General features: G+C 70.1%; 55 protein-coding genes and 1 riboswitch (1 of these 56 running past the window's edge). Of the genes, 25 read left to right on the top strand and 30 right to left on the bottom strand.

The features are described 5' to 3' along the window. Window positions 1-634 precede the first annotated feature (634 nt). The 6 genes from ACW14X_RS27005 to ACW14X_RS26980 all read right to left on the bottom strand — a co-directional run bounded on the left by ACW14X_RS27005 (window position 635) and on the right by ACW14X_RS26980 (window position 8,733). Window positions 635-1,687 carry a M36 family metallopeptidase gene (locus tag ACW14X_RS27005; RefSeq protein ID WP_350843916.1) on the bottom strand — a complete coding sequence of 351 codons (1,053 nt, stop codon included), beginning with the start codon at window positions 1,685-1,687 and terminating at the stop codon, window positions 635-637. A gap of 57 nt (window positions 1,688-1,744) precedes the next feature. Further along, window positions 1,745-2,455, bottom strand: a complete 711-nt coding sequence (locus ACW14X_RS27000) for a TetR/AcrR family transcriptional regulator (RefSeq protein ID WP_160022808.1) — start codon at window positions 2,453-2,455, stop codon at window positions 1,745-1,747. Between the two features lie 42 nt (window positions 2,456-2,497). Beyond that, window positions 2,498-4,135 carry an FAD-dependent oxidoreductase gene (locus ACW14X_RS26995; RefSeq protein ID WP_457163926.1) on the bottom strand — a complete coding sequence of 546 codons (1,638 nt, stop codon included), beginning with the start codon at window positions 4,133-4,135 and terminating at the stop codon, window positions 2,498-2,500. Window positions 4,136-4,217: 82 nt separating this feature from the next. Then, window positions 4,218-5,213 carry an AurF N-oxygenase family protein gene (locus ACW14X_RS26990; protein ID WP_160022804.1) on the bottom strand — a complete coding sequence of 332 codons (996 nt, stop codon included), beginning with the start codon at window positions 5,211-5,213 and terminating at the stop codon, window positions 4,218-4,220. A gap of 195 nt (window positions 5,214-5,408) precedes the next feature. Then, window positions 5,409-7,397, bottom strand: coding sequence for a threonine--tRNA ligase (gene thrS, locus ACW14X_RS26985; protein ID WP_457163925.1), 1,989 nt, complete (start codon window positions 7,395-7,397; stop codon window positions 5,409-5,411). Window positions 7,398-7,500: 103 nt separating this feature from the next. Further along, window positions 7,501-8,733, bottom strand: coding sequence for an outer membrane protein assembly factor BamB family protein (locus ACW14X_RS26980; protein WP_457163924.1), 1,233 nt, complete (start codon window positions 8,731-8,733; stop codon window positions 7,501-7,503). A 582-nt stretch (window positions 8,734-9,315) separates the two neighbouring features. Between ACW14X_RS26980 and ACW14X_RS26975 the strand changes: the two genes are divergently transcribed. The 9 genes from ACW14X_RS26975 to ACW14X_RS26935 all read left to right on the top strand — a co-directional run bounded on the left by ACW14X_RS26975 (window position 9,316) and on the right by ACW14X_RS26935 (window position 18,796). After that, window positions 9,316-9,717: a hypothetical protein gene (locus ACW14X_RS26975; protein ID WP_457163923.1), complete on the top strand. Its 402-nt coding sequence runs from the start codon at window positions 9,316-9,318 to the stop codon at window positions 9,715-9,717. A gap of 72 nt (window positions 9,718-9,789) precedes the next feature. After that, a complete protein-coding gene (locus ACW14X_RS26970) occupies window positions 9,790-10,788 on the top strand; it encodes a hypothetical protein (RefSeq protein ID WP_457163922.1) in 999 nt (332 codons plus the stop codon). 37 nt (window positions 10,789-10,825) lie between these two features. Beyond that, window positions 10,826-11,980: a zinc-binding dehydrogenase gene (locus ACW14X_RS26965; protein WP_457163921.1), complete on the top strand. Its 1,155-nt coding sequence runs from the start codon at window positions 10,826-10,828 to the stop codon at window positions 11,978-11,980. Between the two features lie 144 nt (window positions 11,981-12,124). After that, on the top strand, window positions 12,125-13,423 hold the full coding sequence (locus ACW14X_RS26960; RefSeq protein WP_350843904.1) for a DEAD/DEAH box helicase: 1,299 nt from the start codon (window positions 12,125-12,127) through the stop codon (window positions 13,421-13,423). Window positions 13,424-13,562: 139 nt separating this feature from the next. Next, on the top strand, window positions 13,563-14,930 hold the full coding sequence (locus ACW14X_RS26955) for a sensor histidine kinase (protein WP_457163920.1): 1,368 nt from the start codon (window positions 13,563-13,565) through the stop codon (window positions 14,928-14,930). Next, window positions 14,927-15,598 carry a response regulator transcription factor gene (locus tag ACW14X_RS26950; RefSeq protein WP_350843901.1) on the top strand — a complete coding sequence of 224 codons (672 nt, stop codon included), beginning with the start codon at window positions 14,927-14,929 and terminating at the stop codon, window positions 15,596-15,598. Before ACW14X_RS26955 ends, ACW14X_RS26950 begins: the two co-directional genes overlap by 4 nt. An 86-nt stretch (window positions 15,599-15,684) precedes the next feature. Continuing rightward, complete coding sequence (locus ACW14X_RS26945) at window positions 15,685-16,566, top strand: ABC transporter ATP-binding protein (protein WP_457163919.1); 882 nt, start codon at window positions 15,685-15,687, stop codon at window positions 16,564-16,566. Beyond that, a complete protein-coding gene (locus tag ACW14X_RS26940; protein WP_457163918.1) occupies window positions 16,563-17,750 on the top strand; it encodes an ABC transporter permease in 1,188 nt (395 codons plus the stop codon). The genes ACW14X_RS26945 and ACW14X_RS26940 overlap by 4 nt, the downstream gene beginning before the upstream one ends. Window positions 17,751-17,902: 152 nt before the next feature. Then, the gene (locus ACW14X_RS26935; protein WP_457163917.1) at window positions 17,903-18,796 is read left to right on the top strand and encodes an SMP-30/gluconolactonase/LRE family protein; all 894 of its coding nucleotides are present in this window, start codon (window positions 17,903-17,905) and stop codon (window positions 18,794-18,796) included. A gap of 12 nt (window positions 18,797-18,808) precedes the next feature. Here ACW14X_RS26935 and ACW14X_RS26930 read toward each other — a convergent pair whose 3' ends face one another. From ACW14X_RS26930 to ACW14X_RS26920, 3 genes are all read right to left on the bottom strand, one after another. Continuing rightward, window positions 18,809-19,768, bottom strand: a complete 960-nt coding sequence (locus ACW14X_RS26930; RefSeq protein ID WP_457166090.1) for a lipid kinase — start codon at window positions 19,766-19,768, stop codon at window positions 18,809-18,811. Between the two features lie 73 nt (window positions 19,769-19,841). Continuing rightward, window positions 19,842-20,603, bottom strand: coding sequence for an MOSC domain-containing protein (locus ACW14X_RS26925; RefSeq protein ID WP_457163916.1), 762 nt, complete (start codon window positions 20,601-20,603; stop codon window positions 19,842-19,844). Between the two features lie 8 nt (window positions 20,604-20,611). Further along, a complete protein-coding gene (locus tag ACW14X_RS26920; protein ID WP_457163915.1) occupies window positions 20,612-21,403 on the bottom strand; it encodes an isocitrate lyase/PEP mutase family protein in 792 nt (263 codons plus the stop codon). Between the two features lie 63 nt (window positions 21,404-21,466). Here ACW14X_RS26920 and ACW14X_RS26915 point away from each other — a divergent pair, with 63 nt between their 5' ends. After that, a complete protein-coding gene (locus ACW14X_RS26915; protein WP_160022782.1) occupies window positions 21,467-22,372 on the top strand; it encodes a cation diffusion facilitator family transporter in 906 nt (301 codons plus the stop codon). Between the two features lie 12 nt (window positions 22,373-22,384). Here ACW14X_RS26915 and ACW14X_RS26910 read toward each other — a convergent pair whose 3' ends face one another. Both ACW14X_RS26910 and ACW14X_RS26905 read right to left on the bottom strand, forming a co-directional pair. Next, window positions 22,385-23,068 carry a TetR/AcrR family transcriptional regulator gene (locus ACW14X_RS26910; RefSeq protein ID WP_160022780.1) on the bottom strand — a complete coding sequence of 228 codons (684 nt, stop codon included), beginning with the start codon at window positions 23,066-23,068 and terminating at the stop codon, window positions 22,385-22,387. 108 nt (window positions 23,069-23,176) lie between these two features. Then, the gene (locus tag ACW14X_RS26905) at window positions 23,177-23,491 is read right to left on the bottom strand and encodes a DMT family transporter (RefSeq protein WP_160022778.1); all 315 of its coding nucleotides are present in this window, start codon (window positions 23,489-23,491) and stop codon (window positions 23,177-23,179) included. 10 nt (window positions 23,492-23,501) lie between these two features. After that, a riboswitch (guanidine-III (ykkC-III) riboswitch) is annotated at window positions 23,502-23,565 on the bottom strand. 104 nt (window positions 23,566-23,669) lie between these two features. On the opposite strand from ACW14X_RS26905, the gene ACW14X_RS26900 reads away from it, so the two are divergent. The 4 genes from ACW14X_RS26900 (at window position 23,670) to galK (ending at window position 28,078) form a co-directional block, all read left to right on the top strand. Then, window positions 23,670-24,245: a LysR family substrate-binding domain-containing protein gene (locus tag ACW14X_RS26900; RefSeq protein WP_457163914.1), complete on the top strand. Its 576-nt coding sequence runs from the start codon at window positions 23,670-23,672 to the stop codon at window positions 24,243-24,245. Window positions 24,246-24,370: 125 nt separating this feature from the next. Beyond that, a complete protein-coding gene (locus ACW14X_RS26895; protein WP_457163913.1) occupies window positions 24,371-26,053 on the top strand; it encodes a VWA domain-containing protein in 1,683 nt (560 codons plus the stop codon). Next, a complete protein-coding gene (locus tag ACW14X_RS26890) occupies window positions 26,040-26,870 on the top strand; it encodes a hypothetical protein (RefSeq protein ID WP_457163912.1) in 831 nt (276 codons plus the stop codon). The genes ACW14X_RS26895 and ACW14X_RS26890 overlap by 14 nt, the downstream gene beginning before the upstream one ends. Before the next feature lie 47 nt (window positions 26,871-26,917). Then, window positions 26,918-28,078 (top strand): galactokinase, encoded by a 1,161-nt coding sequence (gene galK / locus ACW14X_RS26885; protein ID WP_457163911.1) that lies wholly within the window; start codon window positions 26,918-26,920, stop codon window positions 28,076-28,078. A 22-nt stretch (window positions 28,079-28,100) separates the two neighbouring features. Here galK and ACW14X_RS26880 read toward each other — a convergent pair whose 3' ends face one another. The 4 genes from ACW14X_RS26880 to ACW14X_RS26865 form a co-directional block, all read right to left on the bottom strand. Further along, the gene (locus ACW14X_RS26880; protein ID WP_160022768.1) at window positions 28,101-29,030 is read right to left on the bottom strand and encodes a patatin-like phospholipase family protein; all 930 of its coding nucleotides are present in this window, start codon (window positions 29,028-29,030) and stop codon (window positions 28,101-28,103) included. 74 nt (window positions 29,031-29,104) lie between these two features. Continuing rightward, window positions 29,105-29,641: a nucleosidase gene (locus ACW14X_RS26875; protein ID WP_457163910.1), complete on the bottom strand. Its 537-nt coding sequence runs from the start codon at window positions 29,639-29,641 to the stop codon at window positions 29,105-29,107. 107 nt (window positions 29,642-29,748) lie between these two features. Then, a complete protein-coding gene (locus tag ACW14X_RS26870; protein WP_160022764.1) occupies window positions 29,749-30,963 on the bottom strand; it encodes an acyl-CoA dehydrogenase family protein in 1,215 nt (404 codons plus the stop codon). Continuing rightward, window positions 30,963-32,327: an acyl-CoA dehydrogenase family protein gene (locus tag ACW14X_RS26865; protein WP_160022762.1), complete on the bottom strand. Its 1,365-nt coding sequence runs from the start codon at window positions 32,325-32,327 to the stop codon at window positions 30,963-30,965. Before ACW14X_RS26865 ends, ACW14X_RS26870 begins: the two co-directional genes overlap by 1 nt. A 95-nt stretch (window positions 32,328-32,422) precedes the next feature. Here ACW14X_RS26865 and def point away from each other — a divergent pair, with 95 nt between their 5' ends. Further along, window positions 32,423-33,037, top strand: a complete 615-nt coding sequence (gene def, locus ACW14X_RS26860) for a peptide deformylase (RefSeq protein ID WP_457163909.1) — start codon at window positions 32,423-32,425, stop codon at window positions 33,035-33,037. Here def and lhgO read toward each other — a convergent pair. The 3 genes from lhgO to ACW14X_RS26845 all read right to left on the bottom strand — a co-directional run bounded on the left by lhgO (window position 33,034) and on the right by ACW14X_RS26845 (window position 35,578). Then, complete coding sequence (lhgO, locus tag ACW14X_RS26855) at window positions 33,034-34,218, bottom strand: L-2-hydroxyglutarate oxidase (RefSeq protein ID WP_457163908.1); 1,185 nt, start codon at window positions 34,216-34,218, stop codon at window positions 33,034-33,036. The genes def and lhgO overlap by 4 nt on opposite strands. After that, the gene (locus ACW14X_RS26850) at window positions 34,215-34,562 is read right to left on the bottom strand and encodes a YciI family protein (RefSeq protein ID WP_457163907.1); all 348 of its coding nucleotides are present in this window, start codon (window positions 34,560-34,562) and stop codon (window positions 34,215-34,217) included. Before ACW14X_RS26850 ends, lhgO begins: the two co-directional genes overlap by 4 nt. Window positions 34,563-34,672: 110 nt before the next feature. Further along, on the bottom strand, window positions 34,673-35,578 hold the full coding sequence (locus tag ACW14X_RS26845) for a patatin-like phospholipase family protein (RefSeq protein WP_457163906.1): 906 nt from the start codon (window positions 35,576-35,578) through the stop codon (window positions 34,673-34,675). Window positions 35,579-35,802: 224 nt separating this feature from the next. On the opposite strand from ACW14X_RS26845, the gene ACW14X_RS26840 reads away from it, so the two are divergent. Then, window positions 35,803-36,477, top strand: coding sequence for a Pr6Pr family membrane protein (locus tag ACW14X_RS26840; RefSeq protein ID WP_457163905.1), 675 nt, complete (start codon window positions 35,803-35,805; stop codon window positions 36,475-36,477). Between the two features lie 96 nt (window positions 36,478-36,573). Then, window positions 36,574-37,527, top strand: coding sequence for a hypothetical protein (locus ACW14X_RS26835; RefSeq protein ID WP_457163904.1), 954 nt, complete (start codon window positions 36,574-36,576; stop codon window positions 37,525-37,527). 119 nt (window positions 37,528-37,646) lie between these two features. On the opposite strand, the gene ACW14X_RS26830 is transcribed toward ACW14X_RS26835, so the two are convergent. Further along, window positions 37,647-38,618: a GNAT family N-acetyltransferase gene (locus tag ACW14X_RS26830; protein WP_457163903.1), complete on the bottom strand. Its 972-nt coding sequence runs from the start codon at window positions 38,616-38,618 to the stop codon at window positions 37,647-37,649. Between the two features lie 41 nt (window positions 38,619-38,659). Then, window positions 38,660-39,649, bottom strand: a complete 990-nt coding sequence (locus tag ACW14X_RS26825; RefSeq protein ID WP_457163902.1) for a LacI family DNA-binding transcriptional regulator — start codon at window positions 39,647-39,649, stop codon at window positions 38,660-38,662. Window positions 39,650-39,857: 208 nt separating this feature from the next. On the opposite strand from ACW14X_RS26825, the gene ACW14X_RS26820 reads away from it, so the two are divergent. From ACW14X_RS26820 to ACW14X_RS26805, 4 genes are all read left to right on the top strand, one after another. After that, a complete protein-coding gene (locus ACW14X_RS26820) occupies window positions 39,858-41,126 on the top strand; it encodes an extracellular solute-binding protein (RefSeq protein WP_457163901.1) in 1,269 nt (422 codons plus the stop codon). Window positions 41,127-41,238: 112 nt separating this feature from the next. After that, window positions 41,239-42,162: a carbohydrate ABC transporter permease gene (locus tag ACW14X_RS26815; RefSeq protein ID WP_402995406.1), complete on the top strand. Its 924-nt coding sequence runs from the start codon at window positions 41,239-41,241 to the stop codon at window positions 42,160-42,162. Beyond that, the gene (locus ACW14X_RS26810; RefSeq protein WP_457163900.1) at window positions 42,146-43,024 is read left to right on the top strand and encodes a sugar ABC transporter permease; all 879 of its coding nucleotides are present in this window, start codon (window positions 42,146-42,148) and stop codon (window positions 43,022-43,024) included. Before ACW14X_RS26815 ends, ACW14X_RS26810 begins: the two co-directional genes overlap by 17 nt. A 16-nt stretch (window positions 43,025-43,040) precedes the next feature. Further along, window positions 43,041-44,657, top strand: coding sequence for a glycoside hydrolase family 13 protein (locus tag ACW14X_RS26805; RefSeq protein WP_457163899.1), 1,617 nt, complete (start codon window positions 43,041-43,043; stop codon window positions 44,655-44,657). 93 nt (window positions 44,658-44,750) lie between these two features. Here the strand turns inward: ACW14X_RS26805 and ACW14X_RS26800 are convergent, their stop codons facing one another. From ACW14X_RS26800 to cobA, 4 genes are all read right to left on the bottom strand, one after another. Beyond that, a complete protein-coding gene (locus ACW14X_RS26800) occupies window positions 44,751-45,554 on the bottom strand; it encodes a TrmH family RNA methyltransferase (protein WP_457163898.1) in 804 nt (267 codons plus the stop codon). Between the two features lie 2 nt (window positions 45,555-45,556). Then, window positions 45,557-45,877 (bottom strand): helix-turn-helix domain-containing protein, encoded by a 321-nt coding sequence (locus ACW14X_RS26795; RefSeq protein WP_160022731.1) that lies wholly within the window; start codon window positions 45,875-45,877, stop codon window positions 45,557-45,559. Window positions 45,878-45,886: 9 nt separating this feature from the next. Beyond that, window positions 45,887-46,225 (bottom strand): type II toxin-antitoxin system RelE/ParE family toxin, encoded by a 339-nt coding sequence (locus ACW14X_RS26790; RefSeq protein ID WP_457163897.1) that lies wholly within the window; start codon window positions 46,223-46,225, stop codon window positions 45,887-45,889. A 126-nt stretch (window positions 46,226-46,351) separates the two neighbouring features. Continuing rightward, window positions 46,352-47,578 (bottom strand): uroporphyrinogen-III C-methyltransferase, encoded by a 1,227-nt coding sequence (gene cobA, locus ACW14X_RS26785; RefSeq protein ID WP_457163896.1) that lies wholly within the window; start codon window positions 47,576-47,578, stop codon window positions 46,352-46,354. Between the two features lie 69 nt (window positions 47,579-47,647). Here cobA and ACW14X_RS26780 point away from each other — a divergent pair, with 69 nt between their 5' ends. After that, entirely contained in the window at window positions 47,648-48,175 is a 528-nt protein-coding gene (locus ACW14X_RS26780; RefSeq protein ID WP_350840388.1) for a YbhB/YbcL family Raf kinase inhibitor-like protein, read from the top strand. Window positions 48,176-48,225: 50 nt separating this feature from the next. Here the strand turns inward: ACW14X_RS26780 and ACW14X_RS26775 are convergent, their stop codons facing one another. The 3 genes from ACW14X_RS26775 to ACW14X_RS26765 all read right to left on the bottom strand — a co-directional run bounded on the left by ACW14X_RS26775 (window position 48,226) and on the right by ACW14X_RS26765 (window position 50,819). Beyond that, entirely contained in the window at window positions 48,226-48,888 is a 663-nt protein-coding gene (locus ACW14X_RS26775) for a response regulator (protein WP_457163895.1), read from the bottom strand. Between the two features lie 117 nt (window positions 48,889-49,005). Further along, window positions 49,006-49,647 carry an FMN reductase gene (locus ACW14X_RS26770; protein ID WP_160022721.1) on the bottom strand — a complete coding sequence of 214 codons (642 nt, stop codon included), beginning with the start codon at window positions 49,645-49,647 and terminating at the stop codon, window positions 49,006-49,008. Then, complete coding sequence (locus ACW14X_RS26765) at window positions 49,644-50,819, bottom strand: LLM class flavin-dependent oxidoreductase (RefSeq protein ID WP_160028804.1); 1,176 nt, start codon at window positions 50,817-50,819, stop codon at window positions 49,644-49,646. Before ACW14X_RS26765 ends, ACW14X_RS26770 begins: the two co-directional genes overlap by 4 nt. Before the next feature lie 162 nt (window positions 50,820-50,981). Between ACW14X_RS26765 and ACW14X_RS26760 the strand changes: the two genes are divergently transcribed. The 3 genes from ACW14X_RS26760 to ACW14X_RS26750 are packed head-to-tail and all read left to right on the top strand — an operon-like array spanning window position 50,982 to window position 53,548. Continuing rightward, window positions 50,982-51,779, top strand: a complete 798-nt coding sequence (locus ACW14X_RS26760) for an ABC-2 family transporter protein (protein ID WP_160022719.1) — start codon at window positions 50,982-50,984, stop codon at window positions 51,777-51,779. Continuing rightward, complete coding sequence (locus ACW14X_RS26755; protein ID WP_457163894.1) at window positions 51,772-52,599, top strand: ABC transporter permease; 828 nt, start codon at window positions 51,772-51,774, stop codon at window positions 52,597-52,599. Before ACW14X_RS26760 ends, ACW14X_RS26755 begins: the two co-directional genes overlap by 8 nt. A 1-nt stretch (window position 52,600) precedes the next feature. Continuing rightward, window positions 52,601-53,548, top strand: coding sequence for an ABC transporter ATP-binding protein (locus tag ACW14X_RS26750; RefSeq protein WP_457163893.1), 948 nt, complete (start codon window positions 52,601-52,603; stop codon window positions 53,546-53,548). 12 nt (window positions 53,549-53,560) lie between these two features. Here ACW14X_RS26750 and ACW14X_RS26745 read toward each other — a convergent pair whose 3' ends face one another. The 3 genes in view from ACW14X_RS26745 to ACW14X_RS26735 are tightly spaced (each overlapping or abutting the next) and all read right to left on the bottom strand, a layout consistent with a single transcriptional unit that may run on beyond the window. Then, complete coding sequence (locus ACW14X_RS26745) at window positions 53,561-54,934, bottom strand: condensation domain-containing protein (RefSeq protein ID WP_457163892.1); 1,374 nt, start codon at window positions 54,932-54,934, stop codon at window positions 53,561-53,563. Then, window positions 54,915-56,357: a condensation domain-containing protein gene (locus ACW14X_RS26740; protein WP_457163891.1), complete on the bottom strand. Its 1,443-nt coding sequence runs from the start codon at window positions 56,355-56,357 to the stop codon at window positions 54,915-54,917. Before ACW14X_RS26740 ends, ACW14X_RS26745 begins: the two co-directional genes overlap by 20 nt. Beyond that, window positions 56,354-56,489, bottom strand: the final stretch of a protein-coding gene (locus ACW14X_RS26735; RefSeq protein WP_457163890.1) for a condensation domain-containing protein. 1,250 nt of this gene lie beyond the right edge of the window; 136 of the gene's 1,386 nt are visible here — the last part of the coding sequence; its start codon lies off the right edge, out of view; the stop codon is at window positions 56,354-56,356. Before ACW14X_RS26735 ends, ACW14X_RS26740 begins: the two co-directional genes overlap by 4 nt.

Here is a 56,489-nt window from a genome sequence, read left to right as displayed (position 1 = left end):
CGTCGCTGGGCAGCGGTGCCGCCGTGGTGCTCGTCATCGCGGTCGCCGCGGTCCTCACCCGCGGGGCGCCGCTGGCCAGGCCCGTGCTCGCCATGACCGCGTGGGAGCTGTTCGCGATCGCCGCGGGCGGGAGCTACTGGCTGCACTACCTGACCGGCATCGTTCCCGGCCTCGTGCTGTTGGTCGCCATCGCCCGGCCCGGTCCGCGGTCCGGTCCGGCACTGAGCTGCGCAGTGGCCTACTCGGCCGCGGCCGCCGTCGCGGTCTGGACGTCATGGGTTATCGCGCCACCGCAGGTCACACCGGAGAGCCGAGTCTCCTCCTACCTGCGCGAGCACGCGCGCCCCACCGACGGTGTCGTCGTCGGCTTCGGGCACCCCGAGATCATCGCTGCGAGCGGACTGGACAGCCCGTACGAGAATCTGTGGAGCCTCCCGGCGCGTGTCCGCGACCCACACCTGGCCCAGCTGCACGGCGTGATGGCCGGGCCCTCGGCGCCGCAGTGGGTCGTCACCACGGCGACAGTCTCGACACCTGGGGGCTCGACGGCGACCACGCGCAGCAGTATCTCCAGCGGCACTACGCCAAACGTGCCAGCTACGGCGACTGGCACGTCTGGCGGCGCCGCTGATGATCAGAAGGTGATCCCCCGGGCGGCGAACCGGTCGCGGACCAGGTCGGCGGCGGCCTGGCCGTCGCGAGCAGCCGCTGCGGCGTACGTCTCGGCTGCGGCGGCCTGGAAGCTGGTGTCCGGGGCGTAGGAGAACTGGGAGTAGATCAGCGTGGTGTCCCAGTCGCGGGTCGAGAGGCCGAGTGCCTCGTAGCCCTCGCGGATCTCCCACAGCGCCTGGCTCCAGATCTGGCCGTCGTAGTGGACCTGGTTGCGGCGGTCCTCGAGGGTCAGGTCGAGGTGGAAGCTGCGGATGCAGTGCGGGGCGTCGGTGTAGGAGGTCGCGTCCCAGTCCATCGGGCAGGAGGGGTCGGCGGCGACCGGCCAGCCGAACTCCGAGGCGGCGTCGAGCCCGACGGTCACGGCGAGGTAGTCGCCGAACGACTCCCCGATCGCGCCGGCGTCCAGGCTGCTGCCGTAGCCGGGCACCTGGCTGGCGTGGACGGCGTGGCCGTACTCGTGGACGATCACCTCGGCGTCCTCGGCGTCGTCGACGCCGCCCTTGCCCAGCCGGATCCGGTAGGGCTTGTCGGTCTGGTAGGAGTTGTCGCCGCCGTACTGGTTGATCTTGACCGAGAACGGCTGGTTCAGGACGCCCGGGAGCGTCTCGCCGAAGCCGAGGGTGTGCAGATAGGTCTGCGCCCGGGTGACCCAGAAGTAGCCCATGACCTGCTCGAACTGGTCCTGGTGGCGGTCGTAGGAGTAGCTGTTGGTCGTGGAGTACGCAGGCGTGCCGGTGCTCGACTCGACGACGGCGTAGTCGCCGCGGAGGTAGCCCGAGCCGTCCAGGTGGGTGAGCGGCACCTCGGCGTAGGCGCTGTCCGGGACGGCGCTCGCGGCGTCCTTCTGGTCGGTCAGGTTCTGGTCGTTGCTCGACTGGACCGGGTTCACCATGAACACGCGGGCGGTGCCCTCGGAGGAGCCGCTGCCCGGGGCCGCGGTCACCGGGCTCAGCGGGACGGCGAACCCGGCGGTGGCCGCCAGTCCGGCGGTGACGGCGATCGAGAGTCTGCGCATGTGGGGCATGGTCTTCTCCTGGAATGAACGGCCGTGCGGCCGGGTGATACCGGGAGGCTATACCGCGAGGATGTCCTTGGACAGGAGTTCTTCCAGAGGAAGGTCGGGATCGAGCTCGATCCCGAAGCCGCGGGCATGGCCGTCGATGACGAACCAGATGGACCGAGCAGTGAGCCGCTCCAGCGTCTCGGCAGGCAGCCGGTCGCCGGTGCGGGTCAGCCAACGGCGTACGGCCCCGAAGACCGCGCCGACCAGACCGTAGATCAGCGGGTCGAGGGCCTCGGCCTCCTCCTCGGTGGGCGTACCCCCGAGGGCGAGGACGGCGGTGCCGACGATCGCCGAGATCCGGCCGGCGAGCTGCTCCATGCCCTGCTGGAACGGGCCCTCGTCGTCGCCGCCTTCGATGTCGTGGTCGGCAGCGAGGTGGAGGGCGGGATGCGCCCGCGCCCAGTGGATGTAGGTGCCGATGATCCGCTCGATGATCTGCGGGACCGTGCCGTCGAGGGTGATCCCTGGCAGCAGATCGGACCAGAGCCCGTCGAGGATCGCCTGCTGGACGGCTCGGTCGAGGTCGGCGCGGTCCTCGAAGTGGCGGTAGATGACCGTGCGGGACAGCCCGGCGCGCACCGCGATCTGCTGCACCTGCACGTCGGCGCCGGGCTCACCGGCCTCGATCACCGCGATCGCGGCGTCGATGATCTGCTGGCGGCGCTGCTCGTTGTGCTTGCTCCACCGATCCTGCCGACCATCGCGCTTCTCCCCGGCCACCCGCTTCTCCCCCTGATCCCGTGACGTTTGTCGAGAGCGTTTTCAGCGCTCCTTGCGACGCCCAAGAGAGTATCGGGGTTTCCGCGACTTCGCGGCGATGCCCCGCATCTCCTCGACATCGGTGATCTTCACCCGCGGCCGGCCGGACTCGGCGCCACGTCGCTTCTCCTCGCGGTCGATCGCCTGCCAGCCGGCCAGGTCGACCATGCCGGGCTGGCGGCTGCGTACGACCGCGGTGATCTCGCCGGCGTCACCGACCGGAGCCGGGATGCGGTCCGTGTCGAGGTCGTCGAGCAGCTGCTCGACCGTCTCCTCGGCGTCGGACTTGTTGGTGCCGATGAAGCCGTTGGGACCACGCTTGACCCAGCCCGCGACATAGACGCCCGGGAGAACCCGGCCGCGCTCGTTGGGGACGGTGCCGGTCGCGGCGTCGTAGGGGAGGTCGGCCACGGGCAGCCCCTTGTAGCCGACCGCGCGCAGCAGCATCCCGGTCTCGAGGACCTCGGTCTCGCCGGTCGCAACCGCCCGGACGACGCCGTTCTCGTCGCGCTCGAGGCGGTTGCGGCCGACCTCGACCCCGGTGACCCGGCCCTCACCCAGCACGCGCACCGGCGAGCTGAGGAAGCGAAGCACGATCGTACGCAGCTCCGGACGCACCTCGCGGCCGGCGAGCTCACGCAGCAGCCGGGTGGTGGTGTCGCCGCCGGCGAGCGCCTCCTCGATCGGCAGGTCCCCCGTATCGACGATGACGTTGATCCCGGTGTGCCCCATCAACCCGACCAGCTCGGGCACGGTGAAGGCCGCCTCCCCGGGCCCCCTGCGCCCGAGGACGACGACCTCCCTCACCGCGCTGTCGCGCAGCACCGCCAGCGGTCCCTCGGCGACGTCGGTCCGGGCCAGCCGCTCGGGGTCCTCGGCAAGGATCCGGGCGCAGTCGAGCGCCACGTTGCCGTTGCCGACCAGGACGACCCGTCGCGACGGGAGGGACTCCACATCGAGGTGGACGGGCAGGTCCTGCTTGTCCGGGTGGCCGTTGTACCAGCCGACGAAGTCGGTCGCACTCAACGAGCCGGGAAGGTCGTCGCCGTCGATCCCGAGGGCGCGGTCGCTCGCCGCGCCCACGGTGTAGACGACCGCGTGGTAGCGAGCGGTCAGCTCGGCGTGGGAGACGTCCTTGCCGACCTCGACGCCCAGGAAGTAGCGGAACCCGGGCTGCGACTCGATCTGCGCGAAGAGCTTCTCGACCTGCTTGGTGTTCTGGTGGTCGGGCGCGACACCGGCCCGGACCAGGCCGTACGGCGTCGGCAGCCGGTCGAAGACGTCGACGGAGATCTCGGGGTGCTTGAGCAGCTCGTCGGCGGCGTACATCCCCGCCGGTCCGGCGCCGACCACCGCGACCCGGAACGGTCCGGTGCGGGTCAGCCGGCGCTGGGGGTGGACCAGGGCGAGCGGGGTGCGGTCCTTGTGCGGGAAGACCTCGAAGTACTCCGCGTTGATCGCCAGGAATGGCGTCTGCGCGGCCGTCAGGGTCGTGTGCGGGACGATCGCGTCGGCCGGGCAGGCCGTGACGCAGGCTCCGCAGTCGACGCAGCTCTTGGCATCGACGTAGAGCATCTCGGCCTCGCCGAAGCCGGGCTCGCCCGGGGCGGGGTGGATGCAGTTGACCGGGCAGGCGACCACGCACGAGGCGTCCGCACAGCACGACTGAGTGACGACATGAGGCACTTTGGGACTACCGTTCTAGGGCGTCGGGCTCAGGGGATCAGTAGGACGCCGCGCGCGGCTCGGCGCGGAAGCGCGAGGCGCGGCCGTCGATGCCGGTCATCCTCCACAGCAGCTTGGCCGGGCCCTTGCGGATGCCGAGGTTGTCGGCCAGGAGGCGTACGTCACCGAAGAGGTCACGCAGCAGCTTCTCGGACTCCTCGGAGTTCCACCAGATCTCGCGGGCGACCTCGTCCGGGATGCCCATGTCGTGGCGGGCCTGCTTGCTCGGGACCATGATCACGTCGCAGAGCAGGCGCATGATGATCGGGAACAGGTAGGCCAGCAGGGTCTTCTTCACCCGGCCGAGCTCGGGCACGTGCTGCTCGAGGTACTGGTGGGCGAAGCCGATGTGGCGCGCCTCCTCGGCGATGTGGATCTGCATCACGCGGTTGGCCACGGGGTGGCTGCCGCCGGCGCGCATCGCGCCCTTCTGCAGGTGGTCGATCGGCTCCTCACCGGCGAGGATGCCGGTGAAGAACGCCTCCGGGAACCAGGCACCCGCCGAGGCCAGGAGCGGCACCAGCACCTTGTAGTAGGTCGGCGCACCCGCCACGTCCGGGTTCACCCGGTTGACGAGCTCCTGGAACATCTGGGTGTGGTGGGTCTCCTCGGTCACCTCGTGAGTCGCGTAGCGGAACTCCGGGTTGTTGTTCTTCGACCAGACCAGGTGGTTCATGACGCCGCCGATGAGCAGCTGCTCGAACTGCAGGCCGACCTTGGCGACCTGGGCCCAGCGGTACATCCCGATCTCGATCTGGCGCTCCTTGGACAGCGCCTTGTACCACGGGTGGGCACCGATCTCGTCGGCGTCGTTGAGGATCCAGCGCTCGTCGCCCGGCAGCACCGCGAGCTCGTCGGAGTCCCAGTCGATGTCCTTGAACGGGTCGAAGTGCACCTCCACCGAGGCCTCGGACAGCGTACGAAGCGTGTCGAGGTAGGCCTGCTTGCCCTGGCGGACGTATCCAGTGGACTTCTCATCCTGAACGGCGGTCATGACGATCGCTCCTTCACCGTTGAGTTCTACGTTGAGCTGCTAACGACGTGACCCACGTTACCCGGACACGCGTCCCGATAACAAGAGTACGCGCGACTTCGTGTCACGTTTATCTTTCCGCCGCTCAGCGGCCCGCCCGAAATGCCGCGAGGGCGGCGCGTGACATGTCACGCACCGCCCTCGAGAGGTCTCGGGTCAGACTTGCTCGTGCGACTCCACAGCGGCGACGATCCGCTCGATCGCCTCGTCGACCGGGATGCCGTTCTCCTGGTGGCCGTCGCGGTAGCGGAAGCTGACCGCGCCCTTCTCGACGTCCTCGCCACCCGCGATCAGCATGAACGGGATCTTCTGGAGCTGGGCGTTGCGGATCTTCTTCTGGAAGCGGTCGTCGGACTCGTCGACCTCGACCCGGATGCCCTTGGCCTTCAGCTTGGCGGCGACCTCGTAGAGGTAGTCGTCGAACGCGTCGGCGACCGGGATCCCGACGACCTGGACCGGGGCGAGCCACGGCGGCATGGCGCCGGCGTAGTGCTCGACCAGCACACCCAGGAACCGCTCGATCGAACCGAACTTGGCCGAGTGGATCATCACCGGCTGCTGGCGGGTGCCGTCGGCGGCCTGGTACTCCAGGTTGAACCGGTCCGCGGCGGGCTGGTTGAAGTCGTACTGCACCGTGCCCATCTGCCAGGTCCGGCCGATCGCGTCCTTGGCCTGGACGGAGATCTTCGGCCCGTAGAACGCCGCACCGCCCGGGTCGGGCACGAGGTCGAGACCGGTCTCGGACGCCACGTCCTCGAGGATCTTGGTGGCCTCGGCCCAGTCCTCGTCGCTGCCGACGAACTTGTCCTTGTTGGAGTCGTCGCGGGTCGACATCTCCAGGTAGAAGTCGTCGAGACCGAAGTCCTTGAGCACGGTCAGCATGAAGTCGAGCAGGTGCTTGACCTCGGCCGGCGCCTGCTCCTTGGTGCAGTAGGAGTGGGAGTCGTCTTGGGCGAAGCCACGCACGCGGGTGAGCCCGTGGATGACGCCCGACTTCTCGTTGCGGTAGACCGACCCGAACTCGAACAGCCGCAGCGGCAGCTCACGGTAGGAGCGCCCGCGCGAACGGAAGATCAGGTTGTGCATCGGGCAGTTCATCGCCTTGAGGCGGTAGTCCTGGCCGTCCACGTCCAGCGCCGGGAACATGCCGTCGCCGTAGTAGGGCAGATGGCCCGAGGTGTGGAAGAGCTGCTCACGGGCGATGTGCGGGGTGCCGACGTACTCGAAGCCGTGCTCGATGTGCTTGGCGCGTACGTAGTCCTCCATCTCCCGCTTGATGATCCCGCCCTTGGGGTGGAAGACCGGGAGGCCGGAGCCGATCTCGTCGGGGAAGGAGAACAGGTCGAGCTCGCGGCCGAGCTTGCGGTGATCGCGGCGCTCGGCCTCCTCGATCCTGGCCAGGTGGGCGTCGAGCGCCTCCTTGGACTCCCAGGCGGTGCCGTAGATGCGCTGGAGCTGCTTGTTCTTCTCGTCGCCGCGCCAGTACGCCGCGGCGCTGCGCATCAGCTTGAAGGCCGGGATCCGCTTGGTGGTCGGCAGGTGCGGACCGCGGCACAGGTCCTTCCACGCGATCTCGCCGTTGCGGTCGAGGTTGTCGTAGATCGTCAGCTCGCCGCCGCCGACCTCCGCGCTGGCACCTTCGGCGGCGTCGGCAGCCGAGCCCTTGAGGCCGATCAGCTCGAGCTTGTAGGGCTCGTCGGCCAGCTCGACGCGGGCGTCGTCGTCGGTGGTGACCCGGCGGGAGAACTTCTGGTTGGCCTTGATGATCTTCTTCATCCGGGACTCGATCTTGACCAGGTCCTCCGGGTGGAACGGGGTCTCGACGTCGAAGTCGTAGTAGAAGCCGTCGGTGATCGGCGGTCCGATGCCGAGCTTGGCCTCCGGGAAGAGCTCCTGCACCGCCTGCGCCATCACGTGCGCGGTCGAGTGGCGCAGGATGTCGTGGCCGTCCTTGGAGTCGATCAGGACACCCTCGACGGCGTCGCCGTCGACCAGCTCGTAGGCGAGGTCCTTCAGGTCCTGCCCGACCCTGGCCGCGATCACGTCGGGGTTGTCCGCGAAGAGCTCCCACGCCTTCGTGCCCGTAGTGACCGCCCGTTCCTCGCGCCCGTCGGGGGTGAGTACGGCGATCTTGATCTCGGACACGGTTTCTCCTGGCATCGTTCGGGTGGGCTCTGGCCACACCGATCGTATCCAGACCGCGGCGCACACCGTGCATCAAGCACCGCTCGGCACCACCCAGACCGACTCACTCATAACGCCAGACGCTGTGCTTGTCATTGACGAAGATCGCGCCGTCCCCGGCGGCCACCTCGACATCCTGGCCGGGGTCGTCTTCCGTCGCCAGGGACTCGACGTCATCCAGCGTGACCGTCCACTCCGGCTCGTCACCGCCCCACTCCTGGTACCCGATCGTCGCGCCTTCGACGGTGTAGACGCCCTCGTCGAGGGTCTGCGCGACATGCGTATAGCCGTCCTCGGCCAAGGTGCCGTCGGCGGCGTAGAGGCGACCGCTCGACCTTTGCAGCGTCATCTCCTCCCCGCGGACCTGGACAACCTCGAATGCCATCCACCCGAAGCCGCCTTCGACGATCCCGAGGCTCCCCGCCTCGCCCTCCCTGCCAAAGATCGGGAAGGGCGGCTTCGGGCCGACCGACTCGCCCGTGGTCTCGTCGTAGGAGTACGGCTGCGAGACCGCGTACCTGTTGCCGGCGACGCTCCTCACGTCGCCGGGGGTGTCCTCGGTCCACAGGCTCTTGCCCGTCTTCGGGTCGAAGGCGAACAGGCTGCCGGACGCGACCAGAACGAAGTCGTCGTTGGCGTGAACCCCAAGCAGATAGTCCTCCGCCAGACCATCGGCGTGACCGGCGGGCAGCTCGGTGCTCCACTCCTGCTTGTCGCTCTCCTCGGCGTAGCGGGTCAGTTGGTCGCCGTCGAGGGCGTAGGTCGCGTCGTCGGTGTAGGCGAAGTCCTGCCCGGTGATGCTCCAGTCCTCGTCCTTGGTCTCGGGATCGAGCTTCGTCAGCTTGTCCCCGGCGCGGATCACATGGTCGCCGTCTTCGGCGATCTCGTAGAGGCTGACCTCCGGATCGGTGTTCTCCCAGACGACCTCGCCGTCATAGTCGAACACGACGTCGCCGCTGTCGGTGTCGCTGCCCGCGCTCGAGGCTGTGGCGACGTACCAGCTCGCCTGGATCAGCTCTAGGTCGTCGTAGTAGGTGACGTAGTTGTAGGGGTGCCTCTCATCGCGCCAGAGCTCCTTGCCGCCCTCGTCCAGGGCAACCAGCCCGGACTCCTCGCCACCCAGCTTGACCAGAGTGAGCCCCGGTCCGGGGTAGACGTACGAGACCTCCTTGTCGGACTCCCATGACCACTTCTGGCTCGGCTCGGTCGTCACCGGCCCCGCGGTCGGTTCCTCGACGTCGTCGCGCAGGAGCAGGAATGCGGTGGTGCCGATGCCGGCGACGAGAAGCAGCGTCACGCCGACGGCGAGACCGATCCACAGTCCTGTCCGCTTTCTGGGACCCGGCGCGGAGAAACCCGGCGGCGGAGCTCCTGGTGCCGCCCATGGGGCAGGCGGGGCCGGTGGCGGGGTCCAGCCAGCAGCCTGGGGCGGCGGCGGGGGCGGCGGAGTCCACGAACCAGGCACGAGAGTCGGTTCGTCGTGGATGCCCGGCGCCGACGGGCTGAATCGCGGAGTCCCGCAGGTGGGACAGATGGTCGCGCCAGCAGCAAGATGCGAACCACAGCGCGGGCAGGCCGGTTCGGGAGTCTGGGACATGGTTTCATCATGAATCAGACGAGTACGTGTCTTTACTCCTGAAACGCGCGATTCGCTCGCGAATCCATTGGTCTGATTCCGATCCCGACCGAACAGCGCGGTAACAGCACGCCTGTTTCCCCATGCGGGGACGGCATCGTCATCATCTTTCGCTCATGTTCTTCGAGTCGATGGAGCCGGCGGAGCCTTCGGGGCGAGCCCGACGGGCGGGGGTGGGCCTCGTCGTGACCGGGCCGGCGCTGCTCCTTCTCGTGTGCCAGTCAAGCGCCGTGCCCGGACACCGTGCGTGCGCGCGGTGGCGACGAGGCGGCCCAGTTCATCGGTCAGGGCAAGGTGACCGCGACACCGCTCTTCATGGCATCGGTGGCCACGACCGTACGCGCCGGCGAGTTCCGTCAGCCGATCATCCCGGCTGGCACCCAGCAGGTGTCGGCGCCGCGGCCGATCACCCCGCTGACCGCCGGCTGGCTCCGCGACCTGCTGCGCACCACCGCCACCAGGGGCACCGCCGCGGCGCGCCTGGGCGACCTGCCCGGGTCGGCGCGAAGGCAGGCACCGCCGAGGAGTCCGACCACACCAACGGCTGGCTCACGGCGTACGACGACCGGGTCGCCGTGGCCGCCCTGGTCACCGGCGGCGCTTCCGGGGCGGACACTGCCGGAGTCATCGTGCGTAGCCTGCTGACCGCCCGGTGAAGCGGGCTGGCATACCCCGATAGGCTCTGCATTCGATCATCCATCGCTTCTGAAAGAGCTCGTGACCCCCACCACCGGCCCCAAGTCCCGTCTCATCGACCCGTCTCGCCGGGTCCTCCGGCTCCAGCGACGTACGTCGATGGCGACCGTCCTGATCACCTTGGGCCTCGGCGCCCTGGCGATGCTGTTCCCAGCCACCGTCGTGGCGCAGCACGCGGCCGACCGGTGGAACAGCGGGCAGTGGGCGGAGGTGAGCGTGGTGGAGCGGTGCGAGTTCGACGGCGGCACCGGCGAGATCACCTCCTGCCGCGGCCAGTGGCGCGTCGACGGCGAGCGGGTCACCGGAAGCATCCACGGCACCCTGCGCGACATCGGGCGCGACCCCGACCCGTCGAAGGCGACCTTCCGGATGTGGGTGGTCGACTCCGACGCCTACGGAGAGCATGCGATCAACCCGTGGCCGGCCCGCATCGTCGGGATGGGCCGGGAGCCTGTGCTCTGGGGCGGGATCGCGCTCACGGTGCTCGGACTGATGGTGCTGCCGAGGCGGCGGGCGTGGCTGCGTACGCCTGGCGAGGAGACGCTCACCGAGGACCTCGGCATCCGGCTGAGCACCCACCCCGCGCACGGACGGGCGTGGCTGGCGCCGGTCGGGCTGGTCCTCGGCCCGGCGCTCATCGCGTTCGGGGCCTGGGTCGCCACTCGGCCGAATCTGCCGATGGTGCTCGTGCTGGCCGGGGGTCTGGTTGCGCTCGCCGGGCTGATCCTCGGGTTCCGGCTGGCCTGGCTCGGGCTGCAGCGCCCGGTCGCGGTCGACCTCGGGCTCTATGAAGGCGGCCTGGTCCTCGAATATGCCCGCCATACCGACGTCATCCTCTGGGAGGACGTGACCAGCATCGACACTGGTGTCGTCGACGAGCGCAAGGCCAACCCGCGCATCGACGTCACGCTGCACCTGGTCACCGGCGCCGCGCTTCGGCTGCCGCGCGTCGACCACCAGCACTCGTTCACCGCTCACCTGCACCGGATCTCGTCCGCCGGATCGCTGCCGACTGGTTGAGACCGGGTGGGGGCGGGGTGAGGTAGCGTCGGCGTCGATGAGCCAGATGCGCGCAACCGTGGTCCACAAGGGCGAGCTCTCCGTGCGGTCGGTCCCGCGTCCCGAGCCCGGGCCGGGACAGCTGCTGATCAAGGTGCTGCGCGCCGGGATCTGCGGCTCCGATCTGCATGTCCGAGAGCACGCCGACGAGCTCAACGAGGTGGTCACCGAGATCGGCTACACCACCGCGATGACGCCGGATCAGGAGATCGTGCTGGGCCATGAGCTTCTCGGTGAGGTGGTGGCCTACGGCCCGGAGACCCGCGGCCGCTGGGAGCCGGGCACGTCGGTGACGGCGCTGCCGGTGCTGCGTACGGATGGAGCGGTCCACATGGTCGGCTTCGACGTCGACTCCCCCGGCGGGTTCGCGGAGTACTGCGTCGTCCAGGAGGCCTTCACCTTCCCGGTGCCCGACGGCGTCTCGCCCGACCAGGCCGTGTTCACCGAGCCGCTGGCGGTCGCCTTCCATGCCGTACGCCGCGGCGCGGTCTCGGCACGGCGTCCGGCCGTCGTCATCGGCTGCGGTCCGATCGGGCTGGCCGTCATCCTCATGCTCAAGGCACAGGGGGTGAAGACGGTGGTCGCCTCCGACCTCTCCCCCGCGCGGCGCGCCCTCGCGGTGAAGTGCGGTGCCGACGTGGTCGTCGACCCGCGCGAGTCCTCGCCGTGGGACGCCTACAAGCAGCGCGGGCCGGTCAGCTCGCTGACCGACTACCTGGGCTTCGGGATCGACGCGATGCAGGTCGTACGCCGCATCCCGCTGCTCCCCTGGGAGACGGTGCTGCTCAATGCCGACCGCCTCGGCCAGTCGCCGACCGGTCCGGTCGTCTTCGAGTGCGTCGGGGTGCCGGGGATGCTCGAGCAGATCATGACCGCGGCGCCGCTGCACACGCGCGTCGTGGTCGTCGGGGTGTGCATGGAGCCGGACACGATCCGGCCCGCGATCGCGATCCACAAGGAGATCGACCTGCGGTTTGTCTTCGGCTACGACCCCGCGGAGTTCGCGCGCACGCTGGAGCTGATCGCCGGCGGTAAGGTCGACCCCTCGCCGCTGCACACCGGCACCGTCGGCCTCGACGGCGTCGCCCAGGCCTTCTCGGACCTGGCCGACCCGGAGACGCACGCGAAGATCCTCGTCGATCCGTGGACGTGACCCGAGACACGGCACCGGCGATTCTGGTGGACGGATCACCTACCGGTAGTATCTGATCCATCAGCGGCCCGTTCCGGTCTTGCCCCCGGCCGCTCTCGGTATCAACTCATTATGGCGAGACACATCGCTTGAAAAGTTGACTCCTTGTCTCAGCAGTCCTTCAGCGCGCTCGGCGTGCCCGCAGACCTCACCGCCGTCCTCGATCACCACGGCATCACCACCCCCACCCCGATCCAGGCCGCGACCCTGCCGGACTCCCTCGCCGGGCGCGACGTGCTCGGTCGTGGGCGGACCGGGTCGGGCAAGACGTACGCCTTCCTGCTTCCGCTCGTCGCCCGCCTCGCGGGTGGCGCCAGGGCGAAGTCCGGCAAGCCGCGGGCGCTCGTGCTCGCCCCGACCCGTGAGCTGGTCCGCCAGATCGAGGAGTCGCTGCGGCCGCTCGCCGCGGAGGCCGGCCTGAGCGTGCAGACCGTCTTCGGTGGTGTCGGGCAGAACCCGCAGGTCATCGGCCTGCGCAAGGGTGCCGACGTGGTCCTCGCCTGCCCCGGCCGGCTCGAGGACCTAATCGCACAGCGTCACGCCGACCTGTCCTCGATCGAGGTCACCGTCCTGGACGAGGCCGACCACATGGCCGACCTCGGCTTCCTGCCCGCCGTGCGGCGCCTGCTGACCATGACGCCGAAGGGCAGCCAGCGCCTCCTGTTCAGCGCCACGCTCGACAAGGGCGTCAACGTGCTGGTCAAGCAGTTCCTCCAGCAGCCGGTCGTCCACGAGGCCGACTCCGCGCAGTCGCCGGTGGCCGAGATGGAGCACCACGTGCTCCACCTCTCCGCCCGCGAGCACCGCATCCCGGTGCTCGCCGACCTGGCCGCAGCTCCGGGCCGCACCGTAGTCTTCACCCGCACCAAGCACGGCGCCAAGGGCGTCGCCCGCCAGCTCGGCCGCGCCGGCATCCCGGCCGTCGAGCTCCACGGCGACCTCTCCCAGAACGCCCGGGTGCGCAACCTGGAGGCCTTCCACTCCGGCCGGGCGACCACTCTGGTGGCCACCGACATCGCGGCCCGCGGCATCCACGTCGACGACGTCACCCTGGTCGTCCACGCCGACCCGCCCGCCGAGCACAAGGCCTACCTGCACCGCTCCGGCCGTACGGCCCGCGCCGGTGCCTCCGGCACCGTGGTCACACTGATGCTGCCCGACCAGGTCAAGGACGTCCGTACCCTCACCCGTGCCGCCGGGATCAAGCCGACCACCACCCGTCTCGACGGGCCCTCGCACCCGATCCTGGTCGAGCTGGCTCCCGGCGAGCGCACCCGGCCCGGCCCGTTCGTGCCGGTCGTCGCCCAGCCCCCGCGCCGCCCCGCCGGCGAGGGCACCGGCAACCGGAAGAGCCGGCCCGGCTCGCGCGCCCGCAAGCGTCAGCGGGCTGCTGGCTCGCGCTGAAAACGGGTAGTCCGGTAGCGAACTGCCTATTACCGGCCAGTATTTGGGCAGTTCGCTCCCGGACTACCCCGCCAGCCACCTGCCGGACTCAGTCTCGAGACTGAGGACGGCGCCCGACCCTGGAACTAGGGTTGGCCGGGTGACTGTGCACGACGACGGCTCCTCCGGCCGGCTGGCGACCTTCTTCGCGACCGACGACGACTGGGAGCGGGAAGGCTCGATCACGCTCGGCGACTGGCTGGTCGGTGCGGTCGTGCTGGTCGCGAGCCTGGTCACCCTGGAGCTGATCCGAGGAGTCGGGACGCTGGACTCCAGCGACGCACCGACCTGGGTCGAGTGGACGGCGGTGGTGATCGGCGCGGCGCTGCTCGTCTTCAGGCGGCGCTTCCCGCTCACGATCGCGCTCCTGGCCGGGCTGCACATGTTCGTCACCGGGGTGTGGCTGCCGACCGTGATGGGGCTGCTGCCGATGCAGATCATCTACTTCGTCGCCTTCTTCGCCGGAGCCGCCTGGGCACGGCGCCGGCGGGACATGGTGATCGTGATGGGGCTGATCACCCTGTTCATGTTCGCCTGGCTCTCCTGGCAGTTCGCGGTCGGCAGCGGGATCGACGAGATCCGCGAGTCGACCGCCGACGCGGAGGGCTCCTCGCTCATCGGGCCGGTGACCGCCTACGTACTGCTCACCACCTTGATGAACCTGCTCTACTTCGCCGGTGCGATCGTCGGCGGCCAGGTCGCCTGGCGGGGCGCACGGCAGAAGGCCGAGCTCGCCGAGCAGGCCGCGACCATCGCCGCCCAGTCCGGGCAGCTGCAGCGCCGCGCCGTGATCGACGAGCGGCTGCGGATCGCCCGTGAGCTGCACGACGTCGTCGCCCACCACGTCGCGGTCGTGGGCGTCCAGGCCGCCGCCGGACGCAAGCTGCTCGAACGCGGCCGTCCCGATGACATCCAGGGCGCCGCCGAGGCGCTCGGCAACGTCGAGGCATCTGCGCGCGAGGGCGTCACCCAGATGCGTTCGCTGCTCGGCACCCTGCGCGACCCGGCCGGCGACGAGGAGACCGAGGGCCCGGAAGTACGCCGTCCCGAGCCGCGCCTCGAGGACCTGCCCGCGCTCTTGGACGAGGTGCGCGAGAGCGGACTGCAGGTCGACTACGAGGCCGTCGGTCCGGTCGAGGACCTCTCGGTGCCGCTGGCGCACTCGGTCTACCGAATCGTCCAGGAGGCGCTGGCCAACGTACGCCGCCACTCCACCGCCGACCGCGCCCAGGTCGTGCTCCGCGTCGACCGGGCGGCCGCCGCGCCGTACGCCGAGGTCGAGATCACCGACAACGGCCGGCCCCGGCACCGCACCTCCGGCAGCGGCCTGGGTCTGCTGGGCGTACGCGAACGGGCAGCCGTCCGGAAGGCGGAGGTCGACATCGGGCCCAGGGCCGTGCAGGGGTTCCGGGTGCGAGTGCGGTTCCCGCTCGACTCCCTCGTCACGTCGGCGGGAGCGGCGCGATGATCCGGGTGCTGCTCGCCGACGACCAGCAGCTGGTGCGCTCGGGGTTCCGTCTCATCCTCTCGATGGAGGACGACATCTCGGTGGTCGGTGAGGCCTCCGACGGCGCCGACGCGATCGCGAAGGCGCGCGAGCTGCGGCCCGACGTGGTGCTGATGGACGTACAGATGCCCGGCACCGACGGCATCGAGGCGACGCGCACGGTGGTCGCCGAGGGGCACGCCAAGGTGATCATCCTGACCACGTTCGACCGCGACGACTACCTCTTCGACGCGCTGGCCGCCGGCGCGAGCGGCTTCCTGCTCAAGAACGCCGACCCCGACTCCCTGGCCGAGGCGGTGCGGGCCGCCGCCGAAGGGCATGCGCTGCTCGCCCCGGAGGTCACGATGCGGGTGATCGGCCGGGTGACCAGCGACAACGCCCCGTCGGCGCCGAGACCGAAGCCACCCCGGGAGCTCGACCTGCTCACCGCCCGCGAGCGGGAGGTGCTGCTGCTCATCGGCGAGGGACTGAGCAACAACGAGATCGCCCGCCGGCTGTTCCTCACCGAGGCCACCGTGAAGACCCACGTGTCGGCCTGCCTGGCCAAGCTGCAGCTGCGCGACCGGGTGCAGACCGTGGTCTTCATCCACCGTCACGGCCTGCTCCCCGCCGGCCCGCCCAACGGGTGAGCCCGACTTCATCCTCGCGACGGATCCGCCCGGCGCGGCGCTGAAATAGCGTGGGTCCCGTTCGTTTCCAACGCAGAGGAGATTCGATGCTCGAGGTCAGCGGGCTGACCCGCCGCTTCGGCGAGATGGTCGCCGTCGACGACGTGTCCTTCCCGGTCCCGTCCGGTGGGCTCACCGGGTTCGTGGGCGGCAACGGTGCCGGGAAGACCACCACCATGCGGATGATCATGGGGGTGCTGGCCGCGCACGCCGGGACGGTCTCCTGGCAGGGGCACGAGGTCACCCGCGAGGACCGGCGGCGGTTCGGCTACATGCCCGAGGAGCGCGGCCTCTACCCGAAGCAGCCGATCCTGGACCAGCTGGTGTACCTGGCGCGGCTGCGCGGTATGTCCACCGCCGACGCGCGCCGGGAGATCACCGTGCTGCTGGAGCGGTTCGGGCTCGGCGGTCGCGCCAAGGATCCGCTGGAGAAGCTGTCGCTGGGCAACCAGCAGCGGGTCCAGATCATCGCCGCGCTCGTCCCCGCGCCGATGGCGTTGATCCTCGACGAGCCCTTCTCCGGGCTCGATCCCGACGCCATCGACGCGATGGCGGACCTGCTGCGCGAGCATGCTCGCGACGGCGTACCCGTCGTCTTCTCCTCCCACCAGCTCGACCTCGTCGACCGGCTGTGCGACCGGCTGGTGGTGATGGCCCGCGGCCGGGTGGTCATCCAGGGGACGGGTGAGGAGCTGCGCGCCGACGCGGCGCTCCGCTACCGGCTCGTGCTCGACGGTGACGCCGGCTGGGTACGCGACCTGCCGGGGCTCCACGTCCGCGACGTCTCGGGCCCCGAGGCCGAGATCGAGGTCGTCTCCACCGGTGCCGAGCAGAAGCTGCTCACCGAGGCCACCAGCCGCGGGAACGTGCTCGACTTCCACCGCGTCGTACCTCGCCTGTCCGAGATCTACCGGGAGGTCACCGCATGACCACGTCCAACCCCCGGAGCCAGCCCGTGTGGCAGATCGTCGCGCGCCGCGAGATCGCGGTCCGCGCCACCGACAAGTCGACCCTGATCGGCACCGCGGTGATGCTCGCGGTGATCGTGGGCGTGCTCGGCTTCACCGCGTGGAGCGAGAGCCGTGAGAAGACCTACGACCTCGCCTACTCCACCACGGCCTCACAGGCGATGGTCGAGGGCATCGCCGAGCGCGCCTCCGACATCGACGAGAAGGTACGCATCGTGCCGGTCGCCGTCGACGACGCGGACGCCGCCCGGCACGCGCTCGAGGAGGAGCAGGCCGACGCCTATCTGCGTCCGACCACCGACGGCTGGACGCTGGTCACGCTCGAGGACGCCGACTCCGAGCTGCGCGACGTGGTCAGCCAGTCGGTCGAGGCGATCGTCCTGGCCGGCAACGCCGATGCGGCCGGCACGACCGCGGCCGAGCTGACCGAGGGCTCGGCGGTCGGAGTCGAGCAGCTCGAGGGCGACAGCGAGCTGTCCGCGATCCGCTACGTCGTCGGATACGCGCTCGCGATCGTCTTCTACTTCGCCTCGATCATGTTCGGGATGACGCTGGCCAACAGCGTCGTGGAGGAGAAGCAGTCGCGGATCGTGGAGATGATCGCCGCCGCCGTACCGCTGCGGCAGCTCCTCGCCGGCAAGATCATCGGCAACGCCGTCATCGCCGTCGGGCAGATGCTCATCTATGTGGCCGTCGGACTCGTCGGGCTGAGCCTGACCGACTTCAGCTTCGCCCTGCCGGCCCTGTCGGGTGCGATCGGCTGGTTCGTGGTCTTCTTCCTGATCGGCTTCGTGGTGCTCTCGACCCTGTGGGCGGTCGCGGGTGCGCTCGCCTCCCGCACCGAGGACCTGCAGTCCTCCTCCACCCCGATCACGATGCTGCTCATGGTGATGTTCTTCGGCGCCCTCTACCTCGACGGCGTCGGCGAGCAGATCGGTTCGTACGTCCCACCGCTCTCGGCCGTGCTCATGCCGATGCGCCTGGTCGAGGGCACCGCGGCCTGGTGGGAGCCGATCATCGCCGTCGTCCTGCTCCTCGCCTTCGGCGTCGCCCTGGTACGCCTCGCCGAGCGCCTCTACAGCCGCGCCCTGCTCCAGACCGGCGGCCAGCTCTCCCTCAAGGCGGCCTGGCGGCTGGAGGAGTAGCCGAGCCGTCACCCCCGTCGGCCGAGACGTCACTTGCGTCGGCCGAGATGTCACCGCGGTGCCATCTCGATTCGCGTGAGTGACTTCTCGCCCGACGTACCTGACTTCTCGGCATGATGGGGGCAGTCGACGACGACCTGAGGAGCATGGACATGGCCCGAGAGATCACCACCGTTGTGGAGGACATGCACTATCTGGAGTGCCCGCGGTGGCACCAGGACCGGATCTGGTTCGTGGACTTCTACTCCCACAAGGTCTACTCGGCCCAGGAGGACGGGTCCGATCTCCGGGTCGAGGCGGACGTGCCGGGGCAGCCGTCGGGGCTGGGCTGGCTCCCCGACGGTCACCTCCTGGTCGTCTCGATGCGCGACCGCCGGATCCTGCGGCGTGAGTCGGACGGTTCGCTGGTGACCCATGCCGACCTCAGCGGCCATGTCGGCCACCACCTCAACGACATGGTGGTGGACGATCAGGGCAGGGCGTACGTCGGGAACTTCGGCTTCGACATCATGGCCGGCGCCGACGTGGCGCCGACGGTGCTGCTGCGGGTCGACCCGGACGGGACGGTGGCCGAGGTCGCCGACGACATGTGGTTCCCCAACGGCAGCGTGATCACCGACGACGGCACGCTCATCGTCGACGAGACCTGCGGCAACCGGATCAGCGCGTTCGACATCGCCGACGACGGGTCGCTGAGCAACCGGCGGACCTGGGCGAAGTTCGGTGAGCTCAGCACGCACACCGCGTTCGCGGAGGCGATGGGCGATGCCGTGCTCGCGCCCGACGGCTGCTGCCTGGACGCCGAGGGCGCGGTGTGGACCGCCGACGCGGTCTTCGGCCGGGTGGTCAGGGTCGCCGAGGGCGGCGAGATCCTCGAACAGATCGAGCCGGGTGGCGGCGTCTTCGCCTGCATGCTGGGCGGCAGCGACGGCAGGACCCTGTACGTCTGTGCCGCTCCCGACTTCTTCGAGGAGCCGCGCAAGGCCAACACCGAGGCACGGCTGCTGGCCATCCGGGTCGACGTGCCCCGGGCGGGACCCCCCTAGTCCTGGTCGGCCTCAGCTCTGGACGTCCGGCGGCGGACCGTCGAGGCGGCCGGCGCGGCTGCGGATCGGTACGGCGACGTGGAGCGCGTTGCTCTCGAGGGTGAAGTCGGTCGGCGTCTCGGTGACGATCTCGCCGTCGAGGTTGACCGGCATCGCCGTGTCGGTGGTGATCCGCACGGCCGAGGTGGTCACGTGGTGCACCTGCTCGTGCTCGATGAAGTGGCCGCTCTTCAGCAGCCGCGCGATGGAGACGTGGTCGCGCATGCGGCCGCGGACGATGGCGTAGACGTCGAGGAGGTCGTCGTCCACCGAGGCCGTGGGCGAGACGGTGTTGCCGCCGCCGTAGTGGCGGCCGTTGCCGACCGCGACCTGGAGCAGGTCGTCGAGCTCCACCGTGTCGTGGTCGCCCTCGGGGAACTCCAGCCGCGCGGTGAAGGGCCTGTGGTGGCGGTAGGCCTGCAGCGTCGCCACGGGGTAGGCCGCCGGCCCGATCAGCTTCTTCAGGCGCGGGTTCAGAGCCTGGGTCACCGCGACAGAGAGACCGAAGGAGGCGACGTTGAGATAGGCGTGGCCGTTGGCCCGTCCGATGTCGACGTTGATGACCTTCCCCTCGAGCATCTGCTCGACCGCGGTCTGAGGGTCCTGGTCGAGCTCGAGGGTGCGGGCGAAGTCGTTGGCGGTGCCGAGCGGCAGCACCGCCAGCACGACGTCGCTGCCGGCGATCCGGGCCGCGGCGGCACCCACCGAGCCGTCGCCGCCGCCGATGACGAGCAGGTCGGGCTTGTCGGCGGCCACCGTGTCGAGCGTGGCCTCCAGCTCCTCCCCCGAGTGGACTGCGTAGGAGTGCACGTCCTCGATCCCCGCGGACCGCAGCATCTCCTCCGACGACGCCAGCGCGTCCTGTCCCCGGCGCGAGCCGGCGTTGACGACGAGGGCGACCTTCACGGAGTCGCGCGACAACAGCGATTGCATATCCACATCAGGAGCGTACGCACTCCACCTGAGTCCGCGCTGGCCCGTTCCTGTGCGTGGCCTGTGCGGCCGGCTACAGGCCCACGGCGCCGGGCGTGACCACCTCGGCGAAGACCCCGAACGCCGGCTCGCCGGCCCGGTTGAGCGGGCGGTGCGAGGCGAGCGTCTTCAGCAGACGTACGTCCCTCTCCCCCGTCTCCGGATGGCTGTCGATCACGGCGCAGCGTGGGATGGGTACGCCGATCCGGACCGTCGCCCCGCCGACCCGGATCTCCCGGCCGAGCCAGGTCTCCTCGGCGTAGGGCTCGTCGGTCTCGACCACGAGGTTCGGCCGGAAGCGCGCCGCGTCCAAGGCGTCCGCCCCCACTTGGCCGGCGAGGTCGCGCAGGGACGCCGTGGTCACCACCGACACAGAACCGGCGAAGACCACGTCGCCGCGGTGCGCACGGGCCAGCCGCACCGGCCGGTCGAGCCACCTCGAGAACAGCGCCGCCTGCGGGCCGCCGAGCAGCTCCAGCTCGACCTCCCGGCCCCAGTAGTCGCAGGTGAGCCGCTCGCCGGTCGCGGCCGGCTCCGCCGTGGCGGTCTCGCCGTCGGGCAGCTCGACCTCGAGCCGGTCGCCGGCCAGGTCCGCCCGCACCGCGACCAGCGAGGGGTGCTGCACGGTCCGCAGCACCCGCCCGTGGGCCGGGTCGGTCTCGTCGACCGACACCAGCGCGAAGCCGCGGTCTCCCACGACCCCCTGGGCGTCGAGCTCCACTCGGTCGTGGGGCAGGTGCCTGGTCCCCTTGATCGGCGCGAACCCCGCTCGCACGACCTTCAGCTCATCGATCACGGGGCCAGTCAACCAGCACTGCGAAACGCCTTGGCGCCCTCGGCCGCCAGCTCCGAGTAGCCGGTCGTGCCGGCGCCGAGCAGCTCCTCCGCGGCCCGCTTGACCGCCCCGAGGGCGGCGAACGCGAACGCGCCACCGACCGAGATGCGCCCCGCGCCGGCCTCGGCCAGCTCGGGGACCGACGGGCCGCCCGGCAGCAGCAGGACGTTGACCGGGCGGTCGACGGCGTCGACCAGGCGGCGTACGTCCTCGACGGCGATGACGCCGGGCGCGAAGAGCACATCGGCGCCGGCCTCCTGATAGGCCTGGAGGCGGGCGATCGTGTCGTCCAGATCGTCGCGGCCACGGATGTGGTTCTCGGCCCGGGCGGTGAGGACGAACTGGTCACCGGCGGCCCCGGCCGCGGCGGCGACCCGCTCGGCGGCCTCCTCGATGGAGTAGATCGTGTCCTTCTCGTTCCCGGCGTAGTCCTCGATGGACCCGCCCGCCAGGCCGGCGGCCACGGCGAGCCGGAACGTCTCCTCGACCTCGGCCGTGGTGCTGGCGAAGCCCGCCTCCAGGTCGGCCGAGACGGGCACCTCGACCGCCTCGACCAGCGCGGTGGCGTGCGCGATCACCTCGTCGCGGGTGACCTGGCCGTCGAGACGGCCCAGGGTCGCGGCGTACCCGCTGCTGGTGGTGGCCAGCGCCGGAAACCCCAGCGAGGCCAGGACCTTCGCCGAGCCGGCGTCCCAGGCATTGGGCATCAGCAGCGGGCTTCCGGGGACGTGCAGCGACAAGAACTCATCGGCCTTCGACATGGCTGCACCATCCCACGACCGCCTGCTGAGCGCACGCGAGAATCCGACCTAGACTCATCGAACATGGGGCACGATCACGAACACATCTCACCCGCGGCGGACCGGCGCTACCTGATCGCCGCGATGTCGCTGCTGGGTGTGTTCCTGATCGGCGAGGTGACGGTCGCGATCCTCGCCGACTCGCTCGCGCTGCTGGCCGACGCCGGCCACATGCTGACCGACGTCGGGGCGATTGCGGCGGCGCTGTGGGCGATGCGGCTGGCGGCGCGGCCGGCACACGGCCAGTGGACCTACGGCTGGAAGCGCGCCGAGATCCTCTCCGCGGCGCTCAACGGCATCACCCTGCTGGTCTTCGCCGCGGTCGTGGGCGTGGAGGCGATCCGGCGCCTGATCGACCCACCCGACGCCGAGGGCTGGCCGATGCTCGTGGTCGCGCTCGTCGGCTGCGGCGTCAACATCCTCGCGGCCGCCCTGATGGCGCGCGCCAACCGCACCTCGCTCAACGTCGAGGGCGCCTACCAGCACGTCCTCTCCGACCTCTACGGCTTCATCGGCACCCTCGTCGCCGCGGTCGTCATCCTGCTCACCGGCTGGACCCGCGCGGACCCCGTCGCCTCGCTCGTGGTCGTCGCCCTGATGACGTACGCCGGTGTCTGTCTGCTCCGCGACAGCGGCCGGATCCTGCTCGAGGGTGCGCCGGCCGAGGTCGACGTCGAGGACCTGCGCCGGCACCTGCTCCAGGTCGACCATGTCGTCGAGGTGCACGACCTGCACGCCTGGACGGTCACCTCGGGTCTGCCCGCGGTCTCCGCCCACCTGACCCTGCTGCCCGAGTGCTTCCTCGACGGCAGCGCACCGCAGGTCCTCGACCGGGTCCAGGCCTGCCTGGCCGGTCACTTCGACGTCGAGCACTCCACCTTCCAACTCGAGCCCGAGACGCACCTGGCCCACGAGCCCGGGATGCACTGAGGCTCGCCGAGGTCAGGCCCGCGCGAGCGCGGTGAGAGCCGCCTCCCGCGCCTGCTCGATCGCGTCCTCGGCGACTCCGCACAGGCGCAGGCAGGCCGAGGCGATCGTGGCGACGGTCGTGCTGCCGACCCGGTCCTCGCGGCGGAGGCTGACCACGCTCTCGACCATCTGCACGAGGAGCTCGCCGAGCCCGGGCTCGCCACTGCTCGCCGAGACCCGCTCCCCCGCGGCGCGCTCCGCGACCCGGCTGTAGCCGGCGACGAGGTCACCGCGGAGATGGCCGTAGCGGTCGTAGACGGGTGAGGCGATGACGTCGGGCAGGCGGTAGAGCATGCCGATGTTGTAGGGCATGGCGACCAGCGCGCTCATGTCGCTGACGGCGAGGGCGTAGAGGCCGACGTCGGGCGTGACCGACCCCATCCCGGCCTCGATCTTCCCGGCCTGCTCGACCCGGTCCTGGACCGAGCGCTCGAGCAGCACCGCGAGGATCTCCTCCTTGCTGCCGAAGTGGTAGTAGATGGAGGCCTGTCTCAGCCCGGCACCGTCCGCGATCTCGCGGGTGGTGGTGCCGGCATAGCCGCGGCTCACGAAGAGCTCGGCAGCGGCAGCGAGGATCTGATCTCGGGGGTTCGCCGCGATCTTTCCGGGGAGCAGCCGTGGACGGCCGCGACCCGGGCGCGGCGAGATCTGTGACACCGTGGCATCGCCTTTTTCTGTCGTTCGATAGATAACGTTGGAGAGGGTAAGTTTCGCACTCATATCGAAAGAGTCAAGCGCCCGAGCACGTGTCCTCCGTGGAACCGGTCAGTGCGTGAGCTTGAGCCCGACGACGCAGCCGACGAGCGCGACGATCAGCACGACGCGTACGGGGCTGATCGCCTCATCTCCCGCCACCATCGAGTAGCCGACGGTGAGCGCGGCGCCGATCCCGACCCAGACCGCGTAGGCGGTGCCGATCGGCAGGGTGCGCATCGCCATCGCGAGGCCCACCAGGCTGCCGATCAGGGCGACGCCGAAGACGATCGACGGGACCAGCCGCGAGAACCCCTCGGTCCGGCCCAGGGCGAGCGCCCACACGGCCTCGAGGACGCCGGATACCACAAGAAAAAGCCAGGACATGACCACTCCAGACGGCCGTCTTGTCGCGCTTCCGGGTACGGCTCCCTCGTCCGGCAGCCGGTCTCGGCTGACGTCTTCGACCTTAGCAAACCTGTCACACGATAGAAACTTGGCGGCAACATGGAACGCCGCGTTCTTCAGCACGGGACTCAGCACCGATCGATGAGAGGATGCGCAGGTGACCTTCACCGTCGGCTTCGTCACCGGAGCCACCCCCGACAAGTGGGCCCGGATCTGGCGAGACCGCAGCCGTGAGCGGCTCCAGCTGGTCCCGGTCACCGAGGAGGACCAGGAGCGGCTGCTGCGCGAGGGCGAGCTCGACATGTGCCTCGTACGCCTTCCCGTGGACCGCGACGGCCTCCACTGCATCCCGCTCTACGAGGAGCAGCCGGTCGCGGTGATGGGCCATGAGCACCTGCTCTCGCTGCTCGAGGAGGTCACCCTCGACGACCTCGCCGAGGAGCAGCTGGTCCTCCCGGAGCGCGGGGGCTGGACGCCGTCCGCGGAGCAGATGACGTGGCCTGCGATGAGCGAGAAGGATGCCGTCGAGACGGTCGCCGCCGGCACCGGGATCGCGATCCTGCCCATGTCGATCGCCCGCCTCTACCACCGCAAGGACGCCGTCTCCCGCCCGGTGGCCGGCATCGAGCCGACGACCGTCGGCCTGGCCTGGCTGATCGACAACGACGACGAGCGGGTGCAGACCTTCATCGGCATCGTCCGCGGCCGCTCGCGGAACTCCTCTCGCCACTGAGGCCCCCGGCAAATGCCGGGTGAACGCCTGGCGACATCTGCTTCGCCCGGATCCCATTCCACCCAGCGGTGGCGCGGCTCGTCCCTAGACTCTGCCCGATCCAGACAGAAGGCAGGCGTTTTCAGGTGAACCGCACGGGGTGGACGACCGTCGTCGCAGGAAGTCTGGGCCTGGTCCTGCTCGCCTGGTTCCTGGTCGCCAACGCACTCCCCGGCCGTTCCGGGCCGGACCCGCTGGCCGACCCGGTGACCCTGAAGGTCGCAGCCGGCTCGGAGCTCGACGACGTCCTGTGCGCCGGTGGCACCAGCAAGGCCGAGGAGTCGACCGGCACCCCGGTGCGCTGTGAGCCCAGCAAGCTCGTGAAGCGGCTGAAGGAGGAGACCAACGTCGAGCTCCGGCCGGAGTTCATCGGCACCCTCGAGGCCGCCGACGCGATCGTGGCCGACCCGGACCGCTACGACGCGGCCTGGTTCGCCTCCGACGACTACGTGCGCCTCGCCCTGGCCGCCAAGGGCACCGACGACCTGACCTCCTCCGACCCGATCATGCGCTCACCGGTGGTGCTCGGCGTGCACCACGACGTCGCCACCCGGCTCGGCTGGACCGGCGACGCCGGCGTCTCCTGGGAGGAGATCGCCCGCCGCGCCGGCGACGGCGAGCTCGGTTTCCTGATGACCAGCCCCGCCTCCTCCAACTCCGGCCTGTCGACGCTCGCCGGCGTGGCCACCGCCTTCGATGCCGAGCCGCCGTTGCAGAGCGAGGACGTCGGCCTGGTCCAGGACGACGTACGCCAGCTCTTCAGCGGCCAGCTCGGCCGCGCGGCCAGCTCCGGATGGCTCTCGGACACGTTCCGGGAGAACCCGACGGCCTACGACGCGATCTTCAACTACGAGTCCGAGCTGCTGACGCTCGCGGAGCAGGTCGAGGACCTGGACATCGTCTATCCCAGCGACGGCACCACCGAGGCCACCTACCCGCTCACGCTCGTCGACGCCGAGAAGCAGAAGGCGTACGAGACGGCGGTCGCGTGGCTGCGCACGGCCGAGGTCCAGGAGGAGCTCAGCGAGAAGAGCGGGCGGAGACCGGGTCGCACGAGCGTGACGCCCTCCCCCGGCGTACCCGACAACGACGTCAAGACGCTCCCGCTGCCAGACGATCTCGGCACCATCGACGAGCTGATCTTCACCTACTTCGACGAGTTCGCACCGAAGACGCGGACGACCTATCTGCTCGACACGTCCGCCTCGATGGACGAGATCAAGATGAACCAGCTGCGGCGGGCCTTCGAGGGACTGGCCGGCGACGACACCTCGATCAGCGGCCAGTTCAAGCGCTTCCGGAAGGGCGAGCGGCTCTCGGTCTACACCTACGCCGACGAGACGAGGTCCCTCGGGTCTCTCGTCGTCGAGGACCAGCCGGAGCGGGACCAGGCACTCACCCGCCTCATCGACCGCGTCGGCGAGCTGACCGGCCACGGCGGCACCGCCTACTACGACGCCATCGACACCGCGTACGCCGACATCTTGGCCTCCCCCGAGGAGGGCGCCACCACCTCGATCGTGCTGATGACCGACGGCGAGCAGAACGGCGGGCAGTCCCATGCCCAGCTCAGCAAGAAGTACGAGGCGGCCTACCGCGACCTCGGGGTGCCGCTCTACGTGGTGCTCGTCGGCGATGCCGCCACCTCGGCCGACGCGAGCATCGAGCAGCTGGTCGGCTTCGCCGAGCACACCGGCGGCCGCGAGGTCGTCGCCAAGGACGCCGCCGACCTCCGCACGATCTTCCAGGAGATCCGTGACTACCAGTAGGCCGGAGTCGTCGCTCGCCACCATGGTCAACTCCGGCTTCACCGCCGCCGGAGCGGTTCTCGCCGTGCCGCTGGCCGGTGCCGCCGTCGCGACGAGCGCGTGGGGCTGGGCCGTCGGTGCGGTCGGCGCGGTCGCGATCGGCGCCGCCTCCGCCGCCGTCCGCGCGTACCGCCGCGAGCGGCCGGGGTCCGTGCCGCCGCCACCGCGCGGGATCGAGGGGCGACCGATCCACACCTACTACTTCCTCTCCGAGACCCGCATCGCGATGCTGCACGCCCAGCTCTTCCGCGGTGAGGTCGGAACCGTTCTTCGCGAGGTCGTCAGGAGCTCCTCCGGCAGCGCGGAGGCAGGGCTCGACGTTCCGCCGGTCAAGGCGGTGACCAAGTACGTCCGCGACGTCGCCAGGAAGTACGCCCAGGAGGCTCGCCCCACCCGGGAGACCCTGGTCGGCGACGTGCTGGCCGAGCTGCAGCAGCGCGGGCTGCTGCACGAGCCCGACGGCGAGCTCGACCGGGTCGCCGGCCTGGTCGCGCAGACCGCCTCGGACGACCAGTTCCTGCAGTTCACCGTCGCCGGACCGGACGTGCGCCAGGCGATCCTCGCGGTCCCGGCGCCGGCCACGGACGGGCGCGACAACACCGGGACGCTGGAGCAGAAGAGCCATGGGCTGACCATCACCATGCACGTGGGCAGTCGCGGGAAGCAGGAGGACTTCGACGAGCTCGAGCACCGCGACAACGTGGTCGTGGTCGGCGTGCTCCGCAACCTCAGCACGGCCGACCGGACCGCGACCGTCCGGGTGATCGCGGTCTACTGAGCGACCCGGGTCCGCGCGGGCCGCGCACACGCGGCAGACTTTCCCCCATGCTCGAACCGACCGACCTCTCCGCGCGCGCGATCGAGGCGCTGCGTACCACCTTCGGCGCCGAGGCAGCAGTGGTCGGGAGGGCGCCGGGACGGGTCAACCTGATCGGCGAGCACACCGACTACAACGCCGGCCTGGTGCTCCCGGTCGCACTCCCCCACGCCACCTACGCGGCGGCCGCGCCGCGCACCGACGGCGTCATCCAGATCGCCACGGGCCAGGAGCCCGAGCTGTTCACCGGCCACATCGACGAGCTCGGTCCGGAGATCGAGGGCTGGCCCGCGTACGTCGCGGGAGTGCTCTGGACGCTGCGCGAGGCCGGCCTCGTCGCCGGTGGCCTGGACATGCACCTGGAGTCGTCGGTCCCGCTCGGCGCGGGCCTGTCCTCGTCGGCGTCGGTCGAGTGCGCCACCGCGGTGGCGGCGCTCGGCATCGCCGGCCGGAGCCTCGACGAGGACCTGCAGCGGGCGGTCGTCGCGGCCGGGATCCGGGCCGAGACCGAGGTCGCCAAGGCGCCGACCGGCGGGATGGACCAGTCGGTCGCGGTCTTCGCCGAGGCCGGCGGTGCTCTGCTGATCGACTTCGACTCCGGCGCGCACCGCAGCGTCCCGCTCGCCCTCGGCGAGCGCACGATCCTGGTCACCGACACCCGGGTCAAGCACCAGCTGACCGACGGCGGCTACGCCTCCCGGCGCGCCCAGTGCGAGAAGGCCGCCGCCGACCTCGGGCTGCGCTCGTTGCGCGAGGCCACCCTGGACCAGGTCGAGTCCCTCGACGACGAGGTCGTACGCCGCCGGGCGCGCCACATCGTCACCGAGATCGCCCGCGTCGAGCCGACCGTGACCGCGCTCGGTGGCGGCGACTGGGCCGCGATCGGTGAGCTCTTCGCCGCCTCGCACGCCTCGATGCGCGACGACTTCGAGATCTCCGTCCCCGAGCTCGACCTGGCCGTCGCGACCGCGGTCGACGCCGGTGCCGACGGTGCCCGGATGACCGGTGGCGGCTTCGGCGGATCGATCGTCTCGATCCTGCCCCGCGAAGCGGTCGAGGCGGTCAGTGCCGCGATCGACAAGGCCTTCGCCGGGGCCGGCTACGGCGCCCCGGGCCACCTCATCGCCGAGCCGTCGGCGGGCGCGATGTTCACCGAGTTACCTCGGTGAACATCCCGGCCCGTCCACCGACTCAGACCAGCCCCGCCTCGGCCAGCATCCGGGTCGCCGTGCCGGTCGCAGCCTGACGGGCCGCACGAAGCAGATCGACGTCGGTCTCGGTACGACCCGGGATCGGGTCGCCCGCATCGGGCGCGAACGTGAGCGTGTGTACGCCCGCACAGTTCCCGGCCCTCATCTCGGCGACCGTGCTGCGGTAGCGCTCCGGGCGGGTCCGGTAGAGCTCGCCGAGCTCCGGGTTCACCCGGCGCAGGTAGCGCTCGATGACCCGGTCGGCCGGACCGTAGCTGGGCGCCGTCCCGAACGGGCGGGTCACCAGCACGATCGCGTGCGTCGCCCCGAGCGCGGCCGCCGAGGCGACCGGCACCGCTTCGATCAGGCCGCCGTCGAGCCAGCGGCGGCCGCGTACGGTCACCGGGAGCCCTCCGGCCAAGGGCAGCTGGCTCGAGGCGATCACCGAGTCGGCGAGGTCGGTGGGATCGCTGAAGTCCGTGAGCGGGACCGCCTTCGCGGTCACCACGTCGGTGGCCACCGCGGCCAGCCTCGGCGCCCCGTCACGCAGCGCCAGCGACCACTCGAACAGCTCCGCCGAACGTGCGGTGATCCCGCGGGTGTCCACCATCGACTTGCGCCGCAGCATCCGCCCGGCGCCGATGTACTCGGGCGAGGCGAACACCGAGGCGTACGACTCGCTGAAGGCGCCGATCGTCCCGGCCGCGACCGCGGTCGCGTTGGCCGCGCCGGCGGAGGTGCCGACCACCAGGTCGACCGCATCCACCAGGCCCTGGTCGGCGAGCACGGCGGCCATCGTCGCCGACAGCATCCCGCGCATCCCGCCACCCTCGATCACGAGGGCCAGGGTCGCCCCGTCATCCTTGTTCCGACTGTCCCCGCCACGACGGGACCGGAGCAGCTCGACCACTCCCGATTGCAATGCGTCCACCCCTGGATTGTGTTGCTACTGGGGAGTAGGACGTGGCATCGGGTGGCTCCGACACGCCCGGACAGGGGCGCACGTCACACGTTGGCGGCGAGCCAGGCTCCCAGATCGCGGGCCGAGCGGTCGACGACGTCGGCCCAGTCGAGGGCGGACTCGTCGGCGTTGTCGGAGACGTGCTTGACGACACGTGCCGGGACACCGGCCTCCCGGGCGGCCCAGGCGACGGCGAAGGCCTCCATGTCGACCAGGTGAGCGCGCTGGGCAAGCTCGGCGCGTACGACCGTGTCGGTGACGAAGAGGTCGCCGGTGGCGCAGACGATGTCCGACTCGCCGACCTCCAGCGCGTCCTCGACCGGGTGACCCAGCGCCCGGATGGCGGCGGAGGAGAAGTCGTGGTTGAGCACGGTCCCGACCTCGTAGGTGCCGGTGTGGCCGTCGCGCAGCGCCCCGCAGGAGCCGATGTTGACGACCTGCCGGATGGTCTTGTCGGACGCCAGCACACGCGAGACGGCCGAGGCGGCCGCCACCTTCCCCATCCCGGTGATCACCACCTTGAGTCCGGAAGGAACATGGGTCGCCTCGGCCTTGGTCGCCGACACCACAAGAACGCTCACGGCCGCTGACCCTACCGTCGCCCCGAGAACCAGACGCCGAGTCGGCGCGTTCCAACGCGCCGACTCGGCATGAGTTCTGGTCAGGATGAGCCGACTCGGCCCTGGTTCTACTTGAGCTCCGCCGACGAGAGCCCGAGGACCCGCCGCGCCACGATCAGCTGCTGGATCTGCTGGGTGCCCTCGAAGATGTCGAGGATCTTCGAGTCGCGGGCCCACTTCTCCAGCAGCTCACCCTCGGAGTAGCCGATGGTGCCGGCCAGCTCGACGCAGGACAGGGTCACGTCCGAGCCCATCCGGCCGGCCTTGGCCTTCGCCATCGAGGCTTCCTTGGAGTTGGGCTGGCGGTTGTCCGCCATCCAGGCGGCCTGGAGCATGAGGAGATAGGCGCCCTCGTAGTCCGACTCGAGCTGGATGAACTTGGCCGCGGCCGCCGACTGCAGGTGAGCGGGCCGGTCGTAGTCGATCTCGACGCCGGCCTTCTCGAGCAGGTCGCGGGTGTAGTCGAGCGCCGCGCGGGCGCAGCCGACCGCCATCGAGGCGACCAGCGGACGGGTGTTGTCGAAGGTGGCCATCGCACCGGCGAAGCCCTCCTTGACGTTGATCTCGGGGCTGCCGAGAAGGTTCTCCGCAGGCACCCGGCAGTCGGTGAAGGTGATCGTGGCGGTGTCGGAGGCCTTGATCCCGAGCTTGTGCTCGAGACGCTCCACCTTCATCCCCGGCGTGCCCTTCTCGACCACGAACGACTTGATCGCAGCCTTGCCGAGCTCCTTGTCAAGCGTCGCCCACACCACGACCGCGTCGGAGCGGTCGCCGGAGGTGACGAAGATCTTCTCGCCGTTGAGCACGTAGTGGTCGCCGTCGAGGGTGGCAGTGGTCTTGATGTTTGCCGAGTCGGAGCCGGTGCCGGGCTCGGTGATCGCCATCGAGGCCCAGATGCCGTCGAAGCGCTCGTGCTGCTCGTCGTTGGCGACCGACGCGATGGCCGAGTTGCCCAGGCCCTGGCGCGGCATCGCCAGCGTGAGCCCGACGTCGCCCCAGCACATCTCCGAGACGGAGAGGACCGAGGACATGTTGGCGCCGTTCTTGACCTTGCCGTCGTCGGGCTTGGAGTCGCGGCGTACGCCGGTGGCGCCCGCGCCCTCACCCTGCCCGGACTCGGCCAGGCCGTCGGCCATGGCGGCGAGCATGTCGAGCTCGGTGGGGTACTCGTGCTCGGCCTTGTCGTACTTGCGCGAGATCGGTCGCAGCATGTTCATCGCGACCTGGTGCACCTGCTCGCGCAGCGGCTTGAGCTTCTTGGGGTCTTCCAGATTGATGGCCATCAGACCAGCACCGTGCCTTCCATGATCCCGATCGCACGCAGGTCGCGATACCACCGCTCCACCGGGTGCTCTTTGACGAAGCCGTGACCACCGAGCAGCTGGACGCCGTCGAGGCCGATCTGCATGCCCTTGTCGGCACACAGCTTGCGAGCCAGCGCGATCTCGCGGGTCGCGTCGATGCCCTGCGCCACCCGGCTGGCGGCCTTGTAGGTCACCAGACGCATCGCCTGCAGCTCGATCGCGATGTTGGCGACCATGAACGCCACCGACTGACGGTGGGCGATCGGCTCACCGAAGGCCTCGCGCTCCTTGACGTAGGGCGTCACGTAGTCGAGGACGGCCTGGCCGACGCCGATGGACAGCGCGCACCAGGCGAGGCGGGAGAGCCGCACGGCCTCGGTGTAGGTCGAGCCGTCGGTCTCGCCGAGGACCGCCGCGGCGGGCACCTTCACGTCGGTCAGCGTCAGCTTGGTCAGCGAGGCGGCGCGTACGCCCATCGCCGGCTCCGACTCGATGATCAGGCCGTCGGTCGAGGACTCGATGAGGAACAGCACCGGCTTGCCGTCGAGGGCGGCGCCGACCACGAAGAGCTCGGCCTCGGCACCGCGGGCGACCAGCGACTTGGCGCCGTTGATGACGTAGCCGTCGGCGGTCCGGGTCGCCGTGGTCGACGGAGAGAGCACGTCGAAGAGGACCTTGTCCTCGTTGAGGGCGAACGCGGCCGCGGGCACGTTGCCCTCGGTGAACGACGGCAGGTACGTCTGCTGCTGCTCGTCGGTGCCCCACAGGCCCAGCGCGGTCGCGACCGAACCGGGTGCCAGGGCGGCAACGGCCAGACCGAGGTCGCCCTTGGCGAGCGCCTCGGCTACCAGCGTGCCGGCGACCGCGGAGCGGGTCTCGGAGATGCCGCCGAGCTCCTCGGGGACGCCCAGGATCGGCAGCCCGATCTCCAGGCTCGACTTGAGCAGCTCGTCCGGTGCGGCGCAGGCCTCGTCGGCCTCGGCCGCGGCGGGACGTACGACCTCGGCGGCGAACTCGGTGACCACGTCGACGAGCATCTGCTCGTCCTCGCTCGGGGTCAGGTCGAAGACGCCCTGGGGGATGGCGTTGGGCACGCGCACGCCCGGGGCGCCCCGCTTGCCCTTCTTCTTGAACGCCCGGCTGGTCGCCGCGATCGTCTTGAACCCGCCACGGGTCACCGTGAAGACGACCTGCTCGGTCTGCTTGCGGACACCGAGCCGGTCGAGCGCAGGGCTCTGCGAGAGCTTGCGCAGACCGGCCACGGCGAACCCGATCGGATCGCGCGACTCGCCGGACGGGACGCCGTGCGCGATCCCGCCACGTAGGCCTTGGAGGATACTCATGGGTAGAACTGTAACTGGGAGTTACAACGCGGTCTACACTTCGGGGTGGTGATGGCGGTAACAAACCACGCACGACTTATTTATAGGCTTGGCACATGGCCGACTCCTCGCTCGAATCCCGTGCTCCGCTCGCGCCCCACGGCGCCCTGCCCGAGGGCGGGAAGGTGCGTCCGATGACGCGCTGGGGAACCCCGGTCATGCACCGGCCCAAGAAGAAGGTCGAGGTCTTCGACGCGGCGCTGGCCGAGCTGGCCGCCGACATGGTCGCGACGATGTACGCCGCCGAGGGCGTGGGCCTGGCCGCCGACCAGATCGGCGAGGACGTCGCGATCTTCGTCTTCGACTGCCCCGACGCCACCGGGCAGCGCACCGTCGGCGTCGTCTGCAACCCCGTCCTGACCCTGCCCGAGGGCGAGGACCGCCACCTCGACGTCGACCTGGAGGGCTGCCTCTCCTTCCCGGGCGCGTTCGTGGACTGCGCCCGCCCCGACTGGGCCGCGGTCGACGGTCTCGGCCTCGACGGGGAGCCGGTCCACTTCGAGGGCAACGGCCTGCTGGCCCGGTGCCTGCAGCACGAGACCGACCACACCAACGGCACCGTCTTCGGTGACCGCATCTCCGCCAAGGCGCGCAAGAAGCTCACCAAGGAGCACGACCGCCTGGCCAAGGACTACCCCGCCGAGTGGCCCGCGGGAGATTCCGTCGACTAGGACATCCGGTCGACGACGTACTCGGCGATGGCGAGGCTGGAGGTCGCGGCCGGGCTCGGCGCGTTGCGCACCGACGTGATGCCGTCGGCCTGGTGGATGACGAAGTCGTCGACCAGCGAGCCGTCCCGCTCGACGGCCTGGGCGCGCAGCCCAAGCCCCGCGCGGGTGACGTCCTCCGCGCCGATCTCCGGCACGTAGCGCTGGGCCTCGCGCATGTAGGCCTGTTTCGACAGTACGCCGCGAAGCTCGGTGAACCCGGTGCGCCAGTGCTCCGCGGCGAACCGCCAGAACCCCGGCCACGCCAGCGTGTCGACGACGTCGCGCGGGGTCAGCGACGTCCGACCGTAGCGTCGGCGGCTGAGCGCCAGAAAGGCATTGGGACCGACCTCGAGACCACCGCTCACCCGACGGGTGAAGTGCACCCCGAGGAACGGGTAGCGCGGGTCGGGGACCGGATAGACCATGCCCCGCACGAGATCCTGTTTCGCTGCACTGACCTGCATGTACTCACCCCGGAACGGGACGATCCGGGGCGCCTTCGGGCCGCCGGTCAGCTCACCGAGGCGGTCGGACTCCAAGCCGCCGCAGACGACCAGGTGGTCGACCCGGGTCCGGCCGGCGGGCGTCTCGACCTCGATCCCGCCCGTGACGCGACGGATGCCGGTGACCTCCTCGCCGAGGCGTACCTCTCCCCCGCTGCCGGTGATGGAGCGGCCCAGCGCCTCGGCGACGGCGACGTAGTCGATGATCGCGGTCCTCGGCGAGTGCAGGGCGGCCAGCCCCGCCGCGTACGGCTCGATCTCCTCGATCTCCTCGGGGCCGACTCGCCTCAGGCCCGGCACGCCGTTCTCGGTGGCCGTCTTCTCCAGCGCGTCGAAGCGCCCCATCTCGGACTCGTCCACCGCGACGACGAGCTTCCCGCACGCCTCGTAGGGGATCTCGTGCTCGGCGACGAACTCCTCGAGCAGATCACGCCCGCGGGTGCAGAGCCGGGCCTTGAGGCTCCCGGGCTTGTAGTAGATGCCGGCATGGACGACCCCGGAGTTGTGGCCGGTCTGGTGGGTGCCGAGGGCGGCCTCCTTCTCGATGACGATCACCGTCTCGGCCGGGCGGCGGCGCAGGATCTCCCGCGCAACCGCCAGCCCGACGATCCCGCCGCCGACGACTCCGGTCGTGGTCACTGCGCCTCAGCCCCCGGGAGCATCTCGCGGACCTGCATGGTGGCGCGGCACGCCGAGGCACACTTCCCCGCCCACATCAGCGCCTCGTCGAGGGTGTCGACGTCGACGACGATGAAGCCACCGAGGTGCTCCTTGCTCTCCGGATAGGGACCGTCGGTGACCACGCCGGCCTCGTCGACGGTCCAGGCGTCCTCGTGACCACCCTTGATCCCGCCGCCGAAGACGAACGCGCCGGCGGCGATGGCCTCACGGGTCATCTCCGAGGCGGCCGCGGCGATGTCGGCCACCTCCTCCTCGCGGTAGTCCATCGCCTCGTCGCGGAACGAGATCAGATACCTGCTCATCAGCCACCTCCTGGTTTCGGGCAGCGCTGATCGCCACCCCTCACTCGCTCCACGAACGGGCCTGGCCGACTTCGACAGGTCCTCGGGAAGAACGTACGCCGCGGCTGCCCTCATCGCCTCCAGAACTCGGCGATCTTCTCGGCAGCGCGAAGGCCCTGGCGATGACCCGCCCGGGCCGCGGGCGGCCGGGTCGACGGGTTCATCATGTTGTCGCCGAACGCCTCCATCGAGTCCGCGTCGGGAAGAACCGTCGCGACAGTGCTCCCACCTCCGCGCAGCTCCTCGACCTGGGCGGCGAGGTCACTGCGCCATCGGGCCGGGTGACGTGTCCGGCCGCCCAGCGGAGAGAGCACGAGCACTCGCTCGTACCCCGCTGCCAGGCCGGCGTTCTCACTCGAGCGCCGGTAGCCGCCATCGATGTAGCGGCGCCCGCCGATCGCGTACGCCGGGCCACCTGCACAGCTGGCCGCGACCGCGTCGACCAGGTCGACGCCGCTGTCGCGGTCGAGCTCGACGGGCTCACCGGTGTCGGCGTCCACCACGGTGAGGAGGATGTTGCTCTCCGGCCAGTGCGGGCGCGGCAGTCGGGCCGCGACGGTCTCGCGCCAGCGCTCCCGTCCGGCCGCACCCGCGGTCGCGGCGAGCTCGATCGCGTCCGCGCCGATCCGGCGCCGCATGTCGGGCACGTCGGCTGATGCCGCGATGATGGCATCGGTCCGCTCGAGGTGGGCCCAGGAGATGGGGCCGCGCGGTCCTGACGGGGCCTGGGGAACCGGTGTCGAGAGGACGCCGGCGAGCAGGTCGGCCGGGCTCGCGGCGCTGATCTGGGCCGCGGCGGTCGCGCCGGCGGAGGTGCCGATGACCAGATCGGCCTCGGTCACGTCCAGCCCGCCCTCGAGCAGGCCGGCGATGACACCGATCAGCCAGGCGTTGCCCGCCGATCCACCACCGCCGAGGACCAGTGCCCGCTCGCCGGTGGGCCGGGGCCGGGTTGTCGTGTTCGTTGTCGCGTTCATGGGAGTCGCCTTTCGGGAGTTCTTCAGGCGCTCCCGGCGACTTCTCCCGGAACTGGGCTCAGTCGCGCGATCGTGGACGGCGGGGAGCACCCGCGGTGGATGTTGCGTACACGGGACTCACCTCCTGCTGTCGGATCACGATCGCGACGACGCTAGCACGGGACACGGCTCCACTCATCGCCGAATGGCCCCGCGACGAGCGTCCGTGGCTTTACGGTGAGCGGGTGACGAAGACCTGGTCGATCATGCGCCTGGTGATGGCGGCGCTCATTCTCGCGGCGGTCCTGGCCGAGTTCCGCAACGCAATCAGCACCGATCCGGCGGAAGGCTCCAGCACCGCGACGATCCTGGTGAACTTCTTCAGCTACTTCACGATCGAGTCGAACCTCTTCGCGTTGGCCGCCCTGGTCGCCGGCGCGGTGTGGGCGCTGACCCGCAAGACTCGCGAGCCGGAATGGATCGCGGTGCTCTTCGCGGCGGCCACCACGTTCATGGCCATCACCGGGATCGTCTACAACCTGCTGCTGCGCGGGCTGGCGCTCGCCACGACACCCTGGGCCAACGAGGTGCTCCACCTGATCGGCCCGGTGTTCCTGGTCGTCGACCTGCTCTTCGCTCCCCCGCGCCGACGGCTGCCTTGGCGCGCCGTCGCGGCGGTCATCGCGTTCCCGATCGTGTGGGTGGTCTACACCCTGATCCGCGGCGAGTACGTCGTGTCCCCACTCACCGGGGACGGCTGGTGGTATCCGTACCCGTTCCTCAACCCGCACCTGCAGGACGGCTACCTGGTGGTCTCCTTCTACGTCGTCGGCATCGCGGCGGCGTTCACCCTCGTCGCCTGGGGCGTCGTCGCCATCGGGCGGCGGCGCGACGTACCGGAACCGGTGGCGGTCGGTTAGACGCTCCGGCAGCAGGGTGCCCCGAATAGGGGATTCACATCACCGCTCGCGGGGCGCATCGTGAAGGCGAGGTCTTCCCGCGATCGGAGCTCAACCATGCGTCTCCCCACCAGACTGCTGTCAGTAGCAGTCGTCCCGCTTCTCGTCATGCTCCTCGTCGCGCCCGCCGTGGCCGCGCCGCGTCCGTCCTCGATCCCCCTTCCCGACGACTTCCAGCCCGAGGGCATCGCGATCGGCGAGGGCAACACCTTCTACGTCGGCTCGCTGCTGGACGGCGACATCTACCGCGGCGACCTCCGCAGCGGTGAGGGCTCGACCTTCATCGACCTCGAACCCGAGGACGGCCGGGTGGCGGTCGGCATGCGGGTCGACAAGGCACGCCACTGGCTCGTCGTGGCCGGCGGTGCGACCGGCCGTGCATGGGTCTACGACACCCGGGACGGGTCGACCGTCGCCGAGCTCGAGCTCGGCCCGGCCGCGACCACCTTCAGCAACGACGTCGCGATCACCAGGGACGCGCTGTACTTCACCGACACGTTCGCGGCCCTGATCTACCGGGTCCCGATCCTTCCGGACGGATCGTTCGGCGCGACGGAACCGATCGAGGTGACCGGCGTTGCCGCTCAGACCGGCGACTTCGGTCTCAACGGCATCGACTCGACCCACCGAGGGTGGTTGATCGTCAACCACAGCGCGCTCGGCATCCTCGCGCTGGTCGACCCGGAGACCGGCGTGAGCCAGGAGATCCCGCTGACCGGCCCCGCTCTGGTGCCGGGCACCCTCGACGGGCTGCAGCTCGAGGGCCGCACCGCCTGGGTGGTGCAGAACTTCGCCAACTCCGTGGCCCGCGTGAAGCTCTCGCCGGACCTCACCAGCGGCGAGGTCGTCGAGGTGATCGAGTCCGACCTGTTCCGGGTGCCGACCACGGTCGACCTACACGGCAGCACGCTCGCCGTGGTCAACGGCCGGTTCGACCTCGGCTTCCCGCCGCCGTTCGGTCCGGGAGCACCTCCCGGAACCGAGTTCGACGTGGTGCAGATCCGCCCGTGACCTCCGTGCCTCGACCGTGTCGCACAGGTCGGCCAGCCGCTCGGAGTCGGTCCTGAGGTGCCCTCGGGACCACAGTCGACGGCACAGTGTCGCGGGGTGAGCGGGACCCCCGACCGGGCTCAGCCCTCCCGGATCATCCAGCGCTCGGGCGCGGGCAGCGGCTCCCAGCCGTACTTCGCGTAGAGCTCGTGGGCGTCCTCGGTGGCGAGCAGGGTCCGGCGGATGCGGTACGGCTCGAGGTCGGCGACGACGCCCTCGATCAGCAGCTTGCCGATCCCCTGGCCGCGGGCGCCCGGGTCGACGATGACGTCGCAGAGCCAGGCGAAGGCGGCGAAGTCGCTGACCACGCGGGCGAAGGCGACCTGGTTCCCGGCCGCGTCGTAGACGCCGTAACAGCGCGACCCCTTGTTGGCCGCGTCCTGCACCTCGCGCGTCCGGTCGCTGGCCCAGTAGGACTGCGCGAGCATCCGGTGCACCCAGTCGGGGTCGATCCGGCTCTGGTCGGCGGAGAAGGAGTACGCCGCGGGCTTCTCGCGCGTCGCCGGCTCCGCGCTCAGCAGACCGAGCAGGTCGTCCGGCTCGGGCTCGGGTCGCACGACCTGGGGCGCGACGGCGGGCGCCTCGACGGCCCCCGCGAAACCCGGCCCGGGATCCGGCGTACGACCCGCCTGATAGGCCAGCGCGGCACCGTTGGCGAGCTTGTCGGCAGCCTCGTTGAGCGGGTGTCCGGAGTGGCCTTTGATCCACTCGAACCGGACGTCGCGGCCCTGCATCGCCGCATCGAGATCCTTCATGATCTCGACGTTGAGGACGGGCTTGCCGTCGGCCTTCTTCCAGCCCTTGCGCTTCCAGCCGGCCATCCACTTGGTGACCGAGTTGATGACGTACTTGGAGTCGCAGTAGACCAGCAGCGGCTCGCCGGTGTGCGCCGTCTGCCGCAGCAGGTCGAGGACCGCGGTCAGCTCGCCCTGGTTGTTGGTCCCGTGCGGCCAGCCGCCACAGGCCCAGGTGGACTCGTCCACATACCAACCCCACCCCGCGGGCCCCGGGTTCCCGAGCGCCGAACCGTCAGCAGCAGCCACAATCGTCACGCGCCCATCCTGCCAGCCGCGTGCCGGCCCGCTCCGGGCGGTCAGGGGTTGACGCGGGGACCGGAAGCCGTGGAGCCGCGCACGACCAGCTCGGGGTGGAAGACGAACTCCGAGTGCGGGGTGCCGGTGCCGGCGATCTCGTCGAGGATGGCACGGACCGCGGCCTGACCCATCGCATGGACGGGCTTGCGGACGGTGGTCAGCGGCGGGTCGGTGAAGGCGATCAGCTGGGAGTCGTCGTAGCCGACCACGGAGACGTCCTCCGGGACCCGAAGACCACGCGAGCGGGCGGCACGGATGGCGCCCAGCGCCATCATGTCGCTCGCGCACACGATCGCGGTGAAGCCCTCGTCCAGGAGCGCGGAGGCCGCGGCCTGACCGCCCTCGAGGGTGAAGAAGGAGTCGCGGATGTGGCCCTTCTCGATCTCCTCGGCACTCAGCCCGAAGCGGTCGGCCATGGTGGTCACGAAGCCCTCGATCTTGCGCTGGACCGGGACGAAGCGGCGGGGACCGACGGCCAGGCCGATCTTGGAGTGGCCGAGCGTGGCGAGGTGGGTGACCGCCAGCTGCATCGCCTCGCGGTCGTCGGGCGAGATGAACGGCGCCTTGATGTCGGGGGTGAACCCGTCGAGCAGGACATAGGGAACGCCCTGGGCGCGCAGCTTCTCGTAGCGCGTCATGTCGGCGGTGGTGTCCGCGTGCAGGCCGGAGACGAAGATGATCCCGGTGACACCGCGGTCGACGAGCATCTCGGTGAGCTCGTCCTCGGTCGAGCCGCCGGGGGTCTGCGTGGCGAGCACCGGGGTGTAGCCCTGCCGGGTCAGGCCCTGCGCGATCACCTGCGCGAGCGCGGGGAAGATCGGGTTGTCGAGCTCGGGCGTGATCAGGCCGACCAGCCCTTCGCTGCGCTGGCGCAGCTTCACCGGGCGCTCGTAGCCGTGGACGTCGATCGCCGCCAGCACCGCCTCCCGCGTGGCCGCGGCGACCCCGGGCTTGCCGTTGAGGACGCGACTGACCGTCGCCTCACTCACGCCCGCATGGGCCGCGATGTCAGCAAGACGGGCAGAGGCTGGTGTTATGGGCACGATCACATCATGCCCTCTCCCTACACGGCCTGCAAGAACTTTCAGCAAGTTTGCAACTTTTGCTGAAAGGCTCTTACATTCTCCTCGACGCGGGGTTACCTTCGTCACACCACCGGGCGGATTCCTCGCCCGGCCCCATATCGAAGGAGAACTCATGCGACGTGGCATCGTGGCCACCGCAGTGGCGGCATCGCTCGCCCTGGCGGCAACGGCATGTGGCGGTGGCAGCGGCGACAGCAGCGACGGCCCGGTCACCATCACCTGGTGGGACACCTCGAACGCGACCAACGAGGCGCCGACGTACCAGGCCCTCGTCAAGGACTTCGAGAAGGCCAACCCGGACATCAAGGTCAAGTACGTCAACGTGCCTTTCGACCAGGCACAGAACAAGTTCGACACCGCGGCCGGCGCCAGCGGCGCTCCCGACGTACTGCGTGCCGAGGTCGGCTGGACGCCTGCGTTCGCGCAGAAGGGCTTCCTCGCTCCCCTCGACGACACCGAGGCGCTCGAGGACAAGGACGCCTTCCAGCCCAACCTGATCAAGCAGGCCGAGTTCGACGGCAAGACGTACGGCGTCCCGTTCGTCACCGACACCCTCGCGCTGGTCTACAACAAGGCGCTCTTCGAGAAGGCCGGCATCACCGAGGCGCCCACGACCTGGGACGAGCTCAAGGCCGACGCCGCCACGATCAAGTCCAAGACCGGTGTCGACGGCTACTGGGGCTCGACCTCCGCCTACTACGCGCAGCCGTTCCTCTACGGCGAGGGCACCGACACCGTCGACGCCGAGGCCAAGAAGATCACCATCTCCTCGCCCGAGGCCAAGAAGGGCCTGACCACCTGGCAGGGTCTCTTCAACGGCGAGGGCCTGCACAAGGCGGACACCACCGCCGACGCGTACGCCCACATCCAGGACGCGTTCGTCAACGGCAAGGTCGCCGCGATCATCCAGGGCCCCTGGGAGATCACGAACTTCTACAAGGGCTCGGCGTTCCAGGACAAGAACAACCTGGGCATCGCCACCGTCCCGGCCGGCTCGACCGGCGAGGCCGGCGCCCCGACCGGCGGTCACAACCTGTCGATCTACGCCGGTTCGGACGAGGCACACCAGGAGGCCTCGGCGGCGTTCGTGAAGTTCATGACCTCGGCCGAGACCCAGGCCCAGATCGCGCTGAAGAACTCCACGCTCCCGACCCGCGACGACGCCTACACCGACGAGGTCAAGGCCGACCCGGGCATCGCCGGCTTCCAGACGGTGCTCCCGGCCGCCCAGCCGCGACCCGAGCTGCCCGAGTACTCCTCGCTGTGGGGTCCGATGGACCAGGAGCTGCCGAAGATCGCCTCCGGCGCCGAGACCCTCGACGAGGGTCTGGCCACGCTGGAGACGGCCTTCGCGGACCTGCTGCCCGACTTCTCCAAGTGACCCAGTTCCAAGTGAGCCAGGAAGACCACGTCATCCGATGACTCTGACAGCACCAGCGCCCGCCGCCGAGACCCCGCGGTCTCGGCGGCGGGCGCCCCGCCCCGTCCAGCGCATGCGAGATTCCTACCGCCGCTACTGGTACGCCTACGCGATGGTCGCGCCCGTCGTGATCGTGCTCGGCGTGCTCGTCGGCTACCCGCTCCTGCGCGGCTTCTACCTGACCCTGACCGACGCCAACAGCCTCAACTCGGCACGCACCATCGGCGTCAACACGATCGACGCGACGTACAAGTTCATCGGTCTGGACAACTACGCCGAGATCCTGTGGGGCCCGGCGGCGTACGACCGCTTCTGGTCCCACTTCGTGTGGACCATCGTCTGGACCGTCACCTGCGTCGTCCTGCACTACGCGATCGGCCTCGGGCTGGCGATGCTGCTCAACCAGCGGCTGCGCGGACGCGTGGCGTACCGCCTGCTGCTGATCCTGCCCTGGGCGGTGCCGACGTTCGTCACCGTCTTCGCCTGGCGGATCATGCTGGCCGACGCCGGCGTCATCAACTCGATGCTCGACACGATCGGGCTCGCCTCGCCGAGCTGGCTCGAGGACCCGACCTGGCAGCGTACGGCCGCGATCATGGTCAACACCTGGTGCGGCGTGCCGTTCATGATGCTCTCCCTGCTCGGCGGGCTGCAGTCGATCGACGAGAACCTCTACGAGGCGGCCGAGATCGACGGCGCCAACGCCTGGCAGCGGTTCCGCCACGTCACCCTGCCGGGGCTGTCGTCGGTGAGCTCGACCGTCGTGCTGCTCGGCGTGATCTGGACCTTCAACCAGTTCGCGATCATCTTCCTGCTCTTCGGCAACACCGCGCCGGACGCGCAGATCCTGGTCACCTGGGCCTATCGACTCGGATTCGGGCAGCAGCCTCGCGACTTCGCCATGTCGGCGGCGTACGGCGTGCTCCTGCTCGCGATCCTGATCGTCTTCACGTCCTTCTACTACCGGTGGTTGAAACGCAATGACCAGCTCGCCTAGCCTCAACGCGCCCAGGACGACCCAGCGCCGCCGTGGAGAACTCGGCCCGGTCGCGCGGGTGGGCACGCACGTGACGCTCACGGTGGCGTCGCTGATCGCGCTCTTCCCGATCGTCTGGCTCGTCTACCTGTCCCTGGGACCCGACAAGGACGACTACCTCCACCCCGGCGGGATCTTCGCGAAGGCGACGCTGGACAACTACTCGTTCGTGCTGACCAACACCGCCTTCTTCAACTGGCTGTGGTCGACGCTGGTGGTCGCCGGAGGCACGACCCTGTTCGGCGTGATGTCGGCGGCGACGACCGGCTACGCGGTCTCCCGGATGCGGTTCCCGGGCCACCGGCCGCTGATGTGGGTCCTGCTGCTAACGCAGGCGTTCCCGATCGCGGTGCTGATCGTGCCGATGTACGAGATCTTCTCCCAGCTCCGCCTGGTCGACTCGCACCTCGGCCTGATCCTGGTCAACTGCACCACGATCGTCCCGTACTGCTCCTGGCTGCTGAAGGGCTACTTCGACACCATCCCGGTCGAGCTCGACGAAGCCGGCATGATCGACGGACTCACCCCGTTCGGTACGTTCTGGCGGCTGATCCTGCCGCTGGCTCGCCCGGGTCTCGCGGTGGCCGCGTTCTACGCCTTCATCACCGCCTTCGCGGAGGTCGCGTTCGCCTCGACGTTCCTGATCGACGACTCGAAGTACACCTTCGCGGTCGGACTGCAGAGCTTCGTCAGCGAGCACGACGCGCAGTGGAACCTGATGGCCGCCACCGCTGTCCTCATCGCCATCCCCGTGACCATCTTCTTCTACCTCGTCCAACGACACGTCGTCACCGGTCTGACCGCCGGCGGCGTCAAGGGCTGAAAGGGCAACTTTCTCCATGAGCAGCACCGAATGGTGGCGTGACGCCGTCATCTACCAGGTCTACCCCCGCAGCTTCGCCGACAGCGACGGCGACGGCACCGGTGACCTTCCCGGGATTCGGTCCCGACTCCCCTACCTCCGTGACCTGGGGGTGGATGCGATCTGGCTGAGCCCGTTCTACGCCTCACCGCAGGCCGACGGGGGCTACGACGTGTCCGACTACCGGGCGGTCGACCCTCGCTACGGGACGTTGGACGACGCTCGCGCGCTGATCTCTGCTGCCCACGAGCTGGGTCTGAAGGTCATCGCCGACATCGTCCCCAACCACTCCTCCTCGGAGCACGTGTGGTTCCAGCAGGCGCTGGCGGAGGGACCGGGGTCGCCGATGCGGTCGCGCTACCACTTCCTGCCCGGACGGGGTGAGAACGGCGAGGAGCCGCCCAACGACTGGGACTCGATCTTCGGCGGTCCGGCGTGGACGCGGGTTCCGGACGGCGAGTGGTACCTCCACCTCTTCGCTCCCGAGCAGCCCGACTTCAACTGGAACTCCCCCGAGGTGCACGCGGAGTTCCTGGACATCCTGCGCTTCTGGCTCGATCTCGGCATCGACGGCTTCCGCATCGATGTCGCCCACGGCCTGGTCAAGGCCGAGGGCCTGCCGTCCATCGGCCACGCGGAGCAGCTCCACCTGCTCGGCAACGACGAGATGCCGTTCTTCGACCAGGACGGCGTCCACGAGATCTACCGTTCGTGGCGCCGCGTCCTGGCCGACTACCCGGGCCGGATCTTCGTCGCCGAGGCATGGACGCCGACGGTGGCACGGTCGGCGAACTACGTACGCCCCGACGAGCTGCACCAGGCGTTCAACTTCGAGTACCTCGACACCGCCTGGGACGCCGCGGCGCTGCGCAAGGTCATCGACAGCTCCCTGGACGCGATGCGCCCGGTCGGCGCTCCGGCGACCTGGGTGCTGTCCAACCACGACGTCACCCGGCACGCCACCCGGTTCGCCAACCCGCCGGGGTCGGGGACCCAGATCCGTACGCCTGGTGATCGCGCGCTCGGGCTTCGCCGAGCTCGTGCGGCGACGCTGCTGATGCTCGCGCTGCCCGGGTCGGCGTACGTCTACCAGGGCGAGGAGCTCGGCCTGCCCGACGTCACCGACCTGCCCGACGAGGTCCGCCAGGACCCGTCCTTCCACCGCGCCAACGGCCAGGACGGCTTCCGCGACGGCTGCCGGGTGCCGCTGCCGTGGAGCCGGTCGGGCTCGTCCTACGGCTTCGGCGACGGAGGCTCGTGGCTGCCGCAGCCGGCGGAGTGGGGGGATCTGAGCGTCGAGGCCCAGACGGGTGTCGAGGGTTCGACCCTCGAGCTCTACCGCTCCGCCATCCGCACCCGCCGCGAGGTCCCCGGCCTCGGTGCCGGCGACGCGGTGACCTGGCACGACGAGGCCCCCGCCGGTGTCCTCTGGTTCGAGCGTGACGGCTTCGCCTGCACGGTCAACACCACCAAGGAGCCCGTACGCATCGCCGCCCCCGGCCGCGTGCTCCTCTCCTCCTCGGGCCCCGTGCCCGTCACCGACGCCACCGCCGCCCTCCCCGGCGACACGACCGTCTGGTGGCAGCTGGTCTGAGATCCCGGCCGAGTCCGCAGTTGTGGACGCCGAATCTGTAGTTGTGGGCGACGAAAGTAGATCTTCGTCGCCCACAACTACATTCTCGGCCGGTCAGCGGCGGGCGGTGACGTAGCACGCGACAGCGGTGGCGGCGGCTACGTTGAGGGAGTCGATGCCGGCGGACATCGGGATGATCGCGCGGCGGTCGGCGGCCTGCTGCCAGCGCAGGGAGATGCCGTGACCCTCCGAGCCGAGGACAAGAGCGACCTTGTCGACGCCCTCGACGGCCTTCTCGATGTCGACGGCGTCGTCGGCGAGGGTCAGGGCGACGGTGGTGAAGCCGGCAGCGGAGAGGGACGGGAGCGCTTCGTACCAGTCCGGCAGGCGAGTCCACGGCAGCGCGAAGACCGCGCCCATCGCGACCTTGATCGAGCGGCGGTAGAGCGGGTCGGCGCAGCGTGGCGCCAGCAGCACCGCGTCGAACCCGAGCGCGGCGCCCGACCGGAAGATCGCGCCTACGTTGGTGTGGTCGACGATGTCCTCGAGCACCAGGACCGAGCGGGCGCCCTCGAGCACCGAGTCGACCGACGGCAGCGGCCGCCTCTTCAGCGACGCCAGTGCACCGCGGTGCACGTGGAAGCCGGTCACCTCCTCGGCGGCCTTCTCGCTCATCACGTAGCACGGCGCATCGGTCGTGGCGAGCGTGTCGGCGAGCCCGTCGAGCCACTTCGGCGCCATCAGGAACGAGCGCGGCTCGAAGCCACCGCCCACGGCCCGGCGTACGACCTTCTCCCCCTCGGCCAGGAACAGACCCTCCGACGACTCAAGCGACTTCCGCAGCTCGACGTCGCGAAGGTCGCGGTAGTCGGCGAGCCGTGGGTCAGCGGGGTCGGAGATCTCGATGAGTTCAGCCATGGTCAGGCGACCTGCACCGAGTCCTTCATGTCCCCCGGCACTTCTTCGGGGAACGAGAGGACCAGGTGTCGTCCCAACGCGGTCGCGACCCGCGCCAGGGTGTCGATCCGGTTGCGCGCCCCTCCACCTTCCTCGAGGCGGGAAATGACCGACTGCGTCGTACCCATCCGCGAGGCCAGCTCGCGTTGACTCAGTCCTGCCGCCGTACGCAGGTCGTAGATCAGCTGGCCGAGAGCAAGGTCCTGCTCGACACTTGTCCTCGTCTCGTCGGACGGGACAGGTCGCTCCGCCCGCACGTCAGACCAGCGGGAGTAGTTCGCCATGTTGCTCTCCTAGGGATAGCGCCGGGCACACTCGGCCGCTGCCTTGCGGGCCCTGGCCACCTCGCCGCGCTCGTTGTCTCGTTGTTTGTGGAACGTCGTCAGAAGGATGATCCGAGCATCGTTCGTGAACCTGTAGGTGATCCTCCGCGCGGTCGACCCCAGGGTGAAACGGAGCTCGAATACACCCTCCCCAAGGCTCCGCGAGAGCGGCATCCGAGCGCGGAACCCCAGATCGGCCAACCGATCCACGATCACCACGACTCGACCCCACTCTTCATCGCTCAGAGCGTCCAGCCACTTCACGACCTCGTCGTGAAGCTCAACCTCCATGCTCATGATCGCATCCACGCGATGATCGCACAAGTGCGATCATCGCACGCCGTTTCACCGCACTGACACAGCACAAGACCCATGAGGCGACCGTAAGAGATCACTCATGACAACGAGTCGACGGCGCGCCGACTCGACCAGCCCTCAGAAGAAGTCCGGGTGGGCGACGCGGACGACCTCGCCGACGACGATGATCGCCGGGGGCTGGACGTTCTCGTCGGCAAGGGTCTTCTCGAGGGTCTCGAGGGTGGCCAAGACCGTACGCTCTGTGGGCATCGTGCCGTCGCAGATGACGGCGACGGGGGTGCCGGGCTCGCGGCCGCCATCGAGAAGGGCGGTCGCGATCGCGGGGGCGTTCTGGACGGCCATCAGGAGGACCAGGGTGCCGCCCAGACCGGCGACGGCGGACCAGTTGGTCAGCGAGGTGGGGTCGCCCGGGGGGACGTGGCCGGAGATGACGGTGAACTCGTGCGCGACACCGCGGTGGGTCACGGGGATCCCGGCGACGCCGGGGACCGTCACCGGCGAGGTCAGGCCGGGGATGACGTGGACCGGGACGCCGGCCTCACGGCAGGCGAGCACCTCCTCGAAGCCACGGCCGAAGATGAAGTTGTCGCCGCCCTTGAAGCGCGCGACCGCCTTCCCCTCCAGGGCAGCCTCGACGATGATCCGGTTGATCTCCTCCTGCTGGGCCGAGCGGCCGCGCGGGAGCTTGGCGACGTCGACGAGCTCGACGTCGGCGGGCAGCTCGGAGAGCAGCTCTCGGGGCGCCAGCCGGTCGGCGACGACGATGTCGGCCTCCATCAGGGCCTTGCGGCCGGCCACCGAGATCAACCCGGGGTCACCCGGGCCGCCACCGATCAGGGTCACTCCGGGCACGCGCTGACGCTCGTGCGGTGCGATCAGGTCCCCAGAGCGCAGCCCGTCGAGGATCCGGTCACGTACGCCCGCCGAGCGCCGCGGGTCGCGGTTGGCCAGCACCGCGATGGTCAGGTCGCCGTCCTGTCCGGTCGCCGGGGTCCAGGCGGTGGCCTGCGTGCCGTCGTCGGAGCGTACGCAGAAGATCCGTCGCTCCTCGGCCGCGGCCGAGATCTCTTCGTTGACGTCAGCATTCTGGGTCGCGGCGATGACGTACCAGGCGCCGTCGAGCACGTCGGCCGAGAAGCGGGCCCGGTGCCAGGTGATCTCGCCCGAGCCGAGCAGCCCCTCCAGGGCAGGGGTCAGCGACGGCGAGACGACCTCGACCCTCGCCCCCGCGGCGATCAGCGCCGGCACGCGCCGCTGCGCCACCCGGCCACCACCCACGACGACCACCCTCCGCCCCTCGAGGATGAGGCCGGCGGGATAGGGAACGGCATGCTCAGAACTCATGGGTACATCCTCGCCCAACACCGGGGTGCGGCCTGACAACGGGTCGATTCGCGGACTACGTTGGTGGACATGGCACTCGATCGTCCGGTGAAGCCGGATCCCTACTCCCTCATGCCCGCTCTCCCCTCCTTCACGCTGAACAGCGAGGACGTGACCGACGGCCAGCCGCTGAAGCAGGACCAGGTCTACGACGGTGGCAACACCTCGCCGCAGCTCAGCTGGAGCGGCGCGCCGGAGGGGACGAAGTCGTACGTCATCACCTGCTTCGACCCCGACGCGCCGACCCCCAGCGGCTTCTGGCACTGGGTCCTGGTCGACGTCCCCGCCGACGTGACCGAGCTTCCCGCCGGTGCCGGCGCCGGCACCGCCGAACTCCCGGGCAAGGCGTTCCACGTCGCGACCGACTTCGGTACCAAGGACTTCGGCGGCGCCGCTCCCCCGGCCGGCGACCAGGTCCACCGCTACTACTTCGTCGTCCACGCGGTCGGCGAGGAGACGCTGGGCGTGGACGACCAGGTCACCCCGGCCGTCGTCTCCTTCAACCTGGCCTTCAAGGCGCTGGCCCGCGCCGTCGTGGTGGGCACCTACCAGCACTGAGGTCCGACGTGGGGGTCCTGAGGTCACCGGGTGACCTCAGGACTCCCACGTCAGCCTGATGCCAGGTGGGTCAGCAGCGTCGGCGTACGCCGGTGCTCGACGTCGCGGGACAGCCCGAACGCGAGGAACATCTCGCTCAGACACCGCTCGAACTGCCGCCTGCCGCTGAAGAGCCTACTGATGATCGCGCGGTCGGGGTACCCGGCGTGGATCAGGCCCAGCACCTCGCTCTGGCGTATCGTCAGCCTCGCGATCGCATCGGGATCGGCGTCCGGCGACGCCTCGACCATCCAGGAGATGACCTCCGGGTCGACGACGACCTCACCCGACGCCACCCTGCCGACGACGTCGAGGAAGTGCGGGACGGTGCGTACGCGAGACTTGCGCAGGTAGCCGAGACCGCCGGTGCCGGTGCTGGCGAAGACGGCGGCCGCGAAGGCCGTGTCGACCGAGTCGGCGAGCACGACGACGCCCATCTCCGGCACCTTCTCGTGCAGCCGGAGAGTGGCGCTGATGCCCTCGTCGTCCGGGCCCAGCCGGGCGTCGGTCACGACCAGCGTGGGCAGGGTGTCGGTCGCGGCTTGGACGAGCGCCTCGGCGTCCCCGGCGTCCGCGACGACCTGGTAGCCACCACGCGCGAGCAGGGCGGTGAGTCCAGCACGAAGAAGAGGCGACTCGTCGGCAACGACGACGCTCGGCTCATAGCTGGACACAACGGCTCCGCTCGGTGCTGGGGGTAGCGGTCGAGACGCATTCTGTCGCACTTCCCCGCAAACCCCCGGTATCTCGCGCCCGTGTTCACATCGGCAGCCGAAGGGAACCCCGCCCGGTCAGAACTCCGGCGGCCCCTCGGAGGCCCGCTTGAGCAGCGTCTCGAAGGACGTCGGGTTGGCGAACTCGTCCTCCACCAGCGTCCGGTGCGGCGCCGGGGTGGGCGTGCCGCCCACGGCCAGCAGGGCAGCCAGCTCGGCGGCCGCACGATCGACCCGCTTGGGGAGCTCCGGGCCACCGGCGAAGTCCTCGGTGGCGGCGAAGACCCCGGTCGGGACGACCACCGCGTGCAGGTAGGCGAAGAGCGGCCGGAGCGCGTGCTCGAGCACCAGCGAGTGCCGGGCGGTGCCGGCGGTCGCGGCGATCAGGACCGGCTTCGCGTCCAGGACGCCCTGCTCGAGTACGTCGAAGAACGTCTTGAACAGGCCGGAGTAGGACGCGGAGAAGACCGGTGTCACCGCGATGACGGCGTCGGCACGCCGTACCTGGTCGATGGCCGACTGGAGCGCCGGCTTGGCGAACCCGGTGAGCAGGTTGTCGGTCAGCTCGTGGGCCAGGCCGCGCAGCTCGACGTGCTCGACCTCGACCTCCGCGCCCCGGGCCTGGACGGCCCGGGTCGTGGCCTCGCCGAGCATGTCGGCGAGCAGCTTTGTCGAGGACGGGACCGACAGCCCCGCGGAGACGACGACGATCCGGGTCACAGCTCCCCCTCGAGCACCTTGGCGACCTCGGGGTCGCTCAGGTCGCGGTCGGAGGAGCCGGTGGCCGAGTCGCCCTCGGCGTAGACGGTCGAGTCCTTCGCGCCGCCGGCCTTCTCCACCAGGGAGGCGTGGGTCGGGGCGTCCGGGACACCGGGCTTGCGCAGCTTCGCGAACTCCGCGCGCAGGGTCGGCAGGATCTCGCCGTAGAGGTCGAGCTGCTCCAGCACCGTCTTCAGCGGCAGCCCGGCGTGGTCGAGCAGGAAGAGCTGGCGCTGGTAGTCACCGACGTACTCACGGAACGAGAGCGTCCGCTCGATGACCTGCTGCGGCGAGCCGACGGTCAGCGGGGTGGCCTCGCTGAAGTCCTCCAGCGAGGGACCGTGGCCGTAGACCGGGGCGTTGTCGAAGTAGGGCCGGAACTCGTTGATCGCGTCCTGGGAGTTGGGCCGCATGAAGAACTGCCCGCCCAGCCCGACGATGGCCTGGTCGGCGGTGCCGTGGCCGTAGTGCTCGAAGCGCTGCCGGTAGAGCTGCACCATCTGCTTGGTGTGCGAGGCCGGCCAGAAGATGTGGTTGTGGAAGAAGCCGTCGCCATAGTACGCAGCCTGCTCGGCGATCTCGGGCGAGCGGATCGAACCGTGCCAGACGAACGGCGCGACGCCGTCCAGCGGCCGCGGAGTCGAGGTGTAGCCCTGCAGCGGCGTACGGAACCTTCCCGACCAGTCCACCACGTCCTCCGACCACAGCCGGCGCAGCAGGGCGTAGTTCTCGATGGCCAGGTTGATGCCCTGGCGGATGTCCTTGCCGAACCAGGGGTAGACCGGGCCGGTGTTGCCGCGGCCCATCATCAGGTCCACGCGGCCGTCGGTGAGGTGCTGGATCTTGGCGTAGTCCTCCGCGATCAGCACCGGGTCGGTGGTGGTGATCAGCGTGGTCGCCGTGCTCAGGATGATGTTCTCGGTCTTGGCGCCGATGTAGGCAAGCGTGGCGGTCGGGTTGGATGCGATGAACGGCGGGTTGTGGTGCTCACCGGTCGCGAAGACGTCCAGGCCCACCTCCTCGGCGTGCTTGGCGATCTCGACGGTGGCCTTGATGCGCTCGTTCTCCGTCGGGGTCCTACCGGTCGTCGGGTCCATCGTGACGTCACCGACGGTGAAGATGCCGAACTGCATACCCATGGTTCCCTGCCCCTTTCGTGGACTCTTCCACGATAGTTGAAATCCGAACTACTCGGCAAACAGTTGCTGCATCAACGTTATTCCAGGAAACCCCGTGGCGTACGCAGGCCCTCCTGTGCCAACGTACGTCAGGTGTCCGGGGCGCTGCATCCACAGTTGAGTCTGTACGCCGCGATCGCGACCAGCTCGTTCCGCCGCTACTCCACCTACACCGCGGCTACGCTCGCCGGGATCTTCACCAACTCGGTCTTCGGGATCATCCTCAGCTTCGCCTATCTGGCCCTGTGGGAGCAGAACCCGTCGGCCGGCGGCTATGAGGCCGACCAGGCGGTCACCTTCGTCTGGATCGGGCAGGCGCTGCTGATGACGATCGCGCTGTGGAGCGGCGGCTCGACCGACGACCTCGCCGAGCGGATCCGCAACGGCGACATCGCCGTCGACCTCTACCGTCCCGTCAGCGTCCTCGGCTGGTATCTCGCCGCCGACCTCGGCCGCGGGCTCTACCACTTCGCGACCCGGGGCGTGGCGCCGACCATCGTCGGTGCGCTGCTCTTCGGGCTGGTCATGCCCTCCCCCGCCGGCGCGGTCGGGTTCCTGGTCAGCGTCGTCCTCGCGGTGGTGGTCAGCTTCGCGGTCCGCTTCCTCTTCGCCGCCAGCGCGTTCTGGCTCCTGGACGCGACCGGTCCGCGGGTGCTGCTGAGCGTGCTGGCCACCTTCTTCAGCGGGCTGACCCTGCCGCTCAACCTCTTCCCCGACGGCCTGCGCCAGGTGGCGCTGGCGCTGCCGTTCGCCTCCTACATCCAGACCCCGGCCGACATCTGGCTGGGCCGCCACACCGGGCTCGACATGCTCGCCGCGATCGGGCTGCAGGTGCTGTGGGCGGTCGTCCTCCTGGGCGTCTGCGCGCTCGTGCTGCGTGCCGCGACCCGCAAGGTGGTGGTCCAGGGTGGTTGAATCTCGACAGGCTCGATCACCCGCGACGGAGGCGATCCGCTCGTACTGGCTCATCGCGCTGCTGTGGATCCGGGCGGCGATGGCGTATCCGGTCTCGTTCTGGACGATGACGGTCGGCGGCGTACTGATCACCTTCCTCGACTTCGTCGCGATCTGGCTGATGTTCAGCCACATCGACACCTACGGCGGCTTCACGCTGCGCGAGATCGCCCTGCTCTACGGGGTCACCTCGATCGCGTTCCGGGTCGCCGACATGCTGGTCGGGAGCGTGGAGAAGATCGGGCGATACGTACGCAGCGGCGATCTCGACGCGATGATGACCAAGCCGGTCCCGGTGCTGGTGCAGCTGTGCGCCGACCGGTTCGAGCTGCGCCGGCTCGGCCAGATCGCCCAGGGCATCGCGGTCTTCGCCTGGGCGGCACCGATCGTGGACTGGAACCCGCAGCGCCTGCTGGTGCTGGTGGTGGCGCTCGTCTCGGGTGTGGTCATCTACTTCTGCGTCTTCGTGACCTTCTCGACGATCCAGTTCTGGACCACGGACGCCTCCGAGTTCGCCAACGCCTTCACCTACGGCGGCAACACGATCATGCAGTATCCGATGACGATCTTCCCGCGCGAGGTCGTCCGGTCGCTGACCTACCTGCTGCCACTGGCCTTCGTGAACTGGTACCCGTGCCTGTTCCTGCTCGGCCGCACCGACCCGTTCGGATCCCCGGACTGGTACCGCTTCGCCTCGCCCCTGGCCGCGCTGGTGCTGGTCGGCGTCACCACGCTCGTGTGGCGCCAGGGGCTTCGCCGATACCGATCGACCGGGAGCTGATGTGCCACTGATCGAGGTGCGGGACCTCTCCCGCGAGTTCACGATCCGCAAGAAGGCGGGTCTGATGAGACGTACGTCGGTGGTGAAGCAAGCCGTGCACGGCCTGTCCTTCGAGATCGACGCCGGTGAGATGGTCGGCTACATCGGCCCCAACGGCGCCGGGAAGTCGACCACGATCAAGATGCTCACCGGGATCCTGGTGCCCTCCGGCGGGTTGGCGCGGGTGGCGGGCCTGGAGCCGTCTCGCCAGCGCCGGGAGCTGGCCCGGCGGATCGGGGTGGTCTTCGGGCAGCGTACGTCGCTGTGGTGGGACCTGCCGCTGCGCGACTCCTTCGAGCTGCTGCGGCGGATCTACCGGATCCCCGACAAGACCTTCCGCCGCAACCTCGAGGACCACGTCGCGCTGCTCGACCTCGGCGACCTGATGGACACCCCGGTGCGGCAGCTGAGCCTGGGCCAGCGGATGCGCGGCGACATCGCCGCGGCGCTGCTCCACGACCCCGAGATCCTCTATCTCGACGAGCCGACCATCGGTCTCGACGTCATCTCCAAGGGCCGCCTGCGGGAGTTCCTGCGCGCCCTCAACCACGAGCGTGGGACGACCCTGATGCTCACCACGCACGACCTGCAGGACATCGAGGCGCTGTGCGACCGGGTCATCGTCATCGACCACGGCACCGCCGTCTTCGACGGCCCCCTGCCCTCCCTGCGAGCCAACGGCGACGCCTCGCGCACCCTCGTCGTCGATCTCGTCGACGAGGCCTCCGCCATCGCCATCGACGGCGCTCGGGTCGTGAAGGTCGAGGGCCCCCGCCAGTGGCTCTCCTTCCCCGCCGGCGCCTCCGCCGCGCCGCTCGTCGCGCAGGTCGCCGCTGCGTACGACGTCGCCGACCTCTCCATTCACGAGCCCGACATCGAGGACGTCATTCGGCAGCTCTACGCGCGCTGATCCTGGCGGGACTCAGGGCTCAGCGCGGAGGACGGCGAGGTCGTCGGGCTGACGGGAGAGCTCGGCGAGGGTGTGGCGCAGGCGGTCCAGAAGAGCCTCGACGGACGCTGCGGCCACCGCCGTGTCGGGGTAGCGGACGCGGACGGCGAGGCCGGTGTGGGTGCGGGAGAACCAGATCTGTACGTCGTCGGCCTGGGTCGAGGCGGAGATGTGCTGCGCGTCGCGGTCGAGGTGGGACGAGCCGCCGGGGACGTGCCGATAGTCGACCCAGGAGACGACGAAGACGTCGTTGCGGGTCTGCACCAGCGGCCCGGTGAGCGAGCCGAGGACCTGGTCGAGCGGCACCGACCCGAGGCGTACGCCATGACGGACCGCGTCGCCGGCCTCGGCCAGGCCCACGTCGGTGAGCGAGGCGGGGACGGTGAGTGGGACGGTGGTGGTATACCAGCCGATCGAGCGGGTCAGGGCGTCCGCGGAGCGGGTGGAGACCGGCGCCATCGTGTCCAGCCGGTCACCGCCGCCGAGGTCGGAGATCGCGGTGGCGAGGGCCGCGAGCACGGCGGCGTACGTCGAGGCACCGCTGTTGCGGGCGCGGGCGCCGATGCGGTCCATCAGGGCCGCGTCGGCCAGCGGGGCAACGGCGGTGGCCTGGGCGGCCCGCTCCCCCGGCTCGAGTCCGAGCGGCAGGGGGAAGGTCGGCAGCCGGTGGCCGCGGCCGCCGAGGAACTCACGCCAGCCACGCAGCAGCGGGTCGTCGGCGCCGACCCAGGCGGGGCCGTCGGCTCCCTCCGCGACGGCTTCGAGGAACGACCTCACCGGCGGCAGCGACGGCTCGTCGCCGCCCTCGGTGAAGGTGGCGTAGAGGTGGGCGAGCTCCTCGACCGCGACCGCGACCGAGTGGGCGTCGCAGTGCAGGTGGTCCATGCCGAGGACGATCGTGGAGCGGTCCGGGCGCGAGATCGCGGCCGGCAGAAAGGCCGGATAGGCGAACGGCCCGCACCGCTCGTCGAGGGCCGCATGCAGCGCGGCGCGGGTCTCCTCGACGGTGCTGGTGTGGCCGACGGAGGTCACCGACCACATGAGCGTGCCGGGGTGGTGCCGCCGGGCCTGGAGCGCCTCGGACCCGGCGACGACCTCGAGCTGCAGGCTGCCGTGGCGGGCGAGGAAGGCCCGCCAGGTGCGCGAGAGCGCGACCGGCTCGATGGGGCCGTCGACATCGAAGGCGGCGGCCAGCCAGACGGTCGGTCCTCCGGCCAGCGCACCGGCGAGGTGGTTGCGCTGGTTGAGCGAGAGCTCGGCGGGTGCGCCGTGGGCGGGAGCGGAGAGGTCCCAGCGGAGCAGCGTGCCCGGCCGGGGCTCCCACAGGTCAGCGGTCGTGACCAGCATGTCCGGTCCCGATGATCTGGTGGGCATCGACCGGGCGTACCGGCAGGCCGAGGTCGGCGAGCACGTCGTGGAGCGCCTCGAAGAAGGTCGCCACCGCCCGTCCGCCCTGCTCGGTGTCGGGGCTCTGGGTGGCCAGCTCGAAGCGGTCGGCGAAGCGGTTGACCCACAGGCTCGCGTTGGCGGTGCGGCCCTCGCCGGTGAAGTGCAGGCCGGTGTCGAACGGGGTGGTCCCGGCACCGGGGAACTTGCGTACGTCGAGGTAGGAGACCATCTGCGGGCTGGCCAGCTCGGTCGGCGCGAGCACCCCGCCGGCGACCATCGCACCCAGCGCAACGTGGACCGGGGTGCGGGCCAGCTCGCGGGCGGTGCCAAAGGCCTTCTCCGCCGCGAGCACGGTCTCGGGGAAGGTCTCCCCCAGCGGCATCGAGACGGGGGCGAAGTTGCAGAACCAGCCGTGCGACGTCGCGGTCTGCTGCGACCGGGTGCCGAGCACGGTGATCCCCAGATAGTCCGAGCTGCCGCTCAGGCGCTGCTCGGCATGGGCCAGGAGCGCGAAGACGCCGCTGGTGAACCGGCCACCGGCAGCACGGCAGAGCTCCTCGAGCTCGTCGACCGCCTCGTCCTCGAGCGCGGTCCAGGACCGGATCCGGACCGGCGCGGTCTCGCCCGGCGCCAGCCCGAGGTCGACCGGGAACCGCGGCAGCCGCCCGCCGTGACGCGAGACGATGTCGACCCACTCCCGCACCGCCGGTGTCTCCGCGTCGCACTCGGCTGCGAGCTGCTGCTCGGCGGCTGCGTACGTCACGAAGCTGTCGGCCCCCGGCAGGTCCGGCGACGGGGCTCCGAGGGCCGCGGCGTAGGCCGCGCCGAGCTCGGCGGGGACCATCAGCTGCGAGGCGCCGTCGGTGAAGGCGTGGTCGCAGCCCCAGAAGTAGGTGAAGCCCTCCTCGCGCACGATCGCGCCGAGCAGGAACGGCGTCCAGGAGTCGGGGCGGCACTGCTCGTCCCACAGGCTGACCAGAAGCTCCTGCCAGCCACCGGTCCAGTCGGCGGGCGCCTCGACCTCGACGGATTCAAAGTCGAGCGCGTCAGCCGGTACGAGGCGGCGCACCGGCGTGGCGCCGGAGAGGTCGAACCAGGTGCGCAGCCCCTCGTGACGAGCGACGAACGAGGTCAGCGCCGCGATGTAGGCCGGCTCGTCGAAGGCCACGTCGAACTCCCCGGCGGTGCCGGTCCAGGCCCGGTGCACCCCGCCGGCGCCGATCTTGGCCCGGTAGGCGTTGAGATGGTCGGCCTGCAGGAAGGACGGCGCTCCGGGAGAGACGGGCGCGGCGTCGGCCGCGGCCCGGCACCCGGCCGTCGGCCGCAGCACGACCACTCGGCCCGGCGCCGGTGCCAGCTCCGCGAGCGCCCCGATCCTCATGCGGTGCCCTCCAGCTCGGTGGCCTCAGGGCGCGCGATCTCCTCCAGGAGCCCGCTCATCCCGCCGATCAGGTCGCGCACGACCCGTTCGGCGGCGACCGTCTCCGGGTAGCGGGTCGAGACGTTGAGGCCG

The organism is Nocardioides sp. YJ-D4, assembly GCF_054031495.1.
The sequence above is the reverse complement of the archived record's forward strand: the minus strand, read 5'-3'. Positions and strand labels throughout refer to the sequence as shown.

Coding starts and splice junctions, on each gene's coding strand:
- ACW14X_RS27005 (WP_350843916.1), bottom strand. CDS start 1,687: ATGCGCAGACTCTCGATCGCCGTCACCGCCGGACTGGCGGCCACCGCC.
- ACW14X_RS26990 (WP_160022804.1), bottom strand. CDS start 5,213: ATGACCGCCGTTCAGGATGAGAAGTCCACTGGATACGTCCGCCAGGGC.
- ACW14X_RS26965 (WP_457163921.1), top strand. CDS start 10,826: ATGAGCCAGATGCGCGCAACCGTGGTCCACAAGGGCGAGCTCTCCGTG.
- ACW14X_RS26950 (WP_350843901.1), top strand. CDS start 14,927: ATGATCCGGGTGCTGCTCGCCGACGACCAGCAGCTGGTGCGCTCGGGG.
- ACW14X_RS26945 (WP_457163919.1), top strand. CDS start 15,685: ATGCTCGAGGTCAGCGGGCTGACCCGCCGCTTCGGCGAGATGGTCGCC.
- ACW14X_RS26940 (WP_457163918.1), top strand. CDS start 16,563: ATGACCACGTCCAACCCCCGGAGCCAGCCCGTGTGGCAGATCGTCGCG.
- ACW14X_RS26935 (WP_457163917.1), top strand. CDS start 17,903: ATGGCCCGAGAGATCACCACCGTTGTGGAGGACATGCACTATCTGGAG.
- ACW14X_RS26930 (WP_457166090.1), bottom strand. CDS start 19,768: ATGCAATCGCTGTTGTCGCGCGACTCCGTGAAGGTCGCCCTCGTCGTC.
- ACW14X_RS26920 (WP_457163915.1), bottom strand. CDS start 21,403: ATGTCGAAGGCCGATGAGTTCTTGTCGCTGCACGTCCCCGGAAGCCCG.
- ACW14X_RS26915 (WP_160022782.1), top strand. CDS start 21,467: ATGGGGCACGATCACGAACACATCTCACCCGCGGCGGACCGGCGCTAC.
- ACW14X_RS26905 (WP_160022778.1), bottom strand. CDS start 23,491: ATGTCCTGGCTTTTTCTTGTGGTATCCGGCGTCCTCGAGGCCGTGTGG.
- galK (WP_457163911.1), top strand. CDS start 26,918: ATGCTCGAACCGACCGACCTCTCCGCGCGCGCGATCGAGGCGCTGCGT.
- ACW14X_RS26870 (WP_160022764.1), bottom strand. CDS start 30,963: ATGGCCATCAATCTGGAAGACCCCAAGAAGCTCAAGCCGCTGCGCGAG.
- ACW14X_RS26865 (WP_160022762.1), bottom strand. CDS start 32,327: ATGAGTATCCTCCAAGGCCTACGTGGCGGGATCGCGCACGGCGTCCCG.
- def (WP_457163909.1), top strand. CDS start 32,423: ATGGCCGACTCCTCGCTCGAATCCCGTGCTCCGCTCGCGCCCCACGGC.
- ACW14X_RS26850 (WP_457163907.1), bottom strand. CDS start 34,562: ATGAGCAGGTATCTGATCTCGTTCCGCGACGAGGCGATGGACTACCGC.
- ACW14X_RS26845 (WP_457163906.1), bottom strand. CDS start 35,578: ATGAACGCGACAACGAACACGACAACCCGGCCCCGGCCCACCGGCGAG.
- ACW14X_RS26835 (WP_457163904.1), top strand. CDS start 36,574: ATGCGTCTCCCCACCAGACTGCTGTCAGTAGCAGTCGTCCCGCTTCTC.
- ACW14X_RS26820 (WP_457163901.1), top strand. CDS start 39,858: ATGCGACGTGGCATCGTGGCCACCGCAGTGGCGGCATCGCTCGCCCTG.
- ACW14X_RS26815 (WP_402995406.1), top strand. CDS start 41,239: ATGCGAGATTCCTACCGCCGCTACTGGTACGCCTACGCGATGGTCGCG.
- ACW14X_RS26810 (WP_457163900.1), top strand. CDS start 42,146: ATGACCAGCTCGCCTAGCCTCAACGCGCCCAGGACGACCCAGCGCCGC.
- ACW14X_RS26805 (WP_457163899.1), top strand. CDS start 43,041: ATGAGCAGCACCGAATGGTGGCGTGACGCCGTCATCTACCAGGTCTAC.
- ACW14X_RS26800 (WP_457163898.1), bottom strand. CDS start 45,554: ATGGCTGAACTCATCGAGATCTCCGACCCCGCTGACCCACGGCTCGCC.
- ACW14X_RS26795 (WP_160022731.1), bottom strand. CDS start 45,877: ATGGCGAACTACTCCCGCTGGTCTGACGTGCGGGCGGAGCGACCTGTC.
- cobA (WP_457163896.1), bottom strand. CDS start 47,578: ATGAGTTCTGAGCATGCCGTTCCCTATCCCGCCGGCCTCATCCTCGAG.
- ACW14X_RS26780 (WP_350840388.1), top strand. CDS start 47,648: ATGGCACTCGATCGTCCGGTGAAGCCGGATCCCTACTCCCTCATGCCC.
- ACW14X_RS26765 (WP_160028804.1), bottom strand. CDS start 50,819: ATGCAGTTCGGCATCTTCACCGTCGGTGACGTCACGATGGACCCGACG.
- ACW14X_RS26745 (WP_457163892.1), bottom strand. CDS start 54,934: ATGCTGGTCACGACCGCTGACCTGTGGGAGCCCCGGCCGGGCACGCTG.
- ACW14X_RS26740 (WP_457163891.1), bottom strand. CDS start 56,357: ATGAGGATCGGGGCGCTCGCGGAGCTGGCACCGGCGCCGGGCCGAGTG.